Genomic DNA, 57671 nt, shown 5'->3' with positions numbered 1-57671 from the left:
ATCGTGCGCAGCAGACCTTGCAGTTAGAGGTGTTGCTTGAGGCTTACGAGGAGTTTTGCGACTTCGATAATCGCCAGTTGCATCTCATTGAGCCATTGCGGGCGATGCGCATGTTGCATTACAACGCCTGGCTCAGTCGTCGCTGGCAAGATCCAGCCTTTCCAATGAACTTCCCCTGGTATGGTGAGGAGAAATATTGGGAGCAGCAGATCTTGGCGTTTAAGGAGCAGTTGGCGAAATTAGATGAACCATCGATCAGCCTGATACCCTATTAATTAACGGGAATTGCGTCGTAGTTTTTGTAACAGAAAAATGAACTTATCCCCTTGAGGTGGACTCCAAACCACTTTAAGGTATGTTCAATCTTATTGTCATAGTAGTGCTTAGGCACTGAGAAGGAAGTATAATGAAGAAAGCGTTATTGGTAGCACTGGCACTCTTGGTTGCCCCTATGGCCGTGTTGGCCGCCGACTACAAAGAGGGAGTTCACTACACAGTGATCAATGAAGGCCCGGCAACTGCCAAGCCAGAGATCGCAGAGTTTTTCTCTTTCTACTGTCCACATTGTTACAACTTCGCCAAGGTTCAGGTACCACAGATCAAGGCTAACCTGCCTGAAGGCGTGGTCTTTAAGCAGAATCACGTAGAGTTTATCGGCCGTGAAATGGGTCCTGAGATGTCTCGTGCCTTCGCGGTGGCTCACCAGCTGAAGGTAGAAGAGAAGATGGAACATGCTCTCTTCTCTGCGATTCACGATAAGAAGCAACGCTTCACTAGCCGCGACGATATTCGCAAACTGTTTATTGCCAATGGCATAGATGGTAAGGATTTTGATGCTGCGGCGAACTCATTTATGGTGAGTGCACAGATGGCGCAGATGAAGCGTGCTACCGAGAATGCCAAACTGTCTGGCGTACCGGCTTTGGTGGTGAATGGTAAGTACCGTGTTGAAACGGGTGCGATTAAGTCTTACGACGAATTGCTGCAGATCGCTTACTACCTGACTAGCTTGAAATAATCGTCAACTTGTTATCGAAAGGGGCCTAGCGCCCCTTTTTGTTGCCCAAAATAAAAAAAACCGTATTTCCGGTCGCTATGGAAATACGGTTATCGAGCTATAAAGCTCTATTTACCCTGAGTAACAGTTTCAATCTAACAGGGTGTCAAAAATTTGGCAAGTGACAATTTTTTATTGTTCTAATCTATTGGTCTGATAGACAACACAAAATTTTAGTTCTATGGCATCTAGCTCAAGCTTCTCTAAAAAAATGCTCAAAAAATTGAAACTAACATGGTAAAAATCCTGTCGAAGTTAAGTATAAAAATAAGAACGCAGAGTCTTGCTTGGAGGTCTCATGAGAGTTTTTCCTGTCTACGCACCGAAATTAATTGTCAAACATGCCCGTATCTTTGTGTCTGGAGTGATCTGGGTGAAGGATTTGGGACGATTGGAGTTTGAGAAAGGAAAATTTTTGCTGCCGCGTCAGAGTCTGCCTCAGGTAAAACGCGCCATTATTGAATTGAATGAGTTAATCGAAAATCAACATAACGAAGCGAAGATGGCTTAGATCTTCGCTTCACGTGAGAACTACTCACTGACTTCGTCGTTAAGCAAACCAACAAGTCCGGTGACTTTTTCGTTCCAAGAGTTGAGGTCTTGGCTGAGTTGTTGGTTTTGTTCGCTCAGGGTGTGGTTCTTCTGCTTCTCTTCCTCAAGCTCCATTTTTAGTAGCTCAATGGTTTCGAGTGCCGCTTGGATTTTTGTTTCCAGCTTGGACAGTAGTTCAAGGCTCATCGGGAGGTCCTAATAGTTTCTGGATGGTGGTTCGATTCTATCAGTGCGGCTATCTGAGTGAATAGCTAATTCGTGTTAAATGTCTAAAAATCCGTCTATAAATGGATTAAAGATTGTTTATTCCATCGGCCGCGGTCACTTTGCTGTATCTGTCGCGACTTTTGGCTGACAAAGCGGCTTTCAAGCCTACTCATCTTGGGGAGTTATTAGAACTCGACCAAACTCCGCCGGTTGCGACAACGGCGTGATTGCCAGGATCTGATCTAGCCTGATCTGTTGCTCCTGCGAACCATTGCTTACCACCAAATATTCCGTTTTATCCGCCAAAGTGATCAGATTGATTGCCACGCTCTGGATATCACCTTGTGTCGTCTCAATCAGTAACGGATAGCCTCGCATGCAGGCAAGTTCCAGATAGTCGTGGGCATGGCAGTTGATGATCCGATAGGGGGGCATAGCGTTTCCTTGTTGGCCGATCCTATTCGCATCTTAGCCTATTTGAATTCAATTGACCTGAGTTGTAGAGCAAGGTGACACAAGCGGAGGAAGATGCCCAATAAAAAAGCCCCTTGCGGGGCTTTCTGCTAATGACTCGACTTAGAAGCGGTAGTCTACAGACAGGTAAACCTGTTGGCTGTCGTCGAGTGAGAAGGATGCCTTGTCGCCAGCGTCTGAGGCGAAGCTTCGCTCATAGTCCTGCTTCAGGTAACGATAGCCGATCTCTGCATTCACACTGTCGTTAATCTTGTACATGAAACCTGTTTGACCACCCCATACGAAGCGATTCTTAGACTCCAGCAGATCTGTGTCTGGACTCTCGTGGTTCACACCTGCCGTCGCACCGATAAACCAGTTGAACTTATTGTTGGCATCCAGGCCGACCAGGTAGTCGTAAGAGAGTAATAGGCTCTGTTGCTCAGCGAAGTCGTCTGAATTGTACGAGTAAGTACCGTATACGCGGTTGTTGTCATTCAGGTAAGCCCCGCCACGTAGTCCATAGATGGCGTCGTTATCTGAATCTTTGTAGGAGCCATTGTTGAATTCAGGGTCGACGGCTTCGGTGAGCTTTGCCTTGTAATTGTTTTCCTGTGAACCAATACTGCCACCGATGAACCAATCTGCCGCCATCGTTGGTGCTGATAATGCTGAGGTGATAATGGTGGCGATTGCTAATGTCTTCTTAGTCATAATATGCTCTCTTTTTGTAGGTGTGTTGTTTTTGTTGAGGGCATAGTAAGTTAGCCTTACTGAACCAAAACTGAATGAAATCTGCAGGTTAGTTTGCGTTTGTTTGACCAATAGCTAAGTTGTTTGTGTGACTTAATTGGGTTATTCACTCACGTGAGCCTTGTTTGATAAAGGAGTAAATTGATGAAACTGGTGTTTGTACATGGATGGAGTGTCACCAGTACACAAACCTACGGCGAGTTACCTCAGGTGTTGCATCGTGAAGCGCCACCAGGATTAGCACTGGATATCCAACACATTTATCTGGGGCGTTATATCAGCTTCAACGATGCGGTGACGCTGGAGGATTTGAGCATAGCCTTCGAGGCGGCCCGCCGCGCCGAGCTGGGTGATGAGCCTTTCTCTGTGATCACTCACTCGACCGGTGGGCCGCTGATACGCCATTGGTTGTGTCGTTATTACCTGGATGATGTTTCGGTGGCCCCGCTACAACATCTGATCATGCTGGCGCCAGCCAATCATGGCTCGGCCCTGGCACAGCTGGGAAAATCTAGAGTGAGTCGGTTAAAGGCTTGGTTCGATGGTGTCGAGCCGGGTCAGCGTGTGCTGGACTGGCTGGAGTTGGGCAGCGATGGCCAGCATGACCTTAACCTCATTTGGCAGCAACAGGACTGGTTGGCGGCTGGCGTGTATCCCTTCGTACTCACCGGTGAGACGATAGACAGTGCACTTTATGATTATATGAACAGCTACACAGGTGAGCCTGGCTCGGACGGTGTGGTAAGAGTGTGCGCTGCTAACATGAACTTTGTTCACGCTAAGCTGGAGCAGCAAGCTGGCATGCAGTGCGAGAGCTTTGACGGTGAGTGCGCTGAAACACTGGCGTTGACTCAGGTGACTCAGCCCCGTGAGGCCTGCGCCTTGGCGATTATTCCTAAGGCAAGCCATAGCCATCGCAAGTTTGGGATCATGAATTCTGTGACACTGCGTAACGGTAAAAATAAGCCTGTGGTCGGCGCGATTTTGGCCTGTTTGGCGGTAAATGACGCCCAGGGTTATCGGCAGTTGCGTGAGGAGATGGTTGTTACATCTGTGGCCGAGCGCAAGAAGCGCTTTAGCATGCTGGTGGTGCGGGTTAATGATCACCTAGGCCATAGAGTGACAGATTTTGATTGTTATCTGCTGGCAGGTGACGAGTATCATGCATCACGCTTACCTAAGGGGCTGGTGGCGGATAAACAGCGCAACAGCGTCAATGGCAATGTGATCACCTTTTACTTGGAGGCTAGCAAGTTAACTAAGCTCCGAGCTGGTAAGCTGGGGCTTAAGCTGGTGCCTCGGCCTAATGAGGGCTTTAGCCATTACAAATGCGCCGAGTTTCGCTGTGAACCTAACCAGTTGAGTGAGCTGCTGAGCGGCGATCAGACTCTGATGCTGGATATCGAGCTTGAACGATATATCGCCCCCAATACCTTTAGCTTTGCCAAGATTGGCGACTCAGAGGATTTCAAGGGGATCTCCCCAGAAGGTTAAGACTGGATAGCAAAAAGCGGAACCTGGGGTTCCGCTTTTTTAGTTTGAGAGGCCTAGATTATTTCTTGAAGAAGGCTTCGTTGGTGCCGTAGGGGCCTAAGTTTAGGTCGCGCTTACGGATGGCATCTACGCGGTCGAAGGCTTCTTCGGCAACACGTAGGTTCTTCACGTCTTTGCGCCAGTAGTATTTGAAGCCGTCGAAGTGGGCGTTTTTAGGGTACCAGTAGATCACGCCAAGGCCTTTTTCAGACATGATAGGCGTGTTGTGGATGGTAGCACCTGGAATATAGAAGTATTGGCCAGTACCCAACTTCTTAAACTGGTTGTCCGCCAGAGTTTGTCCTTCGCCGTTGACCACATAGTAACATTCTGGTTGGCCGTGGAAGTGTGGCGCATGGTCAGACTTGCCGCCATCGGTAATGCCTATCACGACTGGGCTATCAGATAGCTCTTTCCAGATGTAACCAACGGGTGACTTAGTACGATCACAGTCTTTGACTTCTGAAATGTTGCCGTCGTCATCTAAGGTCTTACAGAAACGCTGATCGGCGGCGATGCTGTCGTTGGCCTGGATGGTTGTGAAGTCGATCTTGCCCGCTTCCCAATCCGCAATATAGGCCTCAACTTCAGGGTTACTGCACTGCTCAGGCATAGTGTCTTGTGGTGAGTAAGGTGTGCTGTCGTAAGGCACCGGCGTCATCTGCTGAAATGGCAGCTGCGCATGGTTGCACTGTGGGCCTTGGGCCACGGCTGTGGTTGAAGCCAGTGCGGCAACACCTAAAAGCATTTTTAATTTCATCATTCCTGTCCTATTTTTTGCGGCCTTTGGCCACGTTATTTTGGGTGTAAACTTGTGTATGGACTAACGATAAAGTGATTAGATTGTTGTAAAGGTGAAATAGATCACGTCACTTTTTTAACAGCAAACTTATTCGTGACTTGGCTCGCGAATAATCTTACCTATCGTGCCTCTTACAGTGAAAATTGCATGCTCAACTGGGCGTAATTGGAGGCGCCTTGTGGCCGCTGGCCGGCAGTCTCGCTGGAGGCATCCTCTATTTCATATCGCCCGAGTTCGATGCCGACACTGAGTCCAGGCGTGAGATCGGTAAACAGATTGATGCCCCAATGGTGACGATCTGTCTGTTCTACCTCTGTGGTGGTGCGTCCATAGAAGAGGGTTGAACGGCTGTGCTCGGTCCAGAAGTGGCGGTAGGCAAACATGCCCGACAGCGAGGTCTCTATCTCGCCATTGAAGATATCTTTCGCCGCATCTGTGCCCACATAGCGTCCCAGATTGCCATAGTGGAGTTGCAGGCGTAGGTCATCTCGCGCATAGGTGAAGAGTTTGGCCCCCATAGAGAGCCCGCCGCCCCATTGTTGGCTGCCGTCGGGGTCGAGATAGCGGATCAGGCTAGATAGTGAAACGTTGCCCCAATCCCCCTCTAGGTTATATCTGATGATAGCATCGGGCAGATAGTCATTACTGGTGTCTATCCATTGCGTCTGCCCTTGGTTATCAGGGCTGGTGGTGCCGTAGGTGTAAGGGTTTTCCAGGGCAAACTGCCAGTGGGTCGTGCTGAAACGGAACTGTGCTTGTCTGACCATGGCCTGGCCAACTAAGGGGCCGCCGAGATCGGCGGTTTCGGCAAAGCTGCTGGTGTTGACCAATGTCGACCAGGTTTGCCCCGCGGTAATGCCTTGATACTGAATAAAGGCGTGTCTGAGTCTGGGGGCATAAGAGTTTGAGATGATAGGGTTGCCCTGATGCGAGCCAACAAAGTCTATCTCGGCGAAGCCGAAGATCTGCTCATGATTGAGTTTGACATTGAAGCGACTCTCCTGAGCGCTAAATTGGGTACGTTTGGCCGTTTGCACTACCTGCCCGCCGCCGGACCAGCTGTCTTGAAAAGCGATATTACCATCGACATAGCGTGCATTGGCCTTGAGAAATCCACCCACTTCAATGTTGGTGGCGTGAGCCGTTATGGCTGGGAAACTGAGGCAGATGAGGGCACAGCTTAAGTATTTTTTCATAGTCTTGGTGTTGATTGATACAGAGGGAAATGAAAAAAGCCCTATCAGATAGGGCCAGATTTAAAATGCGTTAGCGCTTGGGGAGCCGCATCGAATCTCAATAAAGGGAAAAAAGGCAGAAACCGGGTGAGAGCGAGCCGATTTCTGCTGGGTACTTAGGTTGCAAGGTTAGAAGTAGTAACCAAAGTTGATGTTGACCCGCTTATCCCAATCGTCGCCCACTTCGGGTAATCCTACATGGTCGTTGTTGGCGGTAGAGAAGGTCATGTTCTTACCCATGATGAAATCAACCATAGTGTAGGTAGGACCTGCTGAGATGGCACAACCTGTTACGTTTTGCATGCTGTCATCATAGCTGGCATCGGCCACGTCAGGCGTCATCAAGCCGAAATCGTTATAGCACTTCACGCTACCCCAGTCGGTGTTGAAGGTCTTGGCGATGTTGACACTGTATGCCTGCCCCTTGGAAGCGATCTCATACTGCCAGCTCACCACTGAGACCCCAATCTTGTTAGGATCGACGGCATCGGCGGCGTCATATTCATACTGCATCGCTTGCAGTTGAAGATTCCAGCCCTTGTAGTTGCTATCCAGGTGCAGGGCTGCGGCATAGCGATCACCATTGTTACCTGTCTTGCTGTTGTAGATCTGACCGTATTGTACCGAGCCACCTAAAGTGGTCGAGCCGCCTTCATGCTCCAGGGTATAGGTTTGGCGCACGTTGAACTGGTTGGTCTCTTCGTTGTGGTATTCGGTGCCATTGATGGTACCCGTATAGAGATCGGTGGCGTAGCGTTTGTTCTCTGTCGGGCCGTATTCAGGGTTCTTGTAGAAGGCTAGGTCTGTGTGCCAGCCGTTCTTCTCATAAACAGCCTTGATACCCACATCATGATCGTCTTCGAAGCCTAGGTAGTAAGGAATACCGAACCACCAGCTGTTAGAGATGAAGTCACGGTTACCAAAAGGGACCTTGTTGATACCGAACTGTAATTGCCAGTCGGGGTCGATGTTGTAGTAGCCATAACCGTACTTGATGTAGTCGGTGCTTGAGGTGAAGCGGTACTCGGCCGCTAGACCCCAGTCGCCTTTCTTACCGTTGAACTTAATGGCGGCCATATCGAAGGTCAGATCGCCGCCTTTGTCTTTAGAGGCATCGCTATAGTCTTTATAGCCATAGTTAACACGTACAGCGCCGCCGATATTGATGCCATCTTCTTGCTCCTCGGCAAATGCCGGAGAAGCAGAGAGGGCGATCGCGGTGGCGACCATGGACAACATAAATTGAGTGGTCTTTTTCATCATCATTACCTATTAGTATTTTTAAGTATTTACGTCAGAATTTGTTACATCTCACCAAACCAGGTGCGGTGACATTCGGCGCAGACTGGCGCCTTCTTCTCATGTTCACCGTGGCAGGCCAGGCAGCTCGCACCTTGGTTGTAGTGCAGAGACTTATGTGGATGCGCCTCAGGGATCGCTAGCTTGCTCTCGTCTACCGGGATGCTGTTGATCTCGCCATGACACTCGACACATGCGCTGTCAGTGGCGTTTTTCTTACCTGAGCCCTGGTGACAGCTTTGGCAGCCATCTTGATAGATAAATTCGTGATTGGTGCGCCCTTGGGTCTTGCCTTTCATCTTGACGAGTTCACCAGCGTAGGCGCTCGAAGTGAGTGTCAGGCCAAGTAAAAGGGTTAAAATGTATTTGTTCATAGTGGTTATGCCTGCGCGTCAGATTTGATGGATTCAGAGACGACGATTCCCATCGCCAAACATTCGAGACAAGAGGTTGAGCTGAGTCTGGCTTCGCCATGAATACCACCTGTCACTTCGCCTATGGCATAGAGTTTCTTGATTGGGGCCATAGAGCGACCATCGATAACGCGGGCGCCGAGATCGGTTTTCAGGCCACCCATGCAGTAGTGCACTTTTGGCCAGATACGAGAGACGACATAGGGGCCGGTTAAGACTTCGGCCGTGTCCATCTTACGGTTGAACAGCGGGTCCTTACGGGCGTTGACATGGCCGTTGTATTCGTTAATGGTGCGCTTTAGCTCGGCGGCAGGAATGTTAAACTTGCTGGCGATCTCGTCGAGGCTGTCCAGTTTCCAGGCCATCTTGTCGCGCAGCGCACGCACCACACGGTCATCGTCTTTGTATTTCTCGTAGTTGAACAACACTATTGGGTAGGCTGGGCTGTTGTCTGGATAACGGTTTTTCATGATGGCTTCGGAGCAGGTCTTGCGATCTGCACGCTCATCCATGAAACGTTTACCATTGGGAACACTAATGGCGGCGCCTTGGTGCCAGCCGATAGAGAGTAGGGCGTTTGACCAGCCAAACCCGCCTTCATCAGGAGAGCCCCAGTGACCTGTTTGAATCAGGTTCATGTGCACGGGTAGTGCGCCGTGTGCCATAGCGGTAAGAGTGACCTCGCCGGTGGCGCCTAGGGCATTGGTGCAATCTAGTGTGGGGTCCAGCGAAGGATCGACCATTTCGCGCAGCTTCATGTTGCGGGCAAAGCCACCATTGGCCAGGATGACCGCCTTGTTAGCCTTGATGTAAATCGTGCTGCCTGTGGTGATATCTGGGAAGCGGTAGTTCTTACGCACCTTGACGCCGATGATCTCCTGACCTTCCATGATGAAATCTTCGATGTAATGTTGCAGGCGGTATTCCACCCCCTCTTTTACCCCCGCCTCATACAGCTTGGTGGTGATATCGCCGCCCGTGCCGTGTTGTGTCCGTATGGCGCGGGCCTTATTGTGGCCGCCGACCTGAATGTTAAAGCCATCGCGGAATTTAACGCCCGTGTCGATACACAGCTCGTAGGCGTCTAAGGCTCTATTGGCGATCTGGCGCAGCGCCGCCTCGTTTTGCATGCCACGACCCGAGATGATCTGATCTTTGACCAGCTCTTCTGGTGAGTCATCTTTGATGCCTTGGGCCAGCTGAATGGGGTTCTTGGGGATAGCTAACCAGCCGCCGTTGATCGCCGAGTTACCACCGATGACCTGCATTTTTTCGAGTACTAATACGGATTTAACGCCTTGGCGCTTGGTATTGAGCGCGGCTGATAGTCCGGCAAAGCCGGAGCCAACCACGATGACATCATGAGACTCGTCCCATTTAATCTCTTGGCACTCGTTGGCTAAGCTGGTGCTTGGTAAAGCGGCAGTCATACCGCCGATGGCAGCACCCGCACTAAGCTTTAAAAAGTTTCTTCTGTTGTGCATCTATAAGTGTCCTCTGTCTCTTTATGCCAACAAAGATAGAGGTTCTGTGAAGGGGTAAAGTTGAACTAAGTCACGCCATTTCTTGGGTGGCAAACTTATTCGTGAACCATGTCTCGAATAAGTTTTCCGAAATGTTTCGGTTGGCCCTGATTGTTACGGCGAATGTTACCGTGAATGTGTGTGCGGTGAATTTTATTGTGCGAATGTTTGTTTGACGTGATTCACAAAGCGGTGCAATAAAGGCCGTATTGCGTGAGGTTTATCCCGATTAAATCAGCAATCGCTGTTGCTCGAAGTCAAAATGAGCGCATACTCTCGCCTCTTTCAAGATGAGGGTTAAATGATGAAGTGTCCGACTGAAACCTTGCCTATGATGCGTTGTAATCAGATATTAGATGCCGCAGAGCAGCTAATCGAGTCACAGGGTGTCGTATCATTTAAGTTCTCACAGTTGGCTAAAGAGGTGGGATGTTCCACCGGAACCCTGTATAAGTTTTTCGAACGTAAAGAGGATGTCCTGGTATGCCTGTTTTTGCGCAGTGCGACCTCAAATCACTTGCCTATTTTCATCGACAAGCATCCAGAGTTAACTGAACAGGAAAAGGTGTTGCTGCCCGTTCTGTTCACCTTTGAAACCATTAGTCGCAGCAAGAGTTTCTTTACCCTGAGATCCGTCTCCGTAAATACCATGGTGTGGCAACTTGCCAGCGATGAGAAGGTGGAGCGTTTTAAGAAACGTATCAATGCGTTTTGGGGCTGGTTTACCGATTCGCTTCATGCCGCCGTCGAACAAGGGGAGTTGCAGGCGACGCCACTGCAAATCAAAGAGCTAGTGCAGGGACTCACCTTCTATCTAACGGGGTCATTGACTCAGTTTGAGAGTCAGCTCATTGCGCCAGAGTATCTCTCTAATCGGCGTGAGACCTGTTATCGCCATCTGGCTAAGCTGATGGGGCTGTACAAATGGGATAAACCATTAACGCCAGAGTTGTTCGACAGTCTCGAGGCAAGAACCAAAGCGTTTTTCGATCAACATTATCGAGACCACATGACCTGTGCGGCCTGTAGCGCCTTATCTAGTGTAAATTTGAAAGATAAACCCACCTGCGTCAGACAATCCTACCAATAAAAAGCCCTCGATAGGCTCGAGGGCTGGGCCAAAATTGTCATCACTGTGGTGAGTTAGCCTCGTCGGAATGAAGAGATAACCCCCCGTGGCATCAGGCCTTCTCTGTCTAAAAATCTGTACTGCGAGTCAGATGAAGAATTTGCTGCTACCCCGCCTATGGCTTGACTTTCAAGCAGGTCATACATAGTCTGCTAGATCAGTCTTCAAGGTGGTATGAAATGCAAATAAACTATAACTTAAAACCTGCGTCTGAACGCCGTACAGAACAGTTTGAGCCGGAAACCAATGTGGGCTTCGGCAATCTGAGAACTGATCATATGTTTTTGATGGATTACCGCGATGGGGAGTGGCGAGATCCGAGAATTGTACCTTACGGGCCTTTTGAGATGGCGCCCGGTGCAATGGCACTGCATTATGGTCAGTCAATCTTTGAAGGCGCCAAGGCCTTTATGCATGACGACGGTGAGATCTACACCTTCCGCTTAAAGAAAAATGCCGAGCGCCTCAACTGTAGTGGCGAGGTCTTGTGTATTCCTGAGGTGCCAGAAGCGATGCAGCTGGCCGGTATTAATGCCTTAATTGATGTCGATAGGTTGTGGTTCCCCATGCAAGAGGGCGCCTGTCTCTATATTCGTCCCTTTGTGTTTGCCACCGAAGATAGGCTGTCGGTAAGCCCGAGTCAGCAGTATACCTTCTGTGTCATGTTAAGCCCGAGTGGCGCCTATTATGCAGATGGTTTCGATAAAGCGATCCGTTTGTTGATCACCGAGCGTTTTCATCGCGCCGTGTCTGGCGGCACGGGTGCATCTAAGGCGGCGGGTAACTATGCTGCGTCGCTTAAAGCAGGTAAGGCGGCTGCCGAATATGGCGCGGCCCAGGTGTTGTATCTGGATGCCAATAACAAGCAGATAGAAGAGGTGGGGGCAATGAACCACTTCCACGTGCTTAAAGATGGCACCATTATCATTCCTAAGTTTACCGATACGATTTTGAAGTCCATTACCTCTCAATCCATCATGGAGTTAGAGAAGGAGCTGGGTTGCACCGTGCGTCAAGAGACAGTGATGTTAGAGCAGTTTATTGCCGATATCGAGTCGGGAGAGATTATTGAAGCTGGTGGATTCGGTACCGCTGCAGTGGTATCGCCGGTGGGTTCCTATATTTTTGAAGATCGTCGGGTGCTAACGGTAGGCTCTGGTGAGGTGGGTGAACATACTCGCCGCATTTATCAGGTTCTGACCGACATTCAAAAGGGTAAGCGTCAAGGCCCCGAAGGCTGGATGCAAAAGGTTGAGCGCGTCGCGCCTAACTCTTGAGTTTGATATAAAAAGGGCGCCTATTAGGCGCCTTTTTTAATTGAACACTCTTTTAATTGAACACTCTTTTAATTAAACACTATGGTCGCGGACACTCTAACCGGCTGCGCCGTTTTATTATCGACGGTGGCATTAAACCTCTGCTCGCTAAACCTCGCCAGCAAAAGCTCTTTTTGTTGTGCAGTCATCGCCAGCTGTTCATGGTCTATGTCGAGATCGACCAGTTGCCCTGCCTGATTAATGCTAAAACGTATATTGAGCTGCTGCTGATTAGATTGATAATTAAGCAGGTCTTGCCAATTGAGCGTGTTGTCTTGAATTACCCAGTATTTGCTAAGTTGGGTTGGGGTGACCTCAAGGTAATCTCGTGATGTTTGTGGGGTGCTGTTGAGTTGGCAACCGCTGATCATAAGGGGAAAGGCGATAGCTGCGACCAAGCGAGCAAATGATGACTGCTTGAGTCTACCGATAAACGTAACTGGGTTCAAAACTACTTTTCTCTGCTGATGCATAGCTATGCATTTAAGGTAATCATTCAGGCGGGCAATTATATTAACATTTTGTTAAAGTTAATAGTCAAATTTATGACACTTACAACAAAATGACTCAAATGATACAAAGTGTTACGTCCAAAAGAAAAGGCCTTGCCGGAAGGGAGGGGCAAGGCCTTTTCGAGTCGATGTCAACGAATATTCGCTGGCATGAACCTGGTTAACGCTGCTCTGCTTGCAGCGCCTTGAGTCGTTTCTCTGTGTTTATCCTGCCTTGCTCGATATGACGACGCATTAGTAGGCTGGCGAGCTCGCCGTCACCTTCGGCGATAGCATTGACTATATTTCTGTGTTCGGCAATCGCCCTGGTGGGCCGGGTCTCGCTGGTGCATTGGTAGCGGTACATGCGCAGCAGATGGTATAGGTTACCTATAAGTGTCTCCTGCAGGTGTCGACTGCCACTGGCACGTATAATGCGATAGTGAAAATCCACATCGCCATCTTGTTGAAAATAGGTATCTCCCTTGGCTAGGGCCTCTTCCTGATTATCCATCAGACTTTGCAACTGCATCAGTGCCGCAGGGGTAATATGTTGCGCCGCTAATTCGCAAGCCATCCCTTCGAGGACACTGCGCAGACGGTAAAGATCGTTGAGCTCCTCAATCGACAGCTGAGCCACTCTGGCGCCAACATGTGGCACTCTCACCACCAAGCGGCGGCGCTCTAGTGTCAACAAAGCTTCGCGAGTCGGGCCGCGGCTGATGCCATATCTTTGTGCCAACATCTGTTCATTGATCTTGCTGCCTGGGGCGAGCTCTCCCTTGATGATACTGGTCTGAATAGCCTGTAGTGCCTTATCGGCTAAGGTGAGCGCCGGCGGCGTGTCGGATAAGGCTAATGATTCAAGAGGCATCTCAGGGCTCAAACATAAATAAAGTCAGTAAATAAGTTAGTGCTACAAGCTATTATTGTCAACAATATGCTTGTTGAACTTAAGTCTAAGTCAAACTTTATATCTGTTTTTATGCTGTTTTATGGAAAGTAGCTTCTTTGGCTTTGCTATTTTTGTCGACAATAGGTATTAAAAAGCCGCCTTGGGTGGGCGGCTTATCATGTGTGCCAAGATGAGGCTAGCGGCTCTCAACCAGCGAGGCGGTCTCTTTTGTCACCAGGCGGTCAGAGTTGTAGCGGGTTAAGATCTGATGGATCTGCTCATCCTTTTGCTGCCAAATACCATTGAGCCACCGCTGGAACTGGGCACGGCATTCTGCATCGTTGAAATATTGCTTGTCGTCCACCTCAGGCACAGGCATAGATTCGATGCGGACCACAATACGTTTCACCTTACCGTGCATCACTTCTGATAGCGTGTTGTCGGCCGAGTCAGGGTATACCAGGGTGACGTTCAGCAGGCTGGTAAACTGCTCGCCCATGGCAGAAATGGTAAAGGCGATACCACCGGCCTTGGGCCGCAGCAGGTAACGATACGGCGAGCGTTGACGCGCCTTCTTCTCGGCGGTGAAGCGACTGCCCTCAACATAGTTGATGATAGAGGTGGGCATAGTCTTGAACTTTTCACATGAACGACGTGTAGTGGCTAAGTCTTTTCCCTTAAGCTTGGGGTTTTTACGTAGTTGCTTGGCGCTGGTGCGATTCATAAAGGGCATATCCAATGCCCAGCAGCCTAATCCTAAGAAAGGCACATAGAGTAACTCTTTCTTTAGGAAAAACTTGAGCATGGGGATATTGTTACGCAGCACATAGGTGAGGGCGGCAATATCGAATCCGCTGAGGTGGTTGCTGATCAGCAGGTACCAACCATCTTTCTTTAAGCCTTCAAGCCCTTCGATATCCCACTCTATCTTGGCGATCAAAAACAAAATGCCGCCATTGCAGCTGGCCCAGCTCCACATACAGCGATTCATCAGGTGAGTGATCCCGGTTCGTAGCGGTGCGATTGGCAGCAGGAGTTTGATTAAGCCGCCAACGCAGATTAAAGAGCTCCATAACACAGTGTTGATGATCAACAGGGTTAGGCTGAGTGCAAATAGGAGGGGTCCGGGTAAAAAATTTAGCATCGTTCTAAAGCACCTTATCTGCGGTTATTGCTGCGCCATTTTCGTTAACATGGCGTCCTTTTCTTGCCAGATACGATTGAGTTGTTCCTGAAAACTGATCTTGTAGGCGCGATCATTGAGGTAGTCGCCACGCATCTCAGGGGCGATTTCGCTCACCTTGATGTGGACTCTGACCTGTTTGACTCGGCCGCAGATATAGTCCCAGTAACTGGGGGTGTTGCCTGGATAATAGATGGTCACATCTACCAGTTTATGGATTTGCTCGCCCATTGCTGAGAGCGCGAAAGCCATACCACCAGCTTTAGGCTTGAGCAGGTGGTTAAATTCTGAGTTTTGTTTCTTGTGCTTTTCAGGGCGAAAGCGAGTGCCTTCGACAAAGTTCATTACGCTGACTGGTTTAGTCTTAAATTTGGCGCAGGCCTTACGGGTGATCTCAATATCTTTCCCTCTGAGCTTAGGGTTTTTACGCAGTTGGGCACTTGAGTATCGACGCATAAAGGGGAAGTCCAGCGCCCACCAGGCAAGTCCCAATACAGGAACGAAGATAAGCTCCTGTTTAAGAAAGAACTTTAAGAAGGGGATCTTGTGGTTGAAAATACGCTGCAGGATCAAAATATCTACCCATGATTGATGATTAGCAATCACCATATACCACTCTTTGGTGGAGAGGTTGCTGTCACCTTCGATCTTAATCTCTACCGGATGAAACAGGCGCTCAATAAAGGTATTAATGCTGATCCAGGCGGTCGCACAGTGATCAAGCAGATAACTACATAGGGTGCGCATAGGTGCGATGGGGATAAGTTTTATTATACTTACCAACAAGATAGGTATTACCCAGAAGAGAGTATTGATTACATAACAGCTAAAAGCCAAGCTGCCTCTTATTAGTGATAACACTGCGCCCATTAAAGCCCCCATAAAAATTCGGAGACCTATGTTACTCGCCTGAGCCATTTTGCTCAATGTTATCCTGTTCAATCTGCCTTTATAGCCCAGAAAAAGCTGAAAAAATCCTCCGTTAATAGGGATTCTTCAAGCTATTAAGCAGTCTATCCATGGCGCGATAGCCAAGTGCCTGGGCGATATGGTGGCGGGCGACAGTTTCGCTTTGTTCCAGATCCGCTATGGTACGGGCGACGCGTTGCAACCTGTGATAGCTGCGAACAGATAACCCCAGTTGATTGACACTCTGCTCGAGAAACTCGAGATCCCTTTGACTGATCCCTGCCGTTTGTGTGAGCTGCGTGCCGGTGAGTTCAGCGTTGAGTACACCTGCGCGGCACAGTTGACGCTCCCTGGCTTGATGTACCCTTTGGGCAACAACCTGGCTAGGCTCGCCTTGTTGGCTAGTGGTGAGCGTGCCTTGGGGGAGGCGTGGTACCTCTATGGTGAGATCGAAACGGTCAATAAAGGGGCCGGAGAGTCGTGACAGATAGCGCTGTATCTGATCGCTGCTTGCTCTGGCGTTTGCACTGTCGCCGCAGGGGCTGGGGTTCATGGCGGCGATCAGCTGAAAACGGCTGGCGAAGGTCAGTTTGGCGGCGGCGCGGGAGATCACCACTTCACCCGTCTCCATGGGTTCACGCAGGCAATCGAGTACCTTACGGGGAAATTCGGCCACCTCGTCGAGAAACAGCACGCCCCTGTGGGCCAGGGAGATCTCACCGGGTTTAGGATGGCTACCGCCGCCCACCAGTGAGATGGCTGAACTCGTGTGATGAGGGCTTCGAAAAGGCCGTTGGTAAAATTGCTCCTTAGGGATACTCTGCCCGGCGACCGAATGAATGGCGGCAACTTCTAACGCTTCGTCGTAATCCAATGGCGGCAGCAACTGCATCATGCGACTGGCAAGCATGGTTTTTCCCGTGCCGGGTGGCCCTAGAAACAACAGATTGTGATTGCCAGCAGCGGCGATTTCTAGGGCGCGTTTTGCCTGGTACTGGCCGATCACATCACTTAAGCATTTGCCTGGCGCTCTGGGAGTTGAATCTATCCAGTGTAGATCTTGGCTGAGTCCGGGAAGTGAGCCTTGTCCGTGCAGGTATTCGCTGAGCCCTTGTAGGTGTGCAGCAAAATGGCTTTTCTGATAACCCACCAGCTCGGCATCGTCGCGATTTTCCAGGGGAAGCACTAAGGTTTTGTCCTGTTTGCGCGCATCGATGATCGCTGGCAATAGGCCGGGGCAGGCACGTATATGGCCCGATAAGGCAAGTTCACCGATAAATTCGTGATCGCTTAAGTGGGTGTCTGGCACTTGCTTGGAGGCGGCCAGTATGCCGATGGCGATGGGCAGATCATAGCGGCCCCCCTGTTTGGGGAGGTCGGCTGGCGCCAGATTGACCGTTATTCTGCGTTGAGGAAACTCAAACCCGGCGTTGATTAGGGCGCTGCGCACTCGCTCTTTGGCTTCTTTTACCGAGGTCTCGGGAAGGCCCACTAAGTTGAAGGCGGGTAGCCCATTGCTGAGGTGCACTTCCACTGTAACCCCGGGGGCTGCCACGCCCAAACTGGCGCGCGTGGTGACGCAGGCTATGGCCATAAACAAATCCTTTTGTTTTTATTATTAAACCTTTTTCGAATAAGTGTAGCACAAGGCTTTTTTAGCGCCTTTGTTCAAAATCTAGTTGCCTATTTTAGGATTTCTGATAAAAGGTGCTCCACGTTCTCAGCCGTATCTTATCGCGGTGCTATTCCCGCCATTTTGGCATCTTGAGGTGGTATCTCAATCACGTCTTATGTAGGCATAAGTCACTATAATTGTCGACGTCTTCATACTGCTTACATCATCTAGGGTTATTTTTGGCATTGCTCCAGCCTTGAGGAGCGCCTTGGCCGTGGTCGGCCGCAATGAGGTTAGGTTTAACATGAGTCTATTCGATAATATTCTGATTATTATGGTGCTTATTGCCACCAGCTGTTTTTTTTCCATGTCTGAAATAGCCCTGGCGGCGGCGCGTAAGATCCGTCTGCGTCAGATTGCTGATGAGGGGGATGAGCGGGCCCAGCGGGTATTGCTGCTACAGGCTCACCCCGGCAGCTTCTTTACCGTGGTGCAGATAGGCCTGAATGCGGTTGCCATCATGGGCGGTATTGTGGGGGAATCGGCTTTTACCCCTTCGATTAAGGCTGCGCTACTGCCGTTTCTCGCCGATCCTTGGCTTAGCCAGCTGAGCTTTATCTTGTCCTTTATCATAGTGACCAGCCTGTTTATCTTGATTGCCGATCTTATGCCGAAACGGGTCGCCATGGCGATGCCCGAGCAGGTGGCCTTGGTGCTGGTGGGTCCTATGACTTATTGCATTAAGTTACTCACCCCCTTGGTTTGGGTGTTTAACGGTTTGGCGAATGTGATCTTTCGAGTGCTGCAGATCCCCACGGCGCGTAACGACCAGGTGACATCCGATGATATCTATGCCGTGATGGATGCTGGTGCCGAAGCGGGCGTGCTTGATAAGGGTGAGCAGCAGATGATTGAGAACGTGTTTGAGATGCAGACAGTGCCAGTCACCGCTGCCATGACAGCGCGGGAAAGCCTGGTCTATTTTCTGCTGCAGGACGGTGAAGAGGTGATAAAAAGCAAGATTGCCGAAGATCCCCATACCAAATTTTTGGTGTGTGATGGTCAGCTCGATTCGATTAAGGGAATCGTTGATGCCAAGGAGTTGTTGATTCGGGTCATCAATGGTCAGAGTATCGAACTCAAGGACAGCTCACTGGTGCATAGTTGTTTGATTATTCCCGATAGTCTGAGCCTGTCTGAGTCGATGGAGTATTTTAAAAATCACAGAGCCGATTTTGCCGTGGTGATGAATGAGTATGCGTTGGTGGTGGGCATAGTGACCACCAATGATCTGCAGAGCGCCGTAATGGGCGCCTGGTCGCTGCATGAGAGTGAAGAGCAGATCATCGCCAGGGACAAAGATTCCTGGCTGGTGGACGGCGTAACCCCCATTACCGACGTAATGCGAGCCTTTGGTATTGAGGCCTTCCCCCAGAGCCAGAACTACGAGACTATCGCAGGCTTTATGATGTTTATGCTGCGTAAGATCCCCAAACGCACCGATTATGTTAATTTCAGCGGCTATAAGTTTGAGGTGGTTGATATCGATGCCTATAAGGTGGATCAGCTATTGGTCACCCGCATTCCTGCCGAGGCGATCTTACCTATAGCGCCGAGTATCGAGGCAGTGCACTAGCCTCTTAGCAGATCTAGCGACTGTGGGATATCTGTGATGGGAGAGAAGGTCTCATAGTCGCTGTTGTTCTGTTTACTGCGATACATAGCGATATCGGCATTTTTCATGAGAGTCTTCCTGTCATCGCCATCTTGTGGGTAGAGAGCAATACCTATACTAATGCCGATGGCGAGTAGATGGCCTTCGCAGTGAATATCCTCAATGACGACTTTTTGGATCTGTTTAGCCAGTTGTTCGGCCTGGCTCAGTTCGCTGCTTGGTAGTAGCACTGCAAACTCATCGCCCCCTAAGCGAGCGGGTAACGCCTTTGATGGCACAGCCCGTTCGATACGATAGGCAATGATCTCCAGCACCTTGTCGCCTGCGTCGTGGCCAAGATTGTCGTTAATCATCTTAAAGTCGTTGAGATCCATCATCATAAAGATAAAAGGATTACCATTTCCCTTTATCTGTTGCTCCATCGACTCATACAGCATGTGACGGTTGGGAAGATCGGTAAGAGAGTCGTGATAGGCTTGGTAATGCTTATCCTCTAGTGTGTCCTGCAGTTTGATGATGGTTTTCTTGCTCATTTTGACCACCAGCCAGACAAAGCTACCGCCGGCGGAAAACACCAGGGAAACCACGGTTTCCAGTGGCCCGGTTTCCCGATGGAGCAGCATCCAGAGAAAACCTATATAGCCGAGAATAAACAGCCCTATCATTAATAGCAGCAGGTTCCAGCCTTGATACTGAGGCGGTTTAAGTTGGCAGATCTGATAGGTAGGTATGAGCGAAGCGAGCAACCCCATCAAACCGAGCAATACGATAAAAATAGCAAAGGCGGTCATGTATCCCCCTTTCAGGGCTCATTGGCGTCGAGCGTGTCGGGCCTTGGCATGGAACTCTATGTTTATTTGTGAGATCAAAAGTCCGTTAGATTCGCCAACCGCTTGAAAGTCTTGTGGCTGATAAGTCGCTATTAAGTATAGGCGAAGTTGGCTACAAAGTAGGATCAAGCGGCGATCTTCTCAGCTACTTAATTTGGTTAAGTAGCTGTAAATGGTGTTCCAATAAGTTTTGCAGTTTCCCCTCTTTGTTTAGCCTATCTACCTTGGTGTCAAATAGCTGTTTGATGGTCTCTTTGTGGGGCGAGTTTTTAGAAATCAACATATAAAAAGGCTCGGGCTGAGTGTCAGGGGTCGAACGACCGACCAGGCGCGCCGCAAATTCATCCATCTTATTAATGGCCAAGGTACCTGCCAGTGTCTCCTTTCTGGCAAGAAAGAACTGGCAGCGCTTCTTGGTTAACATGTCTGGTAAATGAGATAGTTCGCGGATTTGAAACAGATGAAAGTTTGGACTCAGACCAAAGTTGTCATAGTTGAAATTTTTGATGCCGCACACGTTGCCATATTCTTTTAGCTGTTCTAAACGCTTAACCTGCACGCCTTGGGGAAAGTCACTCTTTAGGTAGTAGTAGTTGGGGGTGAGGTAATAGTAAGGCGCCGAGATAAGATAATCACGCTGGCGCTCATGATTGAGTGAGGCGCTCATGGCCGCATCCACGGCTCCTTGTTTAACCTCCTTTAGGCAGCGATTCCAGGGCAGGGCAATCACCTTGTGCTGCAATAGGGTTTCTTTGAAGGCGAGATCCAATATATCTATGTCGTAGCCAATGCTGCGAGGCTCGACACTCTGGGCGCGATCGAAATAGTTAAAAGGGGGGAATTCGGTATTTTCGACGCAGATAGTGACTGAAGCCTTAGCCCATGTGGGCAGAGACAAGATGATTAAGATGAGGCCGCTACATAAGTTCCTCGCTAAGCTTCCCCATTTCACTATGGCTAACCCTTTGAAAATACGTTGATGAAATCAGTATAGCAGAGCTCTGCCTGATGCAATCTTTGGTTAGGCGACCTCGTTAAGTTCTTCGACAAAGGCGGCGATCACGGGTTCGTTTTCGCGGCTTTTCTTACTGCAACAGCCAAGCTCAAAGGGTGGGATGGCCACCGGAGAACTTAGTTGTTGGATCCTGTCTTTCACCGGACTGTTTTGGATCACCACTTCTGGGGTGATACTCACCCCACAGCCCAGAGCCACCATTGAGGCGATCGCTTCCTGGCCCGAGACCTGGGCATAGACATTCGCGTTAAGCCCAAGCTGCTTGAACCAATTCTCGATTCGTTGTCGCCCTGGGCCGTGTTCCGGCAGGATAAAGGGTAGCCTGTCCCAGGGAATATAGGGTTCGGTTAAAAGTTCTTGGACGGCACATTTGAAGGTGGGCGCAATGATAGCCAAAGGCACATTATCTATCTTGATGAAATGCAGAGATTCCGGCAGTGATTCTGGCTTGGCCGCAATGCTGATGTCGGCGCGATTCTGGCGCACCATCTTCACCGCATTGGCGGCATCCCCTGTGGTCAGGGCTATCTCAACCAAGGGGTGTTCATTACGAAAGCGATCCAGCAGCGCCGGTAGATGACTGTAGGCTGCCGTGACCGAGCAATAGATGTTGAGGCGGCCGCGCAGCAGATCCTGTTTGGGATCCAGTCTGTGTTTCAGTTTGCTCCAGTTGTCCAGGGTCTGCTCGGCGAAGTGGCGATATTCGACCCCTGCGTTGGTTAACGTCACGCTGCGATTATCCCGTTCGAACAACTTGGCACCGACCTCCTCTTCAAGGCGCTGCATGGCGCGACTGAGAGTTGAGGGACTGACATGCATCTGCTGGGCGGTGCGCGCGAAATGCAGGCTATTGCTCAGGTGCAGATAGAGTTTGATGGTACGAATATCCATGTTCCCGCCTCGCTTATTCGTCTTGCTCTAGGAGATATCTGTGTTGCATAAAACGCAACATGATGTTTCGAATATATCATTTTAAGCAATAAATAACATGGGCTATAGTTGATCGCAATCACAGCTTGGCCAAGGCGGTTGAGCCCATTTTCAACGATTTCGTTTTATAGGTAGGGAATCTGATGGCTAATTACTTTAACTCTCTGAATTTACGCCAACAATTAGAGCAGCTTGGCCAGTGCCGTTTTATGGATCGCAGTGAATTTAGTCAGGGCTGCGACTATATCAAAGGCTGGAACATCGTCATCTTAGGCTGCGGTGCCCAAGGGCTTAACCAAGGTCTTAACATGCGCGATTCGGGCCTGAATATCTCTTTTGCCCTGCGTGAGCAGGCGATTGCTGAAAAGCGCGCCTCTTATCAGAAAGCCACAGGTAATGGTTTCCGCGTTGGCACCTTTGAAGAGCTGATCCCTGATGCTGATCTGGTGCTGAACCTGACGCCAGATAAGCAACATACTGATGCCGTCAATGCCGTGATGCCACTGATGAAGCAGGGCGCGGTACTTTCCTATTCTCATGGCTTTAACATAGTGGAAGAGGGGATGCAGGTGCGCCCCGATATCACAGTTATCATGGTGGCGCCTAAGTGCCCGGGTACCGAAGTGCGCGAAGAGTATAAGCGTGGTTTCGGTGTGCCAACTTTGATTGCTGTGCATCCTGAGAACGATCCTAAGGGTGACGGTCTGGAAGTCGCTAAGGCCTATGCTAGCGCCACAGGCGGCGATCGCGCCGGTGTGTTGCACTCTTCCTTCATCGCCGAGGTGAAATCAGATCTGATGGGCGAGCAAACCATCTTGTGTGGCATGCTGCAAACCGGCGCCATCCTAGGTTTTGAGAAGATGGTGGCCGATGGTGTTGAGCCAGGTTATGCCGCTAAGCTGATCCAACAAGGCTGGGAAACCACCACAGAAGCGCTTAAGCATGGCGGTATCACCCACATGATGGATCGCCTATCTAACCCTGCCAAGATCAAGGCATTCGAGATGGCCGAAGAGCTCAAAGTGATTCTTCAGCCATTGTTTGAAAAGCATATGGACGACATCATCAGTGGTGAGTTCTCTAAGACCATGATGGAAGATTGGGCCAACGATGACGCTAACTTGCTGAAGTGGCGCGCCGAGACCAATGAGACTGGCTTTGAGAATGCGCCAGAGTGTGATGAAGCGATCGACGAGCAGACCTACTTCGATAAGGGGATCTTCCTGGTTGCCATGATTAAGGCAGGTGTGGAACTGGCCTTCGATACCATGGTATCGGCTGGTATCGTCGAGGAGTCAGCCTACTATGAGTCGCTGCATGAGACGCCGCTGATCGCCAATACTATTGCCCGTAAGCGTCTGTATGAGATGAACATAGTGATCTCAGATACCGCCGAATATGGCTGTTATCTGTTTAACCACGCCGCGGTGCCATTACTGCGTGACTATGTTAACCAGATGTCTCCCGAGTACCTGGGTGGCGGCCTGAAAGACAGTGGTAACGGTGTCGATAATCTGCGTTTGATCGAGGTGAACGATGCGATTCGTCACACCGCGGTAGAGTATATAGGCGCCGAGCTTCGTGGTTATATGACCGAGATGAAGCGCATCGTAGAAGAAGCTTAACTATCAATACATTAATCCACGATTTTTTAGTGGTTGGGCCGAGTTTTCTCGATTTCGAAGTCATGAAATCGAGTCGGCCTAAGAGTCAAGTGAGTAGGGAAATATCTGGTCTTGATTGGCTTGCTAGCGCGGCTCAAGATGCTTGTGATCAGGCTTTTAACAGATAGTTGCAGGTTTTGGTTGTGTTATTCGTTGGCTTTGTGGTATTGATTAAAAGGTCGGCTAAATTGAGTCGGCCGAGATACAGAATTTAAGCAAACAGAGATTAGGAAATACAAAGACACCATGTTTAACCAAGCTGCCCTCCTCATTATTGAGATTATTACCGTAGTGATTATTAAATCACAGCGGGGGCATCGCATGGCGCGTCGACACACCTAACTCAGGTCAAGATTGCAACAAGAACCCCCGCTCCGAAAGGACCGGGGGTTTTTTGTTTTTAGCACTCATGACTTGCTTAACCCAGAAAACACTTAATTACGCAGGATAGGGCAGATGGAACAAGGGCAGAAGATCAGAGGCGCAGACGCCGTCATCAAGGCATTGGCCGCGCACGGCGTGACCACGGTATTTGGTTATCCAGGTGGCGCCATCATGCCTATCTACGATGCCCTGGTCGGTGCGCCGGTTGAACATCTGCTCAGTCGTCATGAACAAGGCGCCGCCTTTGCCGCCGTGGGGTATGCCAGAGCGAGCGGTAAGACTGGAGTTTGTTTCGCCACCTCGGGACCTGGGGCGACTAACCTAGTGACCGCTCTGGCCGATGCCCTGCTCGATTCTGTGCCTTTGGTGGCTATTACAGGTCAGGTGTCTACCGCAGTTATCGGTACCGATGCGTTTCAGGAGATCGACGTGCTCGGCATGTCACTCTCTTGTACCAAGCACAGCTTTATGGTGACTGATGTCGAGGAGCTTGTGCCGACACTGTACCGCGCCTTCGAAATTGCCGCTTCTGGCCGTCCCGGTCCTGTGCTGGTGGACATACCCAAAGATATCCAAATCGCCCTGCTAGATTACAAGGCGCCGCTACAGGCGATAAAGCCTGAGCCTGAAGTTGAACCCAGCCAGCTTGAAGCGGCCAGAGCGCTGATTGCCCAGGCGCAGCGTCCCATGCTCTACGTGGGTGGTGGTGTTGGCATGGCGGGCGCAGTGGAGCAACTGCGCCACTTTATTAAGCAAACCGGTATGCCCTCGGTCGCAACCCTTAAAGGACTCGGTAGCATAGCCCATGACCATCCGGGTTATCTTGGCATGTTAGGCATGCACGGCGGTAAGGCCGCTAACCTGGCGGTGCAGGAGTGCGACCTCCTCTTGGTGGTGGGCGCTAGGTTTGATGACAGGGTTACCGGCCGTTTGGCCAGCTTTGCCGAGCATGCCAAGGTGGTGCATCTGGATATCGATATCGCCGAGTTGGGTAAACTTAGATGCCCGGATGTGGCTATCGCAGGGGACCTGCGTGAGATTTTGCCTGCCTTGGCGCAGCCACTTGAGATCGCGCCATGGCTTACCGAGGTGGCCGCTTTGAAAGCTCAGCATCAATGGTGCTACGACAGACCTGGCGAGCTGATCTTTGCCCCTAAGCTGCTTAATTGTCTGGCGAGGAAATTGCCCGAGGATAGCGTGGTGGCTTGTGATGTGGGCCAACATCAGATGTGGGTCGCCCAGCATATGTGGTTCAGACGCCCGGAAGATCACCTCTCCAGCGCAGGTTTGGGCACCATGGGCTTTGGTCTGCCTGCTGCTATCGGCGCTAAGGTCGCCCGGCCCGATGCTTGTGTGGTGGCCGTCTCAGGCGATGGTTCTTTCATGATGAATGTGCAGGAGCTGACCACCATCAAGCGACGTCAGATCCCGCTTAAGATCCTGCTGATCGATAACCAAAAACTGGGGATGGTGAAGCAGTGGCAACAGCTATTTTTTGAAGAGCGTTTCAGCGAGACCGATCTTTCCGACAACCCCGACTTTGTCACCATGGCCTCGGCTTTCGACATTCCCGGACGCACTATCACTCAGGCGGGGGAGGTGGAGTCGGCACTCGATGAGATGCTTGATGCAAAGGGGCCCTTCTTACTGCATGTAAGGATCGATGAGGCCCACAACGTTTGGCCTTTGGTACCGCCCGGTGCCAGTAACCGCGACATGATGGATGAAATGGAGAAGCAGACATGATCTATAACCTAGCCTTAACCCTAGCCCAGCAACCCGAGGTGGTAGAACGTGTCCTGCGAGTGACTCGTCACCGTGGATTTAAGATCACCGAGATGGACATGCACCTGGGTGACAATGGCACCACCCGGCTTGGCATGGTGGTCGAGAGTGAACGTGCGCTGGAGCTTCTGAGCCATCAGCTGAATAAATTGATCGACGTCACCGAGTGCAAGGTGTTACCCACTGAGCAACTCGCAACACAATTAGCCCATAGTGCAAGCGCCTAAACGCAAAATAGACAGGTGAGAGAAGATGGCCGCAAAAACAGCAGAATTGATTTGGTTTAATGGAGAGATCATGCCTTGGGGGGATGCCAAAGTGCATGTGATGTCACACGCCCTGCATTATGGTACCTCAGTGTTTGAGGGGATCCGTGTCTACAACACGCCGCAGGGCCCGGCGGGATTTCGCCTCACCGACCATGTGCAGCGCCTGTATGATTCTGCCAAGATCTATCGCATGCCTGTGCCCTATAGTTTCGAGCAGACCATGCAGGCCTGTCGCGACATAGTGCTGAGCAACAAGCTCGACAGCGCCTATATTCGCCCCCTGGTGTTTTTTGGCGATGTGGGCATGGGCATCACCCCGCCGAAAGATGCCGAGTGCGACCTTATGGTCGCCGCCTTCCCTTGGGGGGCCTATTTAGGTGAGGGCAGCATGGAGCGTGGCGTCGATGTGGCCGTGACCTCCTGGAATCGACTGGCACCCAATACCATTCCTACCGGGGCTAAGGCGGGTGGTAACTACCTTTCATCGCTGCAGATCTCCACCGAGGCCAAGCGTAACGGTTTCGACGAGGGGATTGCCCTGGATGTTAACGGCCTGGTGAGCGAAGGCGCCGGTGCCAATCTGTTTGTGGTAAAGAAGAATAAGCTCTATACCCCGCCAGCCACGGCCGCTATCTTAATGGGGATCACCCGTGACACTATCATCACCCTGGCAAGAGATCAGGGTTATGAGGTGGTCGAAGAGCCTATGTCGCGTGAGTTCCTCTATCTGGCGGACGAGATCTTTATGACGGGCACCGCCGCCGAAATTGTGCCGGTACGTAGTGTCGATCGCATCGAGGTGGGGGCGGGTGGACGCGGACCCGTGACCAAGGCCTTACAGGCGAGCTTCTTTGGCCTGTTTAACGGCGAGACTCAGGATAAGTGGGGTTGGTTAGAGCCGCTTTAACCTCCCGGCTGCAAGTTTTAAGATAAGATTAGTTATTCCCCCTGATGGCCCTATGGCGTCGGGGACCCTATTTTCGCTCAGGTGGCCAGGCCACCTAATGCAACAGAAGGAAAGTGTCATGGCAAAATTACGTTCAGCTACCAGTACTCAAGGGCGCAACATGGCGGGAGCGCGTGCCCTCTGGCGTGCGACCGGCGTAAAAGATAGCGATTTTGGCAAGCCAATTGTCGCCATTGCCAACTCCTTTACTCAGTTTGTGCCTGGGCATGTTCACCTCAAGGATATGGGCTCGCTGGTTGCCGGCGCCATCGAAGCGGCGGGCGGTATTGCCAAAGAGTTCAACACTATCGCCGTAGATGATGGTATCGCCATGGGTCATGGCGGCATGCTTTATTCTTTGCCTTCGCGCGAGCTGATCGCCGACAGCGTCGAGTATATGGTCAATGCCCACTGCGCCGATGCCCTGGTCTGCATCTCTAACTGTGACAAGATCACTCCGGGCATGCTGATGGCGGCGCTGAGACTCAATATCCCTGTGGTGTTTGTTTCGGGCGGCCCCATGGAGGCCGGTAAGACCAAGCTGTCGGATCAATTGATCAAGCTGGATCTGGTGGATGCCATGGTGGCGGCGGCAGACGATCGCATCTCAGATGAAGATAGCGAGAAGATAGAGCGTAGTGCCTGTCCAACCTGTGGTTCTTGCTCGGGCATGTTTACCGCCAACTCGATGAACTGCTTGACCGAGGCCTTAGGCTTGTCGTTGCCGGGTAATGGCTCTATGTTGGCGACCCACAGCGATCGCCGCGAACTCTTCTTAGAAGCTGGGCGCCGCGTGATGGAGCTGGCTAATCGCTATTACCGTGAAGATGATGAATCGGCGCTGCCACGCAATATCGCCAGCTTTAAGGCCTTTGAGAATGCCATGGCACTGGATATCGCCATGGGTGGCTCTTCTAATACTGTATTACACCTGCTCGCCGCGGCGCAGGAGGCCAAGGTAGACTTTACCATGGCCGACATCGACCGCCTGTCGCGTCAGGTGCCGCATCTGTGTAAGGTGGCGCCCTCGACCCCTAAGTATCATATGGAAGATGTCCATCGCGCCGGTGGTGTGATGGGTATCTTGGGTGAACTGGACAGAGCCGGGCTGTTACACACAGATGTCAGCCATGTGGCCGGCGAGAATCTCAAGGCCGTGCTGGCTAAATATGATATTGCCCAGAGTCAGGATGAGGCGGTGCATCAGTTCTTCTCGGCGGGCCCTGCAGGGATCCCGACGACCCAAGCCTTTAGCCAAAGTTGTCGTTGGCCGAGCGTCGATATCGACCGCGAGGGTGGCTGTATCCGTACCCGCGAATTTGCCTTTAGCCAAGAGGGGGGGCTGGCAGTGCTATCGGGCAACATCGCTCCCGACGGCTGTATCGTCAAGACCGCAGGGGTGGATGAAGCCAATCATACCTTCGTGGGCCATGCTCGGGTCTATGAGAGCCAGGACGATGCTGTGGCCGGTATCTTAGGCGGCGAAGTCGTTGCCGGTGATGTGGTAGTGATCCGTTACGAAGGCCCTAAAGGGGGCCCGGGTATGCAAGAGATGCTCTATCCCACCAGTTACCTCAAATCTAAGGGGCTGGGTACTTCTTGTGCGCTTATCACCGATGGGCGCTTCTCGGGTGGTACCTCAGGTTTGTCTATCGGTCATGTTTCGCCTGAGGCGGCGGCCGGTGGCACGATTGCATTGGTGGAAACCGGCGATCGTATCGAGATCGACATTCCCGCAAGGTCAATCACTCTGGCGGTGAGCGAAGAAGAGCTTGAGACGCGTCGCCAAGCCATGGAAGCCCGTGGTAAGCAGGCCTGGAAGCCGGTTAATCGTGAGCGTAGCGTGTCGCTGGCGCTGAAAGCCTATGCCATGCTCGCCACCAGTGCCGATAAAGGCGCGGTGCGCGACGTCAGTAAGCTGGAGGATTAATATGTTGGCTCTTGCCTCTCAGTCCCAGCTGGATCTCGCACACTATTATCTGCAGAAGATCTTGCTGTCGTCGGTTTATGATGTCGCCAAGGTGACGCCGCTTTCCAGCCTCAATAAGCTGTCGGCGCGCCTCGGGTGCCAGGTGTTTCTCAAGCGTGAAGATATGCAGCCAGTGCACTCTTTTAAGCTGCGCGGTGCATACAATCGTATTGCAGAGCTGAGTCAGGAAGAGTGTCAGCGTGGCGTGGTATGCGCCTCAGCGGGTAACCATGCTCAGGGGGTTGCCATGTCGGCCTCGGCGCGGGGCGTGAGCGCGGTGATCGTCATGCCTCAGACTACGCCGGATATTAAGGTGGATGCGGTGCGCCGCTTAGGTGGCACAGTCGTTTTGCATGGCCAGTCCTTCGATATGGCCAATGAGCATGCCCAGCAGCTTGCAAAGGACGAAGGGCGCATCTATGTCGCGCCGTTTGACGATGAGGCGGTGATCGCGGGCCAAGGTACGGTCGCCCAAGAGATGCTGCAACAGCAGCGAGATCTTGAGGTGGTGTTCGTGCCTGTGGGCGGCGGTGGCCTAATAGCCGGCATCGCAGCCTACTATAAGGCGGTGATGCCCCAGGTGAAGATCATTGGTGTCGAGCCAGAAGATTCGGCTTGCCTCAAGGCAGCACTGGAAGCCGATGAGCGGGTGATTTTGTCTCAGGTAGGCCTGTTTGCCGATGGTGTTGCGGTAAAGCAGATCGGCGCCGAGCCCTTCAGGCTGGCCCGCGAATATGTGGATCAGGTGGTGACGGTAACCTCAGATGAGATCTGCGCTGCGGTGAAGGATATCTTCGAAGATACCCGTGCTATTGCCGAACCTGCGGGCGCGCTCTCTTTGGCGGGGCTGAAGAAATATATCGGTGATGAGGGCAAGGGGCAGAAGGTGGCGGCGATTCTCAGTGGTGCCAATGTCAACTTCCATAGCCTGCGTTATGTGTCCGAGCGCTGTGAATTGGGTGAGCAGAAAGAAGCGATTTTAGCGGTTAAGGTGCCGGAGCGTCCGGGGATCTTCCTGCGTTTCTGTGAGCTGCTGGAAAAGCGAGCCATGACAGAGTTTAACTATCGCTTCTCTAGCCGTGAAAAGGCAGTGGTGTTTGCCGGTATTCGCCTATCTCACGGTCAGGCGGAGTTAGACGAGATAGTGGCGCGGCTCGAAGGCGATGGCTTTGAGGTGCAGGACCTGTCTCACGACGAGACCGCCAAGTTGCATGTGCGTTACATGGTGGGCGGTCTGCCGCCAGAGCCGCTGCAAGAGCGTCTGTTTAGCTTCGAGTTTCCCGAGCATCCTGGCGCCCTGTTTAAGTTTCTCACCACCTTGCGCAGTAAGTGGAACATCAGCCTGTTTCATTACCGCAATCATGGTGCGGCCTATGGCCGGGTGCTGGCCGGTTTCGAGGTGCCTGAGAGCGATAGCGTTGCTTTTCAGCAGTTTCTTACCGAGCTGGGTTTCGTCTATCAGGAAGAGACTCAGAGCCCTGCCTATAAGCTGTTTCTGGATAATCGCGACTAATGACTTGCGCTTTCGCGAGCGGAGACAAACTTTCACTTTTAAAGGGCGCGATGGCGCCTTTTTTTATGTTATCTTGCAACAGATTTAAAGCAATAAGATGCCAGTCATGGCACGAAAGTAACTGTTCATCCGTAGGGTGGTGATGGCATTTGTCATAATTCCATCATCAATTAATCAGACAGTTAGCCTTAACCCTTACTTCTCAAGCTCAGGCTTGATAGAGGACATGAGATGTTAGCAGCACCTAAAGTTATCCCTTTTAATCCCCCGCGTAGAACCTTGATGGGCCCGGGCCCGTCGGATGTCTATCCCGAGGTCCTGGCGGCGCAGGCAAGGCCAACCATAGGCCACTTAGATCCCTTGTTTGTCGGCATGATGGATGAGCTTAAATCCCTGATCCAATATGCGTTTCAAACCGAAAATGCCATGACCTTAGCGGTTTCAGCCCCTGGCAGTGCAGGTATGGAAACCTGTTTTGTTAATCTGGTTGAGCCGGGTGAGAAGGTGATTGTCTGCCGTAACGGCGTATTTGGCGAGCGTATGCGTCAGAATGTTGAGCGCGTCGGTGCCACCGCTGTGGTGGTGGATAGCGAGTGGGGCACGCCGGTATCACTGAGCGATGTCGAGGCGGCGCTTAAGGCCCATCCCGATGCCAAGTTTCTTGCCTTCGTCCATGCTGAAACCTCAACCGGGGCGCTGTCGGATGCTAAGGGCCTGTGTCAGTTGGCCAAGGCCCACAACTGCCTGTCGATTGTCGATGCAGTGACTTCTCTTGGCGGTGTCGAGCTTAGGGTCGATGAGTGGGGCATAGATGCTATCTATTCGGGCAGTCAAAAGTGTCTCTCCTGTGTGCCAGGCTTGTCGCCAGTGTCATTCTCGCCGGCGGCGGTAGAAAAGCTGAAGGCGCGTAAGACGCCGGTGCAGAGCTGGTTTTTAGATCAGAGCCTGGTCATGGGCTACTGGAGTGGCGAACAGGGGGCTGGTGGCAAGCGTAGCTATCATCATACGGCGCCTGTAAATGCCTTATATGCGCTACATGAGTCGCTGCGTCTGCTTGCCGAAGAAGGGCTGGAAAATGCCTGGGCGCGCCATCAGGCTATGCATGGCTTACTGCGTGACGGCTTAGAAAACTTAGGCCTTAAGTTCGTGGTTGAGGAAGGCTCGCGCCTGCCACAGCTCAACGCCGTCTATATCCCTGAGGGGGTAGACGATGGCGCGGTGCGTAAGCAACTGCTTGAGGAGTATAACCTGGAGATTGGCGCTGGGTTAGGCGCGCTGGCTGGCAAAGCCTGGCGCATCGGTTTGATGGGCTTTGGCGCGCGGCGTGAAAATGTCGCCCTTTGCTTGAGGGCGTTGCAGGAAGTGCTGCGTTAGTTACGGACTCAATTGAGTAAAAAAGGGGGGGGGCTTTAGCCCCCTTTTTGTTGGCTAGCGAAAAGCGGTTTTTAACAAGGTCTTTAACCTCAGCTTTGCCTCATGTTGAGTGGCATGCATCAATCGTCAGATATCAGAGTTTGGTAGCTTTAAATCATTGTTATTTATCGTTTTACACTGATTGGTGCTCTTCGCGTTTTAGACTGGCGTTTAGCGCATATTTTGTGCCTAATCGGCGGGGTGAAAGTCACTTTTTAAAGCTGTTTTGATCTGGATTAATTGACCTGCAAACAATGCTTAGTTGCCCGTGAAAAGTGCGGGCTAACAACTAAAATTAAGGTATGGGAGCCCAGAGGGCTTGCGCTTTGGGCTGTTTGTAAATCCTCTGAATCTCTCGCTATGGAGATTCAGCCGACAAAGGAGCTTGTTATGCGATCTTTCTTCCCCTCCATCTTTCATAAAGATGATCCGCGAACCGCTCTGCATTCGCGGCTAGACAACGTATTCGATGATTTTGCTAAAGACTGGTTAACGACTTGGCCTAATGCACGTGCCGAGCTAGGCGTCATGCCTGCCATCGATGTTAAAGAGTGTGCCGAATATGTCGAAATCAAGGCGGAACTGCCTGATATGGAAGAGAAGGATATCGATGTCGACATTCGCGGTAACTATCTCACCATCAGCGGTGAGAAGCGTCATGAGCAGGAGAAAGATGAAAAAGGCTACCACTTGAGAGAGCGCTCATTTGGATCCTTCCAACGGCAGATCCCATTAGGCTTCAATATCGATGCCGATAAGATCACGGCGAAGTATAAGAAGGGTGTGCTCGCCATTCATGTACCTAAACCTGCCGAGTTGCAACGAGATGCGAAGAAGGTAAAAGTCGATTTCCACGAATAGCAAGTCAATCGAAAGTCAGCCAAAAGGCGCCAAATTGGGCGCCTTTTTTATCGATTTATATTAACTGATGCGAGCAGAGGGCTGGTGGTACATCAGCGGCTTAGTCAGAGTTTACCAATAAAGGATTGCGGCCGCGCGAAGTATGCTGGCGATTGAAAACTTCTTCAATGATGATGCAAAACGCAATGAGGCCGTTAAGTTTGATAGTCACCAGCAAATATAAACTTGCTAGTGTTGTTTATGTAGACTTGGTTTAAAAAGTAAACTAAGCAGTGTAAAGTAATCACTGTTCGCCAGGGTAAACCTAATTAGCTAATCAAAATGAAAGATAAAAAGTTAACTCGCTCAGAGATTAAACGCGCCGCCATTGTCGACGCGGCCAGTGTTGAGTTTCAAAACAAGGGATTTAGTCTGGCGAGTATGGACGAGATCGCCAAACGTGCCGATGTATCAAAGCGCACTGTGTACAATCACTTTCCCAGTAAAGAAGCGTTATTTAGTGCCATCATGCTTGAGATGATGGCGATGCTGTGTGCGTTCGAGGTTGTTCCTTATCGCGCTGATGAAGATTTGGCCGTGCAGTTGACAGAATTAGTGCAGCATGAAATTAAGCTGCTCAGTGCCAAAGGTTTTATTGATACGTCTAGGGTGATTATTGCTGAGGCAATTCATAAGCCTGAATTGATTCAGGGTGCCATGTCAGAATTCACAAAGCAGGAGTCTCCCTTGGCGGGCTGGTTTAATCAGGCGATTGCTGCAGGGGCGCTCAAGGCTGCGAATAGCGAAGTATTAGTTATTCAGTTTACCGCAGTGATCAAGGCGTTTTGTTTCTGGCCACAGTTGATCCAAGGTGAGCCACTGCCTAGCCAAGTTAAGCTCGATGAGATCACCCAAACAGTGGTCGAGATGATCATCAAGCAGTACACCTAAGCCGGTTTACTTGGCTATTGTCTTGAGTTCAAAGGTTAAAGAAAAGCCTAGTCATATTGCTATAACCAGGCTGTTGTGGAGTACTATCTTTGGCTTCACCAGTTTTGCTTTCGCAAGTCTTGTGTCGCTGCTGCCGATTTAGTCCAGCTTATTTTTAAAGATCTTTCCATCTTTCATGATCAGGTCGAAGTTAGTGGCGGCATCGCTAATAAGGTCAATATCCTTCAGTGGGTTACCATTGACTAAGATCAGGTCGGCGTAGGCACCCTTACGCACCTCGCCGAGAACCCCTTGTCTATAGGGAGTGCGTGGACCGGCTAGAGTGAGTAACTCTGCGTTATTCGAGGTTACCATCTTCATGATCTCGTAAGGAGTAAACCAGCGCTTCATCTTGGCGACAAAAGTGCCTTGCTTGCGCGCTAATTCTTTATCGAAAAGCATGTCAGTGCCCCAGGCCATTTTAACCCCTAACTTTTTAGCGAGTTCGATGACACGATCAGTTCCCTCAGTGACTTCTATAAACTTCTTGGTGCTGACGGGGTTATCAAATTTAATGGCATCATCATCGTTGATAATGGGTTGAACTGACAGCCAAGCGCCTTTTTTCTTCATCAGCTTCAAGGTTTTTTCACTGAGCAAGTTGCCGTGTTCAATTGACTTGACGCCTGCTTCGACCGCTATCTGCGCGGCTTCATCGGTGAAGATATGCGCAAGCACATAGGTGTTATAGGTTTCTGCCACTTCGACGAAGGCTTCAAGTTCTGCCTTGGTGTATTGTCGTACGTCCAGGGGATCATAGAGGGAAGACACACCTCCGCCAGCGGCGATTTTGATCTGGCTGGCGCCCATACGCATCACTTCGCGGGTGCGCAGTATGACTTCTGGTACGCCGTCTGCCTGCAGCATCATTGCATTTTTATACCAATACCAGAGTGAGTCAGCCGGATTTGAGGGGACCGCTTGGTAGGGGCGATAGTCAAGATGGCCACCGGTTTGTGTGATTGGAGGGCCAGAAGGAAAGATTCTGGGCCCGATCAGCTCACCCGCATCGATTAATTTCTTAGTTGAGAACGGATTGCCACCCACATCACGTACCGTGGTGAATCCCCTGAGCAAAGTCTCTTCGGAGCCGAGTGCACCGCGAATGGCGATCTCCAGGATATCACCGGTAATGACCGTACTTTGGGCTGTACAGCAGTAAGTGGTGTGCCAATGGGCGTCAATCAAGCCGGGGATCATGGTGCGGCCGCCACCATCGATGACCTTCCCGCCTGCAACGGCGAGAGGCTCGGTAGAGACTTCAGTGATTAAATTCCCTGTTACGACAACATTCGCATTTTGAATGAGCTTTTCGTTAACGCCATCGAATACATTGACATTAGTAAATAAAGTCACGTTACTCGTTTCTTCCGCGAAAAGCGCATTACTACTGAAAACTAGTGTTAACGAGGCCAATAAGCCAACTATTCTCTTCATGAGTGCATTTCCTTGTGAGATAAGCAAAGACGCTGCCTATCTGTCGTGGTCAGTTTTACTTGCTAAAGAGCGAGATATAGAAATCTCTCTGCTGCCCTAAAACATAATAGGTAATGTTTGGTGTGCTCGCTTTAAAAAGAGCATTGCCATGCGTGGCTGGTCTTTCGTTTCTTTATGAATGGGAGAGTTGGGGGAAGACTCTGTAAGATTAAGCTTCTGTGTATTGGGCTGCACATATAAGCTCCCTTTATAGGCATCCTTGCTGCCAACTTTAAACTAAAGTGGTGAGGGTGACTGTTAGACAACCCTCTTTAACAGTCTCTGACTAGCACAGTATCAGCTCTCCATAGATGATGCTATTTCACCCCTTGCGCTGTCATGAAATATTCATTTATGTCAGTAACATCTGCCTGTCTGCGCCAACAAACAATGCTAAGCCTGGCTAAAAAATATACGCCTGCTCAGCGTTAAATACAAGTGGTTGGAGTGACAAGTAGCCCCTTAGCAATGGCTTATGACGAGGGCGAATTAAATCACCCCCGACATCTGTCTGGAAATCAGGTTCAGGCGGTATCCTTACCCCTATTTTTAGGCGGTTAATAGCTGCAATATGATGGCCAGGATCAGCACTGGACAGACATATTTAACGTAGATAGGCCAGATGCGCCAAAAGAATCCTTTTAGGTTAGCGCCTTCTTGGGCAGCAATGGAGCTGAGCAGACTGTTTCTGTGCCATACCCAGCCGGTATACAAGGCGATACCCAGTGCAATGAAAGGTTGCGCTCGCTCCGTGGTCAAGGTGATCACCAACCCAAATAGGGCATCAAAATTAAACACCATAATTGTTGCCAGCAGGGCGATGACGGTACCGACTAGGTAGGTGGCGCGGTGACGATTGATCTTGGTTTTCTCCACCATATAGCTGGTGGGCACTTCAACGATAGAGATAGCCGATGTTAGCCCTGCTATGGTCATTAAAATGAAGAAGATAATCGCAATAATCTGCCCTAAGTTACCGCCCAAGCTGTCGAAAAGCGCCGGTAATACGGTAAATACCAGGGTGTCGGTATTTAGCAGGCTACCGTCTGCGGCGAAGATCTCGACCCCATTGTGGTGTGCCACATACATGGCGGGGATGATCATCAAGGCTGCAAGAAAGGCCACGCTGGTATCGGTTAGGGTGACATAAGCGGTCAGCTTGGCCACATTTTCTTGCTGATTCAAGTAGGCGCCGTAGACCATCATGGCACCTGTGCCCACGGTCAGCGAGAAGAAGGTTTGCCCCAAGGCACCGATCAGTACTTGCGGTTCCCAAATGTTGTCAAAGTTTGGCAGTAGCAAGACCTTCAGGCCTTCGCTGGCCCCTGGTTGCATCAGAATATAGCCAACCCCTAATACTAAGATCACCAGCAGTAAGGGCATGAGACGTTTAGACCACAGCTCTATGCCTTGCTGCACCCCTTGGCGGATCACCAGAACCACCATTAGCATGAAGAGTAAGCTAAAGAGTAAATTACGCTCTAACGAGAAGGCCATTAGCCATTGCGCTAAGCGCTCTGATCCCATGAGTTGAGCTATAGGTGCTAAGGTAAAACTGACAAACCAGCCTGACAATATGCTGTAAAAAGTGCAGATGAGGGTCGCGGTGATGATTGAGGCGAAGCCTATGGCTTTACCCAAGCCGCGACTTAAAGAACTGCTGCCCAGCTTGGCCATGGCATCTGCGGGGTTAGTCTGGCCATGGCGGCCTATCATAAGCTCGGCGACCAACATGGGATAACCCAAAATAAAGATGAGCACCAGGTATACCAATAGGAAGGCACCGCCGCCATGGGTGGCTGCCTGAGTGGGGAATCCCCAGATATTTCCGACCCCAACGGCCGAACCCGCCGCAGCCATGATAAAACCTATGCGGGAGCTGAAGTGTCCCGTATCTTTCGCGCTCATCTGTACCTCACCTCTGTGCTAAAGAGGGCGCATCATAGTCCTTTATTATAGTGGGTCAAGGGCGATAAATGGCGTAAGGCCAAGGCCTGGCTTGAAACTATTTCAACCAATTTTAAAACTAAGCAATAAATTTCCGTTAAATGGCTTTAGTTAGGCATTTATTGCATAGCTTGGGCTGTGAGTCAGGCAGACGCGATAGGATTGCGCGGCAAAATAAATGAAATATTGTGCAATCTATCAAGTTATCTCATCAATCTGCTTATCGATTTGGGGCAGTGGGATGGCAGTGCGGTTTTTGACCTGCTTAAGGACGAAGCTTGAGCGTATGCCGGCGATATGTGGACTGCTGGTAAGTTTCGTCAGCAAAAAGTGCTTAAAGGTGTCCATGTTTTTGACCAATACTTTTAACTGGTAATCGGCGTCGCTACCTGTCAGTAGGGCACATTCGAGCACTTCGTCGTAGCTATCTATTGCCTGTTCAAAATCATCGAGAATCGTTTGGGTGTGTTTTTCCAGGCGGACTTGAACATAGGCGGTTAGCGTGAGATCGAAGTGGTTGGCATCGACCAGGGTCGCATAACCGGAAATGATCCCAGCCTCTTCCATCGCCTTAACTCGGCGAGAACAGGGTGAAGGTGACAGGCCTATACTCGCGGCTAACTCTTGATTGGCAAGGCGTCCATGGGTTTGCAATAGCTTTAGAATCTGAATATCTATCTTATCGAGTTGTAGTTTTGTCATGTTGGTTGCCGGAAAAAGTGAAACCTTAGCTTTGCCTGATAGCGCGCCATCTTTCTATGGTCAGCAAGGAGGTAAGGGCGATCAGGCCACCGAGTAAGGTGGCGGCCAAGATATCTTGCGGCCAATGCATGCCGAGCAACATACGGCTAAACCCCATTGCTATCGCCCATAAGCATAACAGAGACGGTAGCAAAACATGTTGCGATAACAGCAGAAAATAACTAATAACCAGGGTCAATGTCACCGCGAACAGAGTGTGACCAGAGGGAAACGAAAACCCTACCTCTTGCTGCCAGTGGTGACGAATATTGGCCGATAGTTGCATCTCTTGTGAAGGTAAGGACGCCAAGCTGTGCGCCATGATCTCCCGCCGTATGTCGCTCGGTGCTTGATAAAACTGCTTTATAGGCAAGCCTTGGGTTTCCGCCAGAAATTGCACATTGGGTCTGGCTTCAGCGAAGTGAGGCTTTAGAAAATGATTTAGCCCTAAGCTAAGGCCCATGGCCAGAGAGACGCTTAATACCAGCGGTGCGAAGTATCGGCCACGCAGGCGTAAGAAGCAGAGCAGGAGCAAGGCTAAGACGGTCAAGATGCCATAGGGAGACGTCCCCGAACTGGTGAGACCATAGGCTACTTGTGCCCTAAAAGAGCTGAGATCCAGTAGAGGAAACATTGTCAGGCCGCTGAGGTAAACGGCGGCGGGAATCGAAGTTAAACCGCCCCAGAGAAGCAGTAGTTTGAACAATGGAGTCTTTGGCATCAATTTCCCCCTCAAAAGCATAAGGCTAACCTATAAGCAGGGTGTTGGGCTAGGCTAGTATCTGTGAGTGTGATTAAGCGAGAGCCAAGCAGCATGCTTCGTTGGCGACGATACTGGCAATATAGGCTGAGTTTGAAAGCAGTGGGGTTGCGGCGGATAGCATAATAAGTACTGCCTGGGCTAATCTACTTTTACAAAAATAATCGTTGTAGATAAAAGGGCGTCAGCGCACTCACCAGAGTTAGGTAAGCGAGTTAACATGAAAATCCCCCTTGAATCACCGTTCAGGGGGAGTACCGCCATTAAATCTTAAGCTCGTCTATAGAGGCGGGCGGAGTGATGAGCACTTGTGGTCAAATAAGGTCAATAAAAAAGAGCGTCTCGCGCTCTTTTAAAGGGGCTGTTTAGGCTGAGGCCCAAGGGTTACACTTCGTCTTGCTGTCTGAGTCTGGCTTCCAGCGCGTCGACTTGTGCCTGCAGAGCTTCCAGTTTCTCTCGGGTTTTTAGCAGGACATGCTGCTGCACATCAAACTCTTCGCGAGAGACGAGATCTAGCTTCATCAACTGATTTTGCAGTATTTGCTTGCTCTTCTCTTCAAACTCACCGGCGAACTGCTTAAGCCCGCTGGGGAGGTTATCGCTAAGTTGCTTAGCTACTTCTTCGATCTTCTTGGGATTAATCATCTTTGTTGTCCGCCATTGGCCATCTAATGCATATGCTCGAATTGTACCTAAGCCGCCTAGGATGACAACTAAAAACCTAGCGACGCACATTCTTATGTAATGTCGATCTGCCCTTGAGCTAGCAATGCTTGTTGGGATTACTTGGTGTTGCCGGCTCAGTTAAAGGCGATTCTCGAAGTGGTGGCGGTATTTGGATAAATATTTTGTCTCAGCCCAGGTAAAGATTCTGGTATGATCCCTGGCCGATCTTATGATTTCTCTTGTTTGGTAACTCTTGTTCAATGAAGCTCAATCCCGGTCAAAATGATGCTGTTCACTATGTTTCTGGTCCCTGTCTGGTGCTTGCTGGCGCAGGGAGTGGTAAGACGCGTGTGATCATCAATAAAATCGCTTATCTGGTACAGAAGTGCGGTTATCAGGCGCGCAATATTGCGGCGGTGACCTTCACCAACAAGGCGGCGCGGGAGATGAAGGAGCGTGTGGCCCAGTCGATGGGGCGCAAGGAGGCCAGAGGCTTGTGGATCTCGACCTTTCACACCTTGGGGCTGGAGATCATCAAGCGAGAGTATAAGGTGGTCGGCCTTAAGCCTGGTTTCTCTTTATTTGATGACCAAGACACCCTGGCGCTGCTGAAAGAACTTACTGAAAAGGAGTTCGATGGCGACAAGGATCTGCTGCGCATGCTGATGACGGCTATTTCCAATTGGAAAGGGGATCTGGTGATCCCTGAGCGTGCCCGCAAGACGGCCAAAGATGAGCAATCTCAGCTGTTTGCCCTGCTTTATCAGCGTTATGCTCAGCACATGAAGGCATATAATGCGCTGGATTTCGACGATCTAATCTTATTGCCGACTTTGCTACTGAGACACAATCAAGAGGTGCGCGAACGTTGGCAGAAACGGATCCAGTACCTCTTGGTGGATGAGTATCAAGATACCAACACCAGTCAGTATGAGCTGGTGAAGTTGCTGGTGGGGGAACGCGCTCGCTTTACCGTGGTGGGAGATGACGACCAATCTATCTACTCTTGGCGTGGGGCTAAGCCGCAAAACCTGGTACTCTTGGGGAAGGACTTTCCCAGGCTTAAGCTGATTAAGCTTGAACAGAACTATCGCTCCAGCCAGCGTATTTTGCGAGCGGCCAACATACTGATTGCCAACAACCCCCACGTTTACGACAAGTCACTGTTTAGTGAGTTGGCCTACGGCGAGCCGCTGCGGGTATTGATTGCCGCTAATGAGGAGCAGGAGGCCGAGCGTGTGGTGGCCGAGATGATTCGCCACAAGTTTGTTGGCAAGACCCAGTATGGCGACTATGCCATCTTGTATCGAGGTAACCATCAATCACGCTTGCTTGAGCGTGCCCTGATGACCAACCGTATTCCCTATAAGTTAAGTGGTGGCACCTCGTTTTTCGGCCGCGCCGAGATTAAAGATATCATGGCCTACCTGCGTCTGGTGGTGAATCCGGACGATGACAACGCCTTTTTGCGAGTGGTTAACTTGCCAAAGCGCGGTATAGGACCGGCAACACTAGAGCGTCTGGGCAATTACGCCAACGAGAAACATATCTCCATGTTTGAGGCGATTTTTCAGGCGGAGTTGAATCATCATCTGCCGCCGGCGGCCATGTCGGCCCTGTATGAGTTTGGTAAGTTTATTGTCGACACCGGTGAGGCTGCGAACCGGGGTGAACCGGTAGAAGCGGTAAAACACCTGATTCGTAACATTAATTACGAAGATTACCTGTACGAAACCAGTACCAGTGCCAAGGCCGCCGAGATGCGGATGAAAAATATCTCCGAGCTCTATCGCTGGGTAACCGAGATGCTTGAAGGCGATGAGCTGGATGAAGGGATGACCCTGCCAGAGGTGGTGACTCGGCTTACGCTCAGAGACATGATGGAGCGTAACAGTGAAGATGAAGCCGGAGATCAGGTACAGCTGATGACGCTACATGCTTCTAAAGGCTTGGAGTTTCCCTATGTCTTCATGGTTGGGGTGGAGGAGCGCATCTTGCCCCATCAAACCAGCATAGATGAAGACAATGTCGAGGAGGAGCGCCGCCTTGCCTATGTGGGGATAACCCGCGCTCAGAAGGAGCTATGGTTTATGATCTGCCGTGAGCGCCGGCAGTTTGGTGAGGTGATGCGTTGTGAGCCGAGCCGTTTCTTGATGGAATTGCCCCAGGATGATCTTATCTGGGAAAACCGCAAACCACCACAGTCCGAGCAGCAAAGAGTGCAATCTGGCCGTGCCAATATTGCCAACATACGGGATATGTTGAAAAAATAACGGTTCACTATGGATAAGCAATCAAGCTGGCGCTATCGCTTAGGCGGAGATGCAGCCGCTTTGCGTTTGCTGTTCTGGTAGGGTGCTGGGATCGATAGACTCGCCCAGTGCTTGCCCTTGCCCCTGATCAAAGCCGAGGCTGACCAGCTGCTGCCTGTGCAGATCGGTTTTGACGCCTTCTACAAATAGCGTCAGTTCTAGCGCCGAAGCCGTTAGCTGATGGGCTTTTAGCAGTTTCTTTTGCTGTGGATTATTGAGGTGGGTGATATAGCTGGGATCTAGCTTGAGACCACTCAAGGGCAGGAAGCTAAGGCTATTTAGCGCGGTATGAGCGCTGCCATAGGCACACAGACCTAGCTTTATCGCCTGCTTATCTAGGATGTCAAAGGCCTGTATGTGGCTGTCACTGTCTTCAACAAACGCCTTTTCACTAAAGAAGAGCCAGATGGCGGAGGCGTTAAAGTAACTTTGTTTAATGCGATTTTTGAGTTTGCGCACCGCATGTTTATGTTTGAGGTGCTGGCTGGCGATCTTGATGTGCAGCTGCACATCGCCACTGAGTTGCAGCATTAGTTTGGGGTAATCGACATTAAGCTGATCAAACAGGTAGAGATCTAACTCCTTGGTCAGATTGCAGTGCTCGGCAATATTATTGAGCTGATCTTGCTTTATTTTCCCCAATTGTTCGTGCTGCCAGTATAGTCTGGGCTCCAAGGCAATAATCTCTTGCTCTGCCAAGGTCATGACAGGAAAGTACTGTAGCGCCAAGTCCTGTTTGGCAATCGCTTCTCTTAGTTCGATTTCTAATGTGACGTCATGGCTTTGTTGATGGGTCGTGCTGTTGTCGAAGACTACAAAGCAGCCTTTGCCATTGGACTTTGCCTGGTACATGGCAGCGTCGGCATCCTTAAGCAAGGACTCGCTGGTGTCGCCACTGCTTTGGCCACTAAACGCGATACCTATACTGGCGCCAGAGGTAAAGTTCTGGTTAGACAATTGGTAAGGCTCGCTCAGTTCTCCCAGAATGCGCTCGGCGACTTCGATGGCGTCACTATTGCTGTTGATACTATCGAGGAGAATGACAAACTCGTCACCGCCAATCCGGCCTAAGGTGTCGTTGCTGCGGATACAGAGGTTGAGACGGCGGGCGGTCTCAATGAGGAAGCGGTCGCCTTGCAGATGCCCCAGAGTATCGTTGATCAGCTTAAAGCGGTCGAGATCGATAAACAACAGGGCAAACCTGTCTCTAGCGTGGCGTCTGACATGTTTGACCGCCTGTGCCAATCGCTCCATGAACATGGCGCGATTGGGAAGTCCTGTGAGGGTATCGTGATTGGCATCATGTACCAGCTGCCTTTCTACCTTACGGCGCTGGGCGATCTCTTTTTCCAGATCTTGGTTGAGCATGGCTAAGGCGCGGGTACGCTGCGCGACTTTCTCTTCGAGTTGTTCGTAACTTTGCTTTAGGGACTCGGCCGATAATTTACGCTCGATCGCCGCCGCTATGTGTTGCGACACGAAGGTGAGCAGATCCAGATCTTTCTCTTGATAGGTTTGTGAGGGGGTAAAGCTGTAGATGGTCAGCGCTCCCTTCACGATTCCCTGAATGAACAGGGGCACGCCTATCCAATGATGTATCGTTTCGGCATTGTTAAGCTCTGGCGCTTTAGCATAGAGCTGCCCCGCATTGATCAGGGCCTTGATATCATTGCCATCGAGTAACAGAGGACGTTTATGCTTTAGAATGAATTCGGTCAGTCCATCTGCAAGAGGGCGCTTTTGCGGTGAGCCAACATTTAGCTGAGAGACGTAAAAAGGAAAATGTAATTCGCGGCCATTATCTTCCAACAGAGCAATATAACAGTTGTTGGCTGGCAATAGATGGCTGAGCACCCGATGCAGTTCACTATAGAAAGTGTTGTGATCCATGGTCGAGTTTGACAGCTCGGCGATCTCAAACAATGACTTTTGCAGGCTCTCTGCGCGGCGTCGCTCGGTGACTTCCTGTTTGAGCTTATCATAGGCAACACTGAGCTCTTTAGTTCTGTGCTCAATTGCTGCTTCGAGATTATGTTGATATTGAACCCGCTCAATAACACCAGAGATATGTTGACTGATAAAGGTCATCAACTCGACCTCGATCTCCCCATAACTGATATTGGGATCATAACTCTGTACGGCGATCACTCCTATGGTCTGATCGCTACTGAAAATCGGTACCCCTAACCATTGGTGGCAGCTTGAACCACGGCTGACAATTTCTTCAGCGGCCAGCAGTTGTTCAAATTTGTCATCATCACACAGCAGCGGCACTTGAGTGCGCATTACATAGCCAGTAAGACCGCTATTGAGCGTGGCTGATAACTCTTCGCTGGGATATAGCTGGCTGGGATGTTGATCTTTTTCATCGACAAAGAAGGGCACCGCTAACTTGTTGGTGTCACGGTTGGCGATAGCGATAAAAAAGTTGTCGGCGGGGAGGAGTTTGTTGAGATTGGTTTGAATGCCAGCGTAAAAGTCTTCGGCGCGCTCTACGCGAGCAGCCAAGTTGGAAATATCCAATAAGGTATTCTGGATGATCTCAGATCGCTTGTACTTCCGAGCCAGGCTCTTTAAGCGAGATATCCTTTTGTATAAACGGCCAACTTCATGAAGTGAATGCTGGTCTGTTTTATCCCTAAACATGGTTCCGCCAATCACAAGTAGTTATAATTTTTCGCTACGATCTGGGGTAATGGTTATAAATAGCATAAAAAAACACCATCACCAAGTCATTATTTTGACGTTGTCAGCTTAATAACGCTTCAAATATGCTAAAACTTGAGCAAACGCGTAAAAAAAAGCGTGTTTGCTATAGACGTGCAGTAAAATAATCCATACTATATGCGGCGCTAACAAGGCAGGCACCCATAGCTCAGCTGGATAGAGCGCACCCCTCCGGAGGGTGAGGCCGAGGGTTCGAATCCTTCTGGGTGCACCAGTTGGATAAGAAGCCAAGTTAGTGTAAAGAAGTCAATATCAGTGGTGATTGTAGCTCAGTTGGTAGAGCCCCGGATTGTGATTCCGGTTGTCGTGGGTTCAAGTCCCATCAGTCACCCCACTTCTTCTTGCAGTAGACTTCACGAGTCACTCAGGTAGCCGTTAGGCCATTTAGTAAACGTGAAGCAGAGGCGGCACCTCGTAAAATATCCATTGTTTCGGTGATTAGCGCAGCCCGGTAGCGCATCTGGTTTGGGACCAGAGGGTCAGAGGTTCGAATCCTCTATCACCGACCACTTTCAAAAATAGTGATTCTTATTAGAGTCGGTATTGAGTACAAAAAGATTTTCGGTGATTAGCGCAGCCCGGTAGCGCATCTGGTTTGGGACCAGAGGGTCAGAGGTTCGAATCCTCTATCACCGACCACTTTTGGAGAAGCCCTTCGAGTAATCGAAGGGCTTTTTTTTATCTAAATCAAAATGATGCTTCTATCTTAGTTATAAAAAAAGCCGCATGAAGCGGCTCTTTTGTTTTATAGCTCTACGCGAGTGGGCGGATAGATATATCCCATGTAGGCATTGGTCTTCAGCGGCTCGAAGCGCGCTAGCTGAGGCTGCTCCTGAATGCCTGTGACAATGATTTGGATCTCAAGGCCTCTGGCAACGTTGACCAAGGCGCGGCACAGCTCGCTGTTGTGCTCGTTCTCATCATAATAGGCAAAGGATTGATCCAGCTTGACGTAGCTTGGCCTTAAACTTTGCAGGTAAGACATAGAACCAAACTGACGACCGAAATGGTCGATACCAAAATGAGCGCCGTTATCACGAATGATGTTACACAGTGCCTGACAAGCGTCGGGATCACTGTAGACACCGGCCTCAGGGATATCAAACACGATACGTTGCGCCAGAGGGGTATTACGCAGGAACTTATTCAGCCATTGGTGGAAGTTGGTATCGCTGAGGCTGTTAAAGGTCAGGTTGATGGCCACAGGTTCATAGTGACGCTCCAGCAGGCCGTTATCGACTATGGTCTCTATCAGGCATCTGTCTAGCAGGGAGCCTAAAGAGAGCAGCTCCACATAAGGCATAAATTGCCCGGCGTGTATCTCCTTGTCCCCAATCGTTAATTGGCAATAGAGTTCACGCTGTACCACCTCTTCCTTACCACTGAGGTAGACAGGCTGCCACTTGAATTGGAAGTTCTTGCCAGTGATAGCTTTGCTCAGGTGCTCACGCCACTGCTCACGGGTGTAGAGCTGTTTCTCGTTGCTCTCAAACCAGTGGAACACCTTATTCTCGGCAATTGCCTTTTGCAGGGCGTTATCCGTCTGCGCCAGGATGTCTGATACCGTCATGTGATCGGTGCGCTGGGCGATACCTATGGCAAATTGCTCATTAGGTTTACAGCCAGCCTTTGAGATCTCCTGATTGACGGTTCTGATCAGGGTGTGCAGGTATTTGCTGCTCTGTTCCTGCTCGGCACTGGTGATCAAAAAGGCAAATTCATAGGCGGCAATACGCGCAATGACAGAGGGAGCGACATCGTCGAGTTGCGCTTGCATCTTTTCTGATAGTAGACGTATGGTTTCGTCACGTACCTGGTAACCATACTTACTGTGTACCTCTTCTAACCAGTCGAACTTGGCCATCATCAAGGAACCGTTGTTGGGTTCGCTGAGCCAGCTGTTGAGGCGCCCCATCATATACTGACGATTAGGGAGTTTAGAGACCTGATCGACCAAGTTCTTTTTACGTAACTCGGTTACCTCTTCATCCAGTGAACTAAAGATCTGCTTGAGCTGATGAGACATGCTATTGAAGGCTTGGACCACAGACTTGAGCTCTGATGTCTTGGGGATAGCCATATCTGGGCCAAACTTGCGCTGAGCGATCTCAGAGGCGTGCTCGGCGATCTCATGCAGTGGGCGTAGTATCCAGGTGAGGCCGAAACGTGCCAGCATGATGGCAAGCAAAAACAGAATGGAGATAACTATGATGGCGTTGGTTAGGGTGCGCCACAGTTCGTTATAGCCAAAGCCCGGATGAGCGGTGATCTCTAGCTTGGCTAACTGGATCCAACCTGAGGTGATGGTGCTTTCACGCTTGATGGTCTCGAAGAATCCCAAATCGATAAACCATTGAGGCACACCTTCGATTTTCAGATCGTTTTCCCATACCTGCTGTTTGCCATCGACCAGCCAGGTCAATTTGACCTGTTGATAGTAGCCGCCTTCAAAAATCACGTTGATCAGCGTCTCGGCGCCGACTATGTCACCCGCTTCGAGATCAGGAACCAGCATGATCCCCAGGCTATGGCTGGTGTTATTGAGATCAGACTCCATCTGCTTGGTTAAAAAGCTTTGTGTCTCGGTAAATTGCACATAAGCCAAGCTGATGACAACGACCAAAAACAGGCCAAAAAGCAGTGAGTATATCTGTCGAAACAGTGTCATTGTTTTCGCTACTCCAATCTTAAGATAGGCATATTGAGTCGTTTAACACCTAATCTATTTTTGAGATCATTCCATTTTTCAAGGCGTTCAGATGAGCCTGCCAGCACACCACGACCTTTCTCTTTGTTTAGCCACAATTGTCGACCGTTAAAACTGTATACGGGGATCAAATCTTGCCTTTGCGTGGCGGGCTTTATCTGTCTGTCTAAGTTATCCAATACCAAGGGGATGGAGCCCGGCGTCTCATAGTAGGCCAATACCATGTGGTATTGATTTACAGAGGTTGCCTTGACCATAGTGATACGCAGCTTGTCATCGGGAATACCCAATTGCAGCAGGGTAAAATATTTGGCGATAGAAAAATCTTCGCAATCGCCACCATTTACTCCGATGAACTCCATTGGACTTGCCCAATAGTTGCTGACACCCCATAGCTTGATGTCGTCGACAAATCTAAACAGATTGAAAAAGTTATTTACCTTGGTGATCTTCTCTTGTTCACTCAAGCCTTGCGCTTCATCCAGCACCTTAAACCAGGCGTCTACACGCATGCCTGCACGCCCACCATAGCGAGCCTCTAGTGTGGATTTTATGTAGCCAGCATCGAGTGTTTGTGTCGGAGAAGCGTACAGGCAAGAAAACCCCATGGCCGTTGCCACAACACAAAGTTGGCAGACCCTTTGAAAGCGCTTTTGCCTGCCAAATTTTGCCTTCATCTTCTCCGACTATTTTTTATTTTACTTGTTCATCAACTGTGTAGATATGCCACTTCATATCAGCTTTGGTATCTTCACCCGTCACTTCGGCGATCACGCGGCGATTGCGGGTATGTGCCATCTGAGTATGAGTTGGATCTACGGGTCTGTCGTAGCTATAACCAATGGCTGTCAAACGATCGGTGTCGATACCAAAACGTTCAGAAAGCAGTGAGGTCACCGCGTTAGCTCTGTTTTGTGATAACGTCAGGTTATGCTCATAGCTACCCGTTTTACTGCAGTGACCTTCGATGGTGACCTTAGTACTAGGGTACTGTCTCATGAAAGTCGCTACCATTTCTACTTGATCATAATATTGGGGATCAATATAGAAAGAGTCATTGGCAAACAATATCTTAAGTTCTTGACGCTCATTGATGGGTTTAATTTTACCGCAACCATAGTTGTCTATGGTGGCGCCTAAGACAGTATCGTTGCAACGCTCACGCGCTACGATGACACCATCTTTATCATTGTCGTTAAGATCGAATACCTGATTGGTCGGACTGTCCATGGTGACTATGTCACGAGAACCACAACCGCCAAGTAAGGCAAGGCTTATAATAATCAGTAAAGCTTTCATTATTTCACTCCCCCTTCGTATTCGCGCTCACCTTTCCAGACATCGGGGCGAGTCACACGAAGTGATTCCAGTAGTCTACCTGTCGCGTTAAGGATGCGATATTCAGAAAGAATTTCGTCATATTCGGCATCGAGATAATCCTTACGCGCTTCAAACAGTTCGTTTTCAGTATCCAGCAAATCCAATAAGGTGCGTTGGCCCAGATTGAACTGCTGACTGTAGGCGACTTGGGTATCTTTTGCTGCAATGACATGATCGCGAATATACAGCTTTTGCGGCTCAAGCATTTCGTAGGCATTCCAGGCTAGGTTAACCCCTTCGACAACTTGGCGGTAGGCACGTTGGCGGATCTCTTTTGCTTCACCTACTTTGTAAGCCGCTTCTTTTTCGCGGGCCAGATCTTTACCACCTGCAAATAGGTTGTACTTAACGCGTACCATGGCGACGAGGTCATTGCTGTGGCCGCCGACATTTTGGTTAGCAAAAACTGAGTAACCATCTTCACCGTCTATGTTGTCGTTCCAGTTACCGCCAAGCTCTAATGATAGCTTTGGATAGTAGTTGGACTTGGCCGAAGAGCGCTCATTCTCCGCTGCTGAAATATCGCTTGTAGCGGATTTCAGAATTGGGTGGTTTTCCTGAGCGACTTTAAGACCGTCGGAAAGATCCGTTGGTAGCATGTCGTCATCAGGCACAGGAACGATCAGGTTCTCAGGCTCTTTTTCAACAATACGAATAAACTGCGCCTTGGCATCGTAGAAGTTGTTCTTTGCTGCAATCACGTTGGCATTAGCGCGCGCCAGACGACCGGTTATTTGCGAAAGATCGGCGATTGAGCCCAGACCTGAGTCGGTACGTTGCTTGATCTGCTCGTAAATGTCTTTGTGACTCTGTAGGTTTTTCTCTGCCAGGGTTAGCACTTGTTCGCTACGAATATAGTTGATGTAGACCTTAGCCACATCTAGGGCAATATCTTCTGCCGCAGCAAATAGCGCCCATTGGTCGGCACTGGCTTCGAAGCTGTAACGATCAACCTCGCTTGAGGTATAAAAGCCGTCAAATATCATCTGCTTGATGCTGAATCCGACTTCACCACGCATTAATTCGATAACACCATCATCGTCCACATCGCCCTGTCCTGCACGACGTCTGGTCGATGGACTGTTGGTCTGCTCCCAACCGTAACCACCGCTGATGTCGATACTTGGCATATAACCAGCTCTCGCTTGGTTGACCTGTTCTTCTCTTGCTTTAAAGCGATTGAACGCGATGCGAATATCTGGATTGGTATCCAGCGTATGGGCAACAGCCTGTTCCAGCGTTTGGCTAGAAGCTGCCCCAGGTATCAACATCGCACTAACAGCGAGTGCCATGGCACTGCGCTTTAGTTGATGTATGGTTTGCTTACTCATTTGGTTAACCCCCCTGGTTATTGTTGTGAACTTATCGTTCACGCAGAGCAGTGTCTCTTGCTCTCAAAATTGGATTAAGTATGTACTCTAGAACGGATCTTTGCCCAGTGATCACATCTACCGAGGTTAACATGCCTGGTATGATGGGCATCTGGGTGCCATCCTCTTTCGTCAAACTTGATAGTTCAGTTCTAACCCTTACAAGATAGAAACTGTTTCCTTCTTCGTCCTGTGTTGTATCGGCACTAATGTGCTCCACAACGCCGTTGAGGCCTCCATAACGAGTGAAGTCGTAGGCGGTGACTTTGACAACGGCGGGTAAGCCAGGATGTAAAAACGCAATATCTTTTGGAAGAATCTTGGTTTCGATCAGTAGTTGGTCTTCAGACGGGACTATCTCTATGATGTCGATTCCCGGCTGTACAACTCCCCCCAAGGTATTCATATGGATTGTTTTAATGGTGCCATTGACCGGTGAAACAATTTCGGCCTTGCTGACCTTATCGCGTGCACCGACCTGAGCCTCGCTCATACGAGACAGACGGGTTTGCATCTCGTTTAGCTGAGTTCGCACCTCGGCGGCATAGACAAATACCGCTTCTCGACGCTTCAGAATCGCTTCATCCTGTGAGGCTTTCACCTTAGGCCTGAGCAGTCTGACCGAGCTTAACTCGCCACGAATGTCGTTGACGATACGCTCGAGCTTAAGCAGCTCCACTTCGGGCACTATGCCTTTATCTGCCAAGGGGCGTGTGAGCTCCAACTCTCGGGTCACTAGCTGGAAACTGGTGGTCAAGGTGCTAATTTTTGAGGCGAGCTCTTCAGTTTCTTGCTGTTTCTGCTGGATCTGCCGCGCAAGGATTTCTAGCTGATTGCTTAGATTGTCCAATCGGCCCGCGTATTCATCTTTTTGGCGCGCGATTAAGTCAGGCTCGCTGTCGATCAGTGACTGAGGAAACTGCAGTGGTTGTTTGACGATCTTGACCTGTTCGCGCCAATCGGTAGCCACATCTGAAATAGTGATGCTGTTAAGCTCGGCGCGCAGGCGAATCACGTTAGCTTGTAGGCTGTATACCTCTTGTTCTTGCTGGGCGAAGTCTGAACGAAAACGCGTATCATCGATTCGCACCAAGGGCTGGCCCTTAGTGACCACCATGCCTTCGTGTACATAGAGATCCTGCATGATGCCGCCATCCAAACTTTGGATCACCTGCACTTGAGATGAGGGAATCACCTTACCCGTTCCTGTGGTTACTCGGTCGAGCTCGGCAAAATAGGCCCAAAGCAAAAAGCTGAAGGCGAGGGCGGTAAGTGCCCAGATGATCAGCCTGTGACTGGTAGGCGCATCTGTCATCATGGCGCCATAGACGTCATCGACCATCTCGAGATCATGGGTCGTTAAGTGCTTACTCACTCTTTGGCCCTCCAGACAGCAGGCCTTTGGCGAGCTGGTTGAGCACCTGATCTTTAGGACCGTCGGCGACCAGATGGCCTCGGTCAAGCACTATGATGCGATCAACTAGATTCAGCAGATGCATCTTATGTGTGATAAGTAGTAAGGTGCGCTCCTTGGAGACATTGCGCATGGCACGGATAAACTGCTTCTCGGCTCTGGCATCCAAACTAGCCGTTGGCTCATCCATTAACAATACCGGTGGATCGTTTAAAGTGGCTCTTGCCAGGGCGATAGTTTGCCGCTGCCCGCGACTGAGTGCTTGTCCACCTTCGCCGACCTGTTGATCGAGGCCTTCGGTTTCGATATCGGTGAACTGATTGACGCCCGACAATTGCACGGCGCGGATAAGTTGATGCTCGGTCACCTGACGGGTGCCAAACAAGATGTTATCGCGGATCGAACCATGAAATAGGGTAATGTCCTGAGGCAGGTAACCAAAGTTTCTACGCAGATCCGTTGGGTGGATCTGTGCCGAATCCAGACCGTCATAACGCAGGCTGCCTTTGGTTGGCTGGTACAGACCGACAAGCAGCTTAGCTAGAGTACTCTTGCCTGAGCCGTTGCGACCTATGATGGCGATACGTTCCCCTGGTGCTATCGACAAAGACATAGGATGCAGCACCGGACGCTCTGAACCTGGGTAGTTAAAGCTGATATGGTCGGCATTAATCTGCCCCATCAGGCGCTGCTTACTGACCAAATGACCTTTATTCTCAAACTCATCTTCTTGAGTCATGATCTGGTCTAGCTGGCGTAAAGCGCTGGCGGTGTGATTGCCGCGAGTCATGAGATTGGCTAGTTGTGCCATGGGCGAGATCGCCCGGCTCGACAGGATCACCGCCGCGATAATTCCCCCCATGGAGATCTCATTGTCGGCGACGCGATAAACACCGAGTATCACCACACATACAACCGATAGCTGTACCGTAAAGTTGGCGACGTTAGTGACAGAGGTTGAGATCTTTTTCACTTTTAGCTGCCAGTTAGCCGTGTGGCCGATCATCTGCTGCCAGCTTTTTTGGACTAAGCCTTCGGCTCCACTGGATTTTATCGATTCGATAGAGGCGAGGGATTCAATAAGGTGACCATGTTTTAGTCCGGAAAATTTGTTGCTCTCTTCGATAGCGGCTTTGAGCTTAGGCTGCATGATCAGGGTGTAGATAATGATAATAGTCCCGCCGATAAGTGGAATAATGGCCAGGTCGCCGGCGACTATATAGATGATGATCATGAAGAAAATAGCAAAAGGAAGATCGACCAAAGTGGTGATGGTTGCCGAGGTTAAGATGTCCCGGATGCTATCAAACTCCCCGAGCTGTCTGGCCATGCCGCCGACGCTGGGAGAGCGTTTCTCAAGAGGAATGCCGATTGCCTTAGCAAACAGGCGTGATGACACTATGATATCGACTTTTTTACCGGCAACGTCGATAAGGTAGGCCCTAAGCTGTCGCATGACGAGGTCGAAGATATAGGCTATACCCGCACCGATAGCCAGTACCCACAGGGACTCAAATGCCAGGTTGGGCACCACCTTGTCATAGACATTCATGATGAACAGTGGTGAAACGAGGGCAAAGAGGTTAACCAGTACCGAGGCGATCAGGGCATCCCGGTAGATGGGGGCTGAATCCTTTAAGGTTTGCAGTAGCCAATGGGTGCGACTGTCGTGTAGATGCAGATCTAGGCCCATGTCACCGCGATATTGCTGCTTAACCAGGAACAGATAACCCACATACATGGCTTCGAGTGACTCTATGGTGAGCTCTTCCTCTCCCCCGGTTTCAGGCAGTTGGATCACCGCTCTGTCTTTGTCTATATCGATCTCGCGCAGCAAACAGGCATTTTTGTCTTTGAGTAGCAAGATGCAAGGCAGCAGGATTGGGGAGATCTGATCGAGCCCTTTACGGGTGAGTTTAGCCGCTAGGCCTGCTCGACTCGCAGCCTGGGGGACAAGTTCGGGTGTCAAAATACTACCTGACAGCGGAAGACCAGCGGCTAAAGATTCGCTGGAGCAAGGACTGCCGAAGTATTCGGTCAATAAAACTAAACTGTCTAACAAGGGATCGACAGTCACTCTTTGGGAGGCTGAAACTGTCCATTGTTCAGTTTTTGGAGACGCTGAAGCTTGCACCTTAAAAACTTATCCTTAAGATTTTATTAAAAAATTATCGTAGAACAATTATAGAAGTAATACCAAAACATAACAAAAGTAAAAATGACACCAATTAGCTGGAAACTAGTTGGTGTCATTTGTTATTGACGGGTTTAAGGTATTAGATGCTGGATCTGTCCGTCGTCATCATGAGTTGCAGGAACGGCGAAGCTCGAGGCCGACTCAGTTGAGCTGGCGTTATCCACTATCAGCGCTCCGTTACCGTCATTGCCCAGCAAGCCATTAATGATCTGGCCATCAGTTGTGCCTAGGTAGCTTAAATCGACACCGTCGAGCACTATCGTTTGATCCACATGGCCGTCATTATTGGCATCGATTTCAATTGTGGTTGAGCCATTGTCCACGGTGAAGTGCAGGTAATTTTCTAAATTCCCGGCATTTTCGCCTTGGAGCAGATCGCTCAGATCCAGCTTATCTTGATTGATATTGAAATCGGTAATGTGGTCTGTGCCAGTATCGCCTTGCTGCCAGACGAAGGTGTCCGTTTCGCTATCGGCTTTACCACTGCCACCAGTTAAGGTGTCGTCGCCCAAGCCGCCGATGAGGATATCTTCGCCAGCACCGCCGATGAGCTCATCGGTTCCCATGCCGCCAAGCAATAGATCATCGCCACTACCACCATGAAGCTCATCATCACCGCCTTGACCGAAGAGGATATCATCTCCTTGGTTGCCGGCAAGAATGTCGTCGCCATCATTGTCGCGAGAGGTATCTAACAGGGCTGGGTTGGCCGCCACGAATTCGTGAACATCTTGTATGGTGACGGTTGAAGTGTCTTCACCCAATTGCAATGCTACATATTTTTGCAGCGCCGCATAGCCTTGGCCGTCGATGCCATCAAACTGTACGAGATCGCCAAAGACGATATCATTGCCTTCACCAGCGTTAACCGTGTCATCACCCTGAAGCAGCATCTGCTTCGAGCCTAAGATGATACTCGCCAGATCGCTGATATTGATATTGGTGGCTACGTTACCATCTGAATCATAAGGGGTAAGCTTATTAAGGCTAATACCGTTACCTATGCCGATAGCTTCAACATTAGATAGGGTGTTGAGCACCTGGAAGGCTACCTGTGCTTCAGACTCTGCGGTGACGTCTGTGCCATTACCATCACTGTAACCTGAGGCTATTTTCGCGACATAGTAGTCGCCATTTTCGTCGACTTTTATGCTACCGGTTTGATAATGCTTCCATGAACCATCGTCTCTATACCAGTAGTTAATGTTGCCGTATTCATCGACAATAACCTTGCCATTGTGTTTAAGTTCTTCGCCAGGAACATACTGATCCAATAGATCTCCCAGTGTTCTGTCACCACCACTGTGTCTTGAGTTATAAACCCACACATCTTCAGGATCGGCATCAACGTTGTAGTTGTTGGTTTCACCATCGGTGATGAAGTAGGTCAGGTTAGTACCTGTATTTGACGCTGCCGAACCATGAGAGAACCAATCGATTACTGTTTCAAATGCTGCCTCATAGTTAGTTCTACCATTGTCGCTGGAGATTTCGGCCAGTACGCTGGAGAGCTTAGAGATAGCATCTGAATCGGCTAGGTTTACGGCCACATGTGCCTTAGTGCCGCTATTAAAGTCGACGAGTAATACGTTTACTGTACCGGAAGTCGCACCACCAACGCTGGCCTTCAGTGTATTGAAGACTTGCAGCAGCTGCTCCTTAGCTGAGTCGATTCGATTCGATCCCATGCTTCCAGATGAATCTAGGATAAAGGCAACGTTGTAGTTTTCGCCCTGTATTACCTGGATGCCAGTTGTATCACTTACGATGACATCATTGTCTTGGCCACCATTGATCACATTATCGCCATCAGTGCCGTTGTCATAGTGATAGTTTCTCAGTGAAACATCCAGCAGCGTCTGGCTAGAGGCACTATCATGGTTGCTTTGTTCAACCGAGCTGGCCTTGATAGTTAATGTAAATTCCAAATCGCCATTGTAGTTGTCATCAGCCTTGATGCTGAGGTTGCCCAGTTGATTCACATCGACAGTCCAGCTTCCATCTGCATTGAGGGTACCGCTTGATAGGGAGACGCCGCTTGGAACACCTTGGATGGTGACATCTGTCAGTGACTCACTACCATCTTTATCTACGAGCGCGATGTTTATATCCAGGGCCACTTCGCCTTGAACGACGTTACCTGTGGTGGCGCTTAGTATTGGCGCATCGGCGACGGCAATCACATTCAGATCAAAAGTAGCCGAGTCACCCGTACTGGTAAGGTATTCAATCTGTGGTAGCGTACCGCTCCAATGTAGATTCGGTTCGAAAGTAAAGCGACCATCTGATTGGATACTCAGTTTGCCTTCGGCAAGGTCAATGACGCTGCCATCTGCCTGGTATGTCTTTCCTGACAGTTTAAAGCTAACAATAGATAACTCGTCATCGGGATCGATATCATTGGTAAGCAGATTACCTGACAAGTCATGATCTTCTGTTCCGCTGATACTATCATTTACCGCTTCTGCATAGTCACTGACAGATACAGTAATAGTGGACGCAGCTTTCTGCCCCAGAGCATCAACCCCGACGACGTTAATGCCGCTTATCACTAGATTTTCGGTAGAAACATTATGTGGGAAAGAGGCCAATAGTTCGGCAGTAACACTCACGCTTCCTTCTTCGCCACTTTCAATACGGTCACCATTGAGGGTGAGACGAATAGCCTCTTTACCCATAAAGGTACCGATGAGCTGCCCTTCATCGTTGAATGACCAGCTTATCTTAGCATTGACGCCTGAAACTTGAATGCTGTCCGTATCGCCAAACTGGAAAGCTGAAATCGACTCACTGCCAGACTTAAAGCGTAACGTCTGTATATCTGACTCAGCACCATCTTTGTAGAGATCGGCTTCGCTTAGCAGTGATATTGCGTTTGAGGTCAATGCCGTTGGTGCTGTAGTTGTACTGCCTGGTGCATCCAAGTCGACATGGATAGAACCTGTCGAGGTATCGCCATCGCTGTCGGTAACATCGACAACGAAGTCGAGATCTACGTCCACGGTAGAGCTGACAATATTCTCGGCTGAAGTCCCAGTAAACTGGAAGTTAGCGTGATTATCTAGCGCACTGGTTGAGACTTCGATATAGCTTATCTCGCCTAGGTTACCTATGGTTTGACCGCTAGTGACATCACCTTCACCGAGCAGATTACCATTGGCGTCATATGCCTTGAAATGTACGTAGGTTGCTCCGTCAAAGGCGATAGAGGCAGAGGCCACGTTGTTGGCATAATCAATGATCATGACTTCGCCTTGATCAACGAATGCATTCGCGACACCGAAACCGTTAGTGTTACCGTTCACCGTACTGGAAATGTTGCCAGAGGTAGAGGTTAGAGTGAACACCATTGCATTGCTAGGATCAACATCATTGATATCGTTATCTATGATGTAGTTAGTGCCGTCGAAGGTGACGTAAACCGCTGGTGTATTACCGCCTTTACCGCCACTCATGTTGGCCACTGTAACACTGCTCAGTTCATCAATAGCTTGTTTTAAATCTAACAGATAGCTATCGCTATTAGGGTCGATAGCTAGAGTAAAGATTACCGATTGCGCGCTATTGCCTGAATCATAGGCCGAAGGTGTTCCGCTGGTATCAGAGTAGGCAATCAATATTCCTGGGTTGGCTGGATCGACATAGTAGAATACCGTCAGGCCACCTGCTGTAATGCCAGAGTCTGAGAAGGTACCGGTTCCAGAAATATTGCCTGAGAGATCGGCACTAAAGTCCTGATCGGCACCATCTACATTAATAACTCCATTGTAGATACCTTCGGCATTCTTTCCTGCCAAGTCTAGCGGATCGAGTGTTACGCCATCATCGATGACTTTAACTGAAACAGAACCTGTGGCAGTTGCATTAGATGCATCTGTTGCTACTACTGTTATGCCATTAATGATGAGTTCATCTACATTAGTACCATGAGGCAAGTTATCCAGTAGGGTCACAGTGACAGTCACTGAGCCTGTTGAGCCAGCGCTGATCGTGCTGCCAGACAGGCTAAGCTGAAGCACAGGATTACCACCTATGCTGCCGATCAAGTTGCCCGCTCCATCTAAGCTCCAGCTAACGCTTGCATCAAGGCCGCTAATATTAATATCGCCAATGTTGCCGAAGGCAAAGCCAGTAACATCGTAAGCCCCTGCTGTGAAGCTCAGGGCTGAACTGTCACTGTCGGTCGCTGTGCCTTGGGTATTGGCATCATCGACTGTGAGGTCAACATTATTGTTTCCTGTAATTAGAGCATTGACGGTGATACTTACCGTTGTCGTTTCGGTGACGCCGCCCGAGGTAACGGTGTAGGTGAAACTGTCGCTGCCATGGAAATCAGGTGCTGGGGTATAGGTCACGGTGCCATCGGCGTTAAGGACCACGGTACCG

46 protein-coding genes and 4 tRNA genes (1 of these 50 running past the window's edge) are annotated in these 57671 nt (G+C 50.1%); 21 read left to right on the top strand and 29 right to left on the bottom strand.

Features of this window, described 5'->3' with window-relative positions:
* The 3 genes from L2712_RS16690 to L2712_RS16680 all read left to right on the top strand — a co-directional run.
* Positions 1 to 275, top strand: the end of a protein-coding gene (locus tag L2712_RS16690; RefSeq protein WP_088903587.1) for a serine/threonine protein kinase. Its footprint begins 727 nt before the window's first position; only the last 275 of its 1002 coding nucleotides appear in the window; the start codon falls outside the window, past its left edge; it ends in the stop codon at positions 273 to 275.
* Between the two features lie 131 nt (positions 276 to 406).
* Positions 407 to 1018 (top strand): thiol:disulfide interchange protein DsbA/DsbL, encoded by a 612-nt coding sequence (locus L2712_RS16685; RefSeq protein ID WP_248978438.1) that lies wholly within the window; start codon positions 407 to 409, stop codon positions 1016 to 1018.
* A gap of 337 nt (positions 1019 to 1355) precedes the next feature.
* Positions 1356 to 1568, top strand: a complete 213-nt coding sequence (locus L2712_RS16680; protein ID WP_088903589.1) for a DUF1107 domain-containing protein — start codon at positions 1356 to 1358, stop codon at positions 1566 to 1568.
* Positions 1569 to 1588: 20 nt separating this feature from the next.
* On the opposite strand, the gene L2712_RS16675 is transcribed toward L2712_RS16680, so the two are convergent.
* From L2712_RS16675 to L2712_RS16665, 3 genes are all read right to left on the bottom strand, one after another.
* Positions 1589 to 1795 carry a cell division protein ZapB gene (locus L2712_RS16675; protein ID WP_033540389.1) on the bottom strand — a complete coding sequence of 69 codons (207 nt, stop codon included), beginning with the start codon at positions 1793 to 1795 and terminating at the stop codon, positions 1589 to 1591.
* Between the two features lie 186 nt (positions 1796 to 1981).
* Positions 1982 to 2251 carry a Rho-binding antiterminator gene (locus tag L2712_RS16670; RefSeq protein WP_248978437.1) on the bottom strand — a complete coding sequence of 90 codons (270 nt, stop codon included), beginning with the start codon at positions 2249 to 2251 and terminating at the stop codon, positions 1982 to 1984.
* Between the two features lie 141 nt (positions 2252 to 2392).
* On the bottom strand, positions 2393 to 2983 hold the full coding sequence (locus L2712_RS16665) for an outer membrane beta-barrel protein (RefSeq protein ID WP_248978436.1): 591 nt from the start codon (positions 2981 to 2983) through the stop codon (positions 2393 to 2395).
* Positions 2984 to 3166: 183 nt separating this feature from the next.
* Between L2712_RS16665 and L2712_RS16660 the strand changes: the two genes are divergently transcribed.
* On the top strand, positions 3167 to 4516 hold the full coding sequence (locus L2712_RS16660) for an esterase/lipase family protein (RefSeq protein WP_248978435.1): 1350 nt from the start codon (positions 3167 to 3169) through the stop codon (positions 4514 to 4516).
* Positions 4517 to 4574: 58 nt separating this feature from the next.
* Here L2712_RS16660 and L2712_RS16655 read toward each other — a convergent pair whose 3' ends face one another.
* The 5 genes from L2712_RS16655 to L2712_RS16635 all read right to left on the bottom strand — a co-directional run bounded on the left by L2712_RS16655 (position 4575) and on the right by L2712_RS16635 (position 9788).
* Positions 4575 to 5318: a cupin domain-containing protein gene (locus tag L2712_RS16655; protein WP_088903593.1), complete on the bottom strand. Its 744-nt coding sequence runs from the start codon at positions 5316 to 5318 to the stop codon at positions 4575 to 4577.
* A 170-nt stretch (positions 5319 to 5488) separates the two neighbouring features.
* A complete protein-coding gene (locus tag L2712_RS16650; protein WP_248978434.1) occupies positions 5489 to 6553 on the bottom strand; it encodes a hypothetical protein in 1065 nt (354 codons plus the stop codon).
* A 168-nt stretch (positions 6554 to 6721) separates the two neighbouring features.
* A complete protein-coding gene (locus L2712_RS16645) occupies positions 6722 to 7855 on the bottom strand; it encodes a hypothetical protein (protein ID WP_248978433.1) in 1134 nt (377 codons plus the stop codon).
* Positions 7856 to 7896: 41 nt separating this feature from the next.
* On the bottom strand, positions 7897 to 8265 hold the full coding sequence (locus L2712_RS16640; RefSeq protein WP_088903596.1) for a cytochrome c3 family protein: 369 nt from the start codon (positions 8263 to 8265) through the stop codon (positions 7897 to 7899).
* A 5-nt stretch (positions 8266 to 8270) separates the two neighbouring features.
* Entirely contained in the window at positions 8271 to 9788 is a 1518-nt protein-coding gene (locus L2712_RS16635) for a flavocytochrome c (protein WP_248978432.1), read from the bottom strand.
* A 343-nt stretch (positions 9789 to 10131) separates the two neighbouring features.
* On the opposite strand from L2712_RS16635, the gene L2712_RS16630 reads away from it, so the two are divergent.
* Positions 10132 to 10917, top strand: coding sequence for a TetR/AcrR family transcriptional regulator (locus L2712_RS16630; RefSeq protein WP_248978473.1), 786 nt, complete (start codon positions 10132 to 10134; stop codon positions 10915 to 10917).
* A 218-nt stretch (positions 10918 to 11135) separates the two neighbouring features.
* Positions 11136 to 12233 (top strand): branched-chain amino acid aminotransferase, encoded by a 1098-nt coding sequence (locus L2712_RS16625; RefSeq protein ID WP_248978431.1) that lies wholly within the window; start codon positions 11136 to 11138, stop codon positions 12231 to 12233.
* Between the two features lie 68 nt (positions 12234 to 12301).
* Here the strand turns inward: L2712_RS16625 and L2712_RS16620 are convergent, their stop codons facing one another.
* From L2712_RS16620 to L2712_RS16600, 5 genes are all read right to left on the bottom strand, one after another.
* On the bottom strand, positions 12302 to 12721 hold the full coding sequence (locus L2712_RS16620; RefSeq protein WP_248978430.1) for a hypothetical protein: 420 nt from the start codon (positions 12719 to 12721) through the stop codon (positions 12302 to 12304).
* A gap of 223 nt (positions 12722 to 12944) precedes the next feature.
* Complete coding sequence (locus L2712_RS16615) at positions 12945 to 13637, bottom strand: GntR family transcriptional regulator (protein ID WP_248978429.1); 693 nt, start codon at positions 13635 to 13637, stop codon at positions 12945 to 12947.
* Between the two features lie 217 nt (positions 13638 to 13854).
* Positions 13855 to 14802 carry a 1-acylglycerol-3-phosphate O-acyltransferase, YihG family gene (gene yihG / locus L2712_RS16610; RefSeq protein ID WP_248978428.1) on the bottom strand — a complete coding sequence of 316 codons (948 nt, stop codon included), beginning with the start codon at positions 14800 to 14802 and terminating at the stop codon, positions 13855 to 13857.
* 24 nt (positions 14803 to 14826) lie between these two features.
* Positions 14827 to 15711 carry a 1-acylglycerol-3-phosphate O-acyltransferase, YihG family gene (yihG, locus tag L2712_RS16605; RefSeq protein ID WP_248978427.1) on the bottom strand — a complete coding sequence of 295 codons (885 nt, stop codon included), beginning with the start codon at positions 15709 to 15711 and terminating at the stop codon, positions 14827 to 14829.
* Between the two features lie 112 nt (positions 15712 to 15823).
* Positions 15824 to 17344, bottom strand: a complete 1521-nt coding sequence (locus L2712_RS16600) for a YifB family Mg chelatase-like AAA ATPase (protein ID WP_248978426.1) — start codon at positions 17342 to 17344, stop codon at positions 15824 to 15826.
* A gap of 325 nt (positions 17345 to 17669) precedes the next feature.
* Here L2712_RS16600 and paeA point away from each other — a divergent pair, with 325 nt between their 5' ends.
* A complete protein-coding gene (gene paeA / locus L2712_RS16595) occupies positions 17670 to 19001 on the top strand; it encodes a polyamine export protein PaeA (protein WP_248978425.1) in 1332 nt (443 codons plus the stop codon).
* Here the strand turns inward: paeA and L2712_RS16590 are convergent.
* The 3 genes from L2712_RS16590 to ilvY form a co-directional block, all read right to left on the bottom strand.
* Positions 18998 to 19831: a GGDEF domain-containing protein gene (locus tag L2712_RS16590; RefSeq protein WP_248978424.1), complete on the bottom strand. Its 834-nt coding sequence runs from the start codon at positions 19829 to 19831 to the stop codon at positions 18998 to 19000. The two genes, paeA and L2712_RS16590, sit on opposite strands and share 4 nt — an antisense overlap.
* A gap of 184 nt (positions 19832 to 20015) precedes the next feature.
* Positions 20016 to 20822 (bottom strand): substrate-binding periplasmic protein, encoded by an 807-nt coding sequence (locus L2712_RS16585; RefSeq protein ID WP_248978423.1) that lies wholly within the window; start codon positions 20820 to 20822, stop codon positions 20016 to 20018.
* A 69-nt stretch (positions 20823 to 20891) separates the two neighbouring features.
* Positions 20892 to 21776: an HTH-type transcriptional activator IlvY gene (ilvY, locus tag L2712_RS16580; RefSeq protein ID WP_248978422.1), complete on the bottom strand. Its 885-nt coding sequence runs from the start codon at positions 21774 to 21776 to the stop codon at positions 20892 to 20894.
* Positions 21777 to 21958: 182 nt separating this feature from the next.
* Here ilvY and ilvC point away from each other — a divergent pair, with 182 nt between their 5' ends.
* The 9 genes from ilvC to L2712_RS16535 all read left to right on the top strand — a co-directional run bounded on the left by ilvC (position 21959) and on the right by L2712_RS16535 (position 33549).
* Positions 21959 to 23440, top strand: a complete 1482-nt coding sequence (gene ilvC / locus L2712_RS16575; protein ID WP_248978421.1) for a ketol-acid reductoisomerase — start codon at positions 21959 to 21961, stop codon at positions 23438 to 23440.
* Positions 23441 to 23935: 495 nt separating this feature from the next.
* Positions 23936 to 25609, top strand: coding sequence for an acetolactate synthase 2 catalytic subunit (gene ilvG, locus L2712_RS16570; RefSeq protein ID WP_248978420.1), 1674 nt, complete (start codon positions 23936 to 23938; stop codon positions 25607 to 25609).
* Positions 25606 to 25875, top strand: a complete 270-nt coding sequence (ilvM, locus tag L2712_RS16565; RefSeq protein ID WP_033540562.1) for an acetolactate synthase 2 small subunit — start codon at positions 25606 to 25608, stop codon at positions 25873 to 25875. Before ilvG ends, ilvM begins: the two co-directional genes overlap by 4 nt.
* Positions 25876 to 25900: 25 nt before the next feature.
* Complete coding sequence (locus L2712_RS16560; protein WP_248978419.1) at positions 25901 to 26824, top strand: branched-chain amino acid transaminase; 924 nt, start codon at positions 25901 to 25903, stop codon at positions 26822 to 26824.
* A gap of 118 nt (positions 26825 to 26942) precedes the next feature.
* Positions 26943 to 28793 (top strand): dihydroxy-acid dehydratase, encoded by a 1851-nt coding sequence (gene ilvD, locus L2712_RS16555; protein ID WP_248978418.1) that lies wholly within the window; start codon positions 26943 to 26945, stop codon positions 28791 to 28793.
* Between the two features lies 1 nt (position 28794).
* Positions 28795 to 30345 carry a threonine ammonia-lyase, biosynthetic gene (gene ilvA / locus L2712_RS16550; protein WP_033540559.1) on the top strand — a complete coding sequence of 517 codons (1551 nt, stop codon included), beginning with the start codon at positions 28795 to 28797 and terminating at the stop codon, positions 30343 to 30345.
* Between the two features lie 231 nt (positions 30346 to 30576).
* Positions 30577 to 31719: a pyridoxal-phosphate-dependent aminotransferase family protein gene (locus L2712_RS16545; protein WP_248978417.1), complete on the top strand. Its 1143-nt coding sequence runs from the start codon at positions 30577 to 30579 to the stop codon at positions 31717 to 31719.
* 429 nt (positions 31720 to 32148) lie between these two features.
* Positions 32149 to 32619: an Hsp20/alpha crystallin family protein gene (locus L2712_RS16540; RefSeq protein WP_033540557.1), complete on the top strand. Its 471-nt coding sequence runs from the start codon at positions 32149 to 32151 to the stop codon at positions 32617 to 32619.
* Between the two features lie 321 nt (positions 32620 to 32940).
* Positions 32941 to 33549: a TetR/AcrR family transcriptional regulator gene (locus L2712_RS16535; protein ID WP_248978416.1), complete on the top strand. Its 609-nt coding sequence runs from the start codon at positions 32941 to 32943 to the stop codon at positions 33547 to 33549.
* A 138-nt stretch (positions 33550 to 33687) separates the two neighbouring features.
* Here the strand turns inward: L2712_RS16535 and L2712_RS16530 are convergent, their stop codons facing one another.
* From L2712_RS16530 to ubiK, 5 genes are all read right to left on the bottom strand, one after another.
* The gene (locus L2712_RS16530) at positions 33688 to 34944 is read right to left on the bottom strand and encodes a metal-dependent hydrolase family protein (RefSeq protein WP_248978415.1); all 1257 of its coding nucleotides are present in this window, start codon (positions 34942 to 34944) and stop codon (positions 33688 to 33690) included.
* Positions 34945 to 35613: 669 nt separating this feature from the next.
* Positions 35614 to 36972 carry a sodium-dependent transporter gene (locus tag L2712_RS16525; protein ID WP_248978414.1) on the bottom strand — a complete coding sequence of 453 codons (1359 nt, stop codon included), beginning with the start codon at positions 36970 to 36972 and terminating at the stop codon, positions 35614 to 35616.
* Between the two features lie 237 nt (positions 36973 to 37209).
* On the bottom strand, positions 37210 to 37713 hold the full coding sequence (locus L2712_RS16520; protein ID WP_248978413.1) for an Lrp/AsnC family transcriptional regulator: 504 nt from the start codon (positions 37711 to 37713) through the stop codon (positions 37210 to 37212).
* A 25-nt stretch (positions 37714 to 37738) separates the two neighbouring features.
* On the bottom strand, positions 37739 to 38473 hold the full coding sequence (locus L2712_RS16515; RefSeq protein WP_248978412.1) for a phosphatase PAP2 family protein: 735 nt from the start codon (positions 38471 to 38473) through the stop codon (positions 37739 to 37741).
* 423 nt (positions 38474 to 38896) lie between these two features.
* Positions 38897 to 39157: a ubiquinone biosynthesis accessory factor UbiK gene (ubiK, locus tag L2712_RS16510; RefSeq protein WP_033540556.1), complete on the bottom strand. Its 261-nt coding sequence runs from the start codon at positions 39155 to 39157 to the stop codon at positions 38897 to 38899.
* 281 nt (positions 39158 to 39438) lie between these two features.
* Here ubiK and rep point away from each other — a divergent pair, with 281 nt between their 5' ends.
* Positions 39439 to 41451, top strand: a complete 2013-nt coding sequence (gene rep / locus L2712_RS16505; RefSeq protein ID WP_033540555.1) for a DNA helicase Rep — start codon at positions 39439 to 39441, stop codon at positions 41449 to 41451.
* 39 nt (positions 41452 to 41490) lie between these two features.
* Here rep and L2712_RS16500 read toward each other — a convergent pair whose 3' ends face one another.
* Positions 41491 to 44136, bottom strand: coding sequence for a sensor domain-containing diguanylate cyclase (locus L2712_RS16500; RefSeq protein WP_248978411.1), 2646 nt, complete (start codon positions 44134 to 44136; stop codon positions 41491 to 41493).
* A 218-nt stretch (positions 44137 to 44354) separates the two neighbouring features.
* Between L2712_RS16500 and L2712_RS16495 the strand changes: the two genes are divergently transcribed.
* The 4 genes from L2712_RS16495 (at position 44355) to L2712_RS16480 (ending at position 44856) form a co-directional block, all read left to right on the top strand.
* A tRNA-Arg gene (locus L2712_RS16495) sits at positions 44355 to 44431 on the top strand.
* Positions 44432 to 44475: 44 nt separating this feature from the next.
* Positions 44476 to 44551, top strand: a tRNA-His gene (locus L2712_RS16490).
* 98 nt (positions 44552 to 44649) lie between these two features.
* Positions 44650 to 44726, top strand: a tRNA-Pro gene (locus L2712_RS16485).
* A 53-nt stretch (positions 44727 to 44779) separates the two neighbouring features.
* A tRNA-Pro gene (locus L2712_RS16480) sits at positions 44780 to 44856 on the top strand.
* Between the two features lie 106 nt (positions 44857 to 44962).
* Here L2712_RS16480 and L2712_RS16475 read toward each other — a convergent pair.
* From L2712_RS16475 to L2712_RS16435, 7 genes are all read right to left on the bottom strand, one after another.
* Positions 44963 to 46885: a bifunctional diguanylate cyclase/phosphodiesterase gene (locus L2712_RS16475; RefSeq protein ID WP_248978410.1), complete on the bottom strand. Its 1923-nt coding sequence runs from the start codon at positions 46883 to 46885 to the stop codon at positions 44963 to 44965.
* An 8-nt stretch (positions 46886 to 46893) separates the two neighbouring features.
* Positions 46894 to 47532: a transglutaminase-like cysteine peptidase gene (locus L2712_RS16470; RefSeq protein ID WP_373681773.1), complete on the bottom strand. Its 639-nt coding sequence runs from the start codon at positions 47530 to 47532 to the stop codon at positions 46894 to 46896.
* An 85-nt stretch (positions 47533 to 47617) separates the two neighbouring features.
* Complete coding sequence (locus L2712_RS16465; protein WP_033540551.1) at positions 47618 to 48223, bottom strand: OmpA family protein; 606 nt, start codon at positions 48221 to 48223, stop codon at positions 47618 to 47620.
* Entirely contained in the window at positions 48223 to 49635 is a 1413-nt protein-coding gene (locus L2712_RS16460; RefSeq protein WP_033540550.1) for a TolC family outer membrane protein, read from the bottom strand. The genes L2712_RS16465 and L2712_RS16460 overlap by 1 nt, the downstream gene beginning before the upstream one ends.
* A 31-nt stretch (positions 49636 to 49666) precedes the next feature.
* A complete protein-coding gene (locus tag L2712_RS16455; RefSeq protein ID WP_033540549.1) occupies positions 49667 to 51049 on the bottom strand; it encodes an HlyD family type I secretion periplasmic adaptor subunit in 1383 nt (460 codons plus the stop codon).
* A complete protein-coding gene (locus L2712_RS16450; protein ID WP_033540548.1) occupies positions 51042 to 53222 on the bottom strand; it encodes a type I secretion system permease/ATPase in 2181 nt (726 codons plus the stop codon). The genes L2712_RS16455 and L2712_RS16450 overlap by 8 nt, the downstream gene beginning before the upstream one ends.
* Positions 53223 to 53356: 134 nt before the next feature.
* Positions 53357 to 57671: beta strand repeat-containing protein (locus L2712_RS16435; protein WP_283104899.1), on the bottom strand; the 4315-nt coding region annotated here is incomplete at its 5' end.

This window comes from Shewanella marisflavi (assembly GCF_023283925.1).
GTDB lineage: Bacteria > Pseudomonadota > Gammaproteobacteria > Enterobacterales > Shewanellaceae > Shewanella > Shewanella marisflavi.
This window is presented reverse-complemented; position numbering and strand designations above follow the sequence as displayed.

Coding starts and splice junctions, on each gene's coding strand:
- L2712_RS16685 (WP_248978438.1), top strand. CDS start 407: ATGAAGAAAGCGTTATTGGTAGCACTGGCACTCTTGGTTGCCCCTATG.
- L2712_RS16680 (WP_088903589.1), top strand. CDS start 1,356: ATGAGAGTTTTTCCTGTCTACGCACCGAAATTAATTGTCAAACATGCC.
- L2712_RS16675 (WP_033540389.1), bottom strand. CDS start 1,795: ATGAGCCTTGAACTACTGTCCAAGCTGGAAACAAAAATCCAAGCGGCA.
- L2712_RS16670 (WP_248978437.1), bottom strand. CDS start 2,251: ATGCCCCCCTATCGGATCATCAACTGCCATGCCCACGACTATCTGGAA.
- L2712_RS16665 (WP_248978436.1), bottom strand. CDS start 2,983: ATGACTAAGAAGACATTAGCAATCGCCACCATTATCACCTCAGCATTA.
- L2712_RS16660 (WP_248978435.1), top strand. CDS start 3,167: ATGAAACTGGTGTTTGTACATGGATGGAGTGTCACCAGTACACAAACC.
- L2712_RS16655 (WP_088903593.1), bottom strand. CDS start 5,318: ATGATGAAATTAAAAATGCTTTTAGGTGTTGCCGCACTGGCTTCAACC.
- L2712_RS16650 (WP_248978434.1), bottom strand. CDS start 6,553: ATGAAAAAATACTTAAGCTGTGCCCTCATCTGCCTCAGTTTCCCAGCC.
- L2712_RS16645 (WP_248978433.1), bottom strand. CDS start 7,855: ATGATGAAAAAGACCACTCAATTTATGTTGTCCATGGTCGCCACCGCG.
- L2712_RS16640 (WP_088903596.1), bottom strand. CDS start 8,265: ATGAACAAATACATTTTAACCCTTTTACTTGGCCTGACACTCACTTCG.
- L2712_RS16635 (WP_248978432.1), bottom strand. CDS start 9,788: ATGCACAACAGAAGAAACTTTTTAAAGCTTAGTGCGGGTGCTGCCATC.
- L2712_RS16630 (WP_248978473.1), top strand. CDS start 10,132: ATGAAGTGTCCGACTGAAACCTTGCCTATGATGCGTTGTAATCAGATA.
- L2712_RS16625 (WP_248978431.1), top strand. CDS start 11,136: ATGCAAATAAACTATAACTTAAAACCTGCGTCTGAACGCCGTACAGAA.
- L2712_RS16615 (WP_248978429.1), bottom strand. CDS start 13,637: ATGCCTCTTGAATCATTAGCCTTATCCGACACGCCGCCGGCGCTCACC.
- yihG (WP_248978428.1), bottom strand. CDS start 14,802: ATGCTAAATTTTTTACCCGGACCCCTCCTATTTGCACTCAGCCTAACC.
- yihG (WP_248978427.1), bottom strand. CDS start 15,711: ATGGGCGCAGTGTTATCACTAATAAGAGGCAGCTTGGCTTTTAGCTGT.
- L2712_RS16600 (WP_248978426.1), bottom strand. CDS start 17,344: ATGGCCATAGCCTGCGTCACCACGCGCGCCAGTTTGGGCGTGGCAGCC.
- paeA (WP_248978425.1), top strand. CDS start 17,670: ATGAGTCTATTCGATAATATTCTGATTATTATGGTGCTTATTGCCACC.
- L2712_RS16590 (WP_248978424.1), bottom strand. CDS start 19,831: ATGACCGCCTTTGCTATTTTTATCGTATTGCTCGGTTTGATGGGGTTG.
- ilvY (WP_248978422.1), bottom strand. CDS start 21,776: ATGGATATTCGTACCATCAAACTCTATCTGCACCTGAGCAATAGCCTG.
- ilvC (WP_248978421.1), top strand. CDS start 21,959: ATGGCTAATTACTTTAACTCTCTGAATTTACGCCAACAATTAGAGCAG.
- ilvG (WP_248978420.1), top strand. CDS start 23,936: ATGGAACAAGGGCAGAAGATCAGAGGCGCAGACGCCGTCATCAAGGCA.
- ilvM (WP_033540562.1), top strand. CDS start 25,606: ATGATCTATAACCTAGCCTTAACCCTAGCCCAGCAACCCGAGGTGGTA.
- L2712_RS16560 (WP_248978419.1), top strand. CDS start 25,901: ATGGCCGCAAAAACAGCAGAATTGATTTGGTTTAATGGAGAGATCATG.
- ilvD (WP_248978418.1), top strand. CDS start 26,943: ATGGCAAAATTACGTTCAGCTACCAGTACTCAAGGGCGCAACATGGCG.
- ilvA (WP_033540559.1), top strand. CDS start 28,795: ATGTTGGCTCTTGCCTCTCAGTCCCAGCTGGATCTCGCACACTATTAT.
- L2712_RS16545 (WP_248978417.1), top strand. CDS start 30,577: ATGTTAGCAGCACCTAAAGTTATCCCTTTTAATCCCCCGCGTAGAACC.
- L2712_RS16540 (WP_033540557.1), top strand. CDS start 32,149: ATGCGATCTTTCTTCCCCTCCATCTTTCATAAAGATGATCCGCGAACC.
- L2712_RS16535 (WP_248978416.1), top strand. CDS start 32,941: ATGAAAGATAAAAAGTTAACTCGCTCAGAGATTAAACGCGCCGCCATT.
- L2712_RS16525 (WP_248978414.1), bottom strand. CDS start 36,972: ATGAGCGCGAAAGATACGGGACACTTCAGCTCCCGCATAGGTTTTATC.
- L2712_RS16520 (WP_248978413.1), bottom strand. CDS start 37,713: ATGACAAAACTACAACTCGATAAGATAGATATTCAGATTCTAAAGCTA.
- L2712_RS16515 (WP_248978412.1), bottom strand. CDS start 38,473: ATGCCAAAGACTCCATTGTTCAAACTACTGCTTCTCTGGGGCGGTTTA.
- ubiK (WP_033540556.1), bottom strand. CDS start 39,157: ATGATTAATCCCAAGAAGATCGAAGAAGTAGCTAAGCAACTTAGCGAT.
- rep (WP_033540555.1), top strand. CDS start 39,439: ATGAAGCTCAATCCCGGTCAAAATGATGCTGTTCACTATGTTTCTGGT.
- L2712_RS16500 (WP_248978411.1), bottom strand. CDS start 44,136: ATGTTTAGGGATAAAACAGACCAGCATTCACTTCATGAAGTTGGCCGT.
- L2712_RS16475 (WP_248978410.1), bottom strand. CDS start 46,885: ATGACACTGTTTCGACAGATATACTCACTGCTTTTTGGCCTGTTTTTG.
- L2712_RS16470 (WP_373681773.1), bottom strand. CDS start 47,532: ATGGGGTTTTCTTGCCTGTACGCTTCTCCGACACAAACACTCGATGCT.
- L2712_RS16465 (WP_033540551.1), bottom strand. CDS start 48,223: ATGAAAGCTTTACTGATTATTATAAGCCTTGCCTTACTTGGCGGTTGT.
- L2712_RS16460 (WP_033540550.1), bottom strand. CDS start 49,635: ATGAGTAAGCAAACCATACATCAACTAAAGCGCAGTGCCATGGCACTC.